Raw genomic sequence first — 57,114 nt, forward strand, 5'->3', positions numbered from 1 at the left:
CAAAGGCGAACGTCTTGATCAGCGCCGTGCCAACCGGATAGTCCGGAAGGCCCGCGCCCGCTTCTTTCGCCATCTCGCCCGGGGGCACATAAATGAAACGGTGCTTGGCCGCGTCATCGGAGAAGAGCGGATTGATCAGGTCATAGGCCTTCACGCGCTCCGCCGGAATGTTGCCGCCCGCGTCCTCAAAAAATCCGTAGGCGGATAGCAGCGGCGCAGGCTTGTCCGCCAGCACCGCCTCAAGGCTTGGCTCCGAAGGTGTTGCTGCTTGCCCTGCCCCGCAGGCGGCGAGGATCAGGCAAGCGGACAGCAAACCAGGCCGCATGGTTACTTCTGGTCCTGCGGCAGGGCGACGGGCTCACGCTCCGGCACCGGCGTGGAGGCCGGGCGGTCCGTGCTGGGCTGCATCTTCGCCGGGTCGACCGGGTATTCGCCGAGGCCGATATTGATGAAGCCAACCTCCGGCGCCTCGGCGATAACAAGGTTCACGGTCTGGTCTTCCCCGCCATCCCAGCGCGTGACGCCATCGGTCATGATCGCTGGCAGCTGACCGCCGATGGCCGCCGCGATCGGCGCCAGCATGCCCTGCGGATCGTCCAGCCCGCCTTCATACGTGTTGCCGGTGATGGTGATGTCGTTCAGCAGCGGATTATAGTTTTCGTCCGTGAACGGTTCTGTATAGGCCGTCAGCATGACATGGACGCTGCGATTGTCCTTGAACCGGTTGCCGGTGACATAGACATCCGAGTTCGCCATCACGATCAGGCCCGTGCCGCTCGGCACACCCGCCACGATGTTGCCGACGGGGGCGAAGTTCACCGTATTGTTTTCGACGATGTCATTGTCATAGACACGGGTAGAATGCCCGCCCATGACGGGCAGGTCCGGCAGGTCAAAAACGAGGATGCCGCCCGCATTGTGGCGCGCGATATTTCCGTACACGTCCGCATAGGAGGAGTTCTCGATCTCGATCCCGGCAACATTGTATTCGGCGACCGAGTCCCGGACGATAATGTTCTGCGACTGGCCGACATAGATGCCGGCATCGGAGGCGCCGCGCACGGTGCAGTTCTGCACCAGCACGTCGGTCGACTCGACCGGGTAGATGCCATAGGCGCCGTTCGTCTCATCCGGCTCGCCGGACCATTCGACTGTCAGGTACTGATAGGTGATCCTGTCGGAATCCTTGGATTTGATGCCGTCGCCCTTGGTGTCGCGGATGCCAAAATCTGTCAGCACGACATCGTCGGCGGTCACCAGCAGGCCCTCGCCCGCGCCGGTCTGGCCGGCAAAGTCGAGGATCGTCTTGCCCTGCCCGGCGCCGGCCAGCGTCACGTCATCCACGTCCAGCGACAGGCCGGTGGTGAACTCGAAGGTCCCTTCCGGCATGACGATGGTCTGACCAGGCTCGGCTTCGATCAGGGCGAGCTGGAGATTTTCGGCAAAGTCGCCTTCTGCCGAGACATGCACGACACCCTCTTCTGCGGGCGCGGCAGTCTCCGGCGCAGGAGCCTCTTTTTTGGAACAGGCGGCTGGCGCCAGGATTGCGGCAGCGGCCACTGCCAGAATGATGGGTCTCATGCCCTTTGTCCTCCCCGGGTCTTAGTTGACGCCAGTGTCAACTTCCGTGGCGGAAATAGCAAGAGCCGCAAAGGAAAGCCCCGCCGGCATCTCTGCGGGCGGGGTATTCATGGTCCATACACGGTCTATATATGGTGTTCTACATGGTCCTCAGTGCACGCTGACCGGGGTCAGGTCGTGCAGCCGGGCAGCGGCAAATGCCGCGTCTCGGCCTTCCACGATGGCCAGTTGCTGGCCGTCGGCAGAGGACACAATGAACAGGTCTTCCGGCCGACCAATCCCTTCAAGGGCATTGGCGGGCACGAGGTCCTGCACTTCGTCTGCACCCAGGTGGCGAATGTAGACGATGGGTTCCGCATCGAAGCGGGGTGTGTTTTCGTCGTTCAACATGTCGGCACTCCTTTCCGTCGTACGACAGATACGGCGAACATGAGGTCCCTTAGGAGGGCACCTTTGGGCACCTTTCGTTCACATTAAAGGTGGGGTTCAATTGTGGCGCTTCAAGTGCCACGATGCGGTGACTTCAAGGCGCATAATCACGGAAAAGTGCTGTCTCTTTTCGCCCTGATATGCTGTGTCTGTTGCACAACGCACTCCACAGCAAGCTTGAGCCCAGACATGCCCGCCGAGATCTTCAGCCTCTACCTGCCGAACTTGTTACTGATCCTGTCCGTTTTCATCGTCGGGGCAGCAAGCCCCGGCCCGGCCACGCTGATGATCATGAACGTCGCCGCCCGCGAAGGCCGGGCAGCGGGCGTGATGCTCTCGCTGGGAATAGTGACCGGATCTGTCTTCTGGGCCTGCGTGGCTGCGCTCGGTTTCGTCGCGGCGCTCAAGACCTCGGTCCTGTTCTTCACGGCGATGAAAATGGCGGGCGGGCTCTACCTGCTGTTCCTGGCATTCAAGGCGTTCCGGTCAGCCAGCCGCAAGACGCCTGCTGATGTACCTGAAGCGGCGCCCATGCCGGTTTCACACGGCACGCAATACCTGCGCGGCCTGCTGCTGCACCTGACCAATCCGAAGGCGCCGCTTGTCTGGATGGCGACCCTGTCCGTCGGCGCGGCATCCACGGCCCCGCCGGCCTTCCTGTTCACGGCCGTGACCGTATGTGCCGTCGCCGGGACGGCCGTGTTTGTCGGCTATGCCTGCCTGTTCTCGACGCGGTCAGCGGTGGCCGCTTATCGCCGGATGCGGCGGCCGTTCGACCTGGTCATCGGCACGCTTTTCGGCGCAGCCGGACTCAAGCTGCTGACGCTGAAATCAGCGTAGGAAAGGGCTGAATTTTCCGGAAGGAAATGGTGGAGCCAAGGGGAGTCGAACCCCTGACCTCTTGCATGCCATGCAAGCGCTCTCCCAACTGAGCTATGGCCCCGGACCGGGAAGAGCGGGGTTTATCCCCCCCTCTTCCGGCTTTCAAGTCTATTTCTCATCTTCCTCGTCATCATCGAGGGTGAGATCGTCGTCATCGTCGGCATCGTCGTCGATTTCGAAATCGTCGTCGTCGTCATCAGGCAGGATGATGTCGTCATCATCATCATCGTCAACGCCGTCTTCGGTGAAGCCGGCCGGGACTTTCTTGCCGGACTCGTCGTCTTCCTCTTCGTCGCTGCCTTCGAGGATCACTTCGTCGTCGTCGCCGAGTTCCTTGGCTTCTTCCTCGTCGTCGCCTTCATCCTCGTCGTCGGAATCGTCGTCGTCGCGGGCGGCCGTGGCCTTCTCGTCTTCCTCGTCGTCATCCTCGTCATCGTCCTCGGCCTTGACCGCAGCGCGGGCAGCCTTGGCCTTCACCTTGGTGATGGTGGTGCGGATGACCTCGTCTTCCGGATCGAATTCCTCACCGCATTTCGGGCACACGGCCGGGCGTTTGTTGAGGTCGTAGAAACGGGCTTCGCAGGATGGGCAAACCTGTTTGGTTCCAAGCTTGTCTTTCGACACGGGCGACACGCCTCCTCGTTGGATTTCTGGATTTTGATCTGGGCGGCGCTTGCCATGAACGTCGCGCGCTGTCAAAGCCCCAATTCACGCAAAAATTCAGCTCGGAATTCTTCATGGTCTGGACCAGCCGTCCCGTCAAATCCCTTAAAGGCGCCGTCCGGGCCCCCGGGGACAAATCCTGCAGCCACCGCGCGCTGATTTTCGGGGGCCTCGCAGAGGGCACCAGTCACTTCACAGGCATGCTGGAAGGCGATGATGTTTTGCGCACCGGGGCGGCCATGTCGGCCCTCGGCGCGGAGGTGAAGCGCCTTGGCGGCGGGGCCTGGGAAGTGACAGGCGTTGGGGCGAAAGGCCTCTGCTCTCCGGCAGGCATCCTCGACTTCGGAAACTCCGGCACGGGCTCGCGCCTGATGATGGGCGTCATGGCGGGGCACGACCTCACCGCGGAACTGACCGGCGACAAGAGTCTCTGCTCCCGCCCGATGAACCGCATCCTGACGCCGCTGCGCCAGATGGGCCTGACCGACACGGCCGGACCGGACGGGCGCCTGCCTTTCTCGCTGACCGGCTCGAAAGACCTGCAGGCGATCACCTACGCCCCGCCGCAGGCCTCCGCGCAGGTGAAGTCCGCCGTGCTACTGGCAGGCCTTTCAGCGAACGGCACGACCGTGGTGGAAGAGGCCAAACCGACCCGCGACCATACCGAGCGCATGCTGCGCGGCTTTGGCGTCGAGGTCGGCGTGGACCGCAAGCCGGGCGAACCCACCCGCATCTCGGTACGCGGCGGCCAGACGCTGCGTGCCATCGAAGCTGCGATTCCGGGCGACCCCTCCTCTGCCGCCTTCCTCGTGGCTGCGGGCATCCTCTCCCCCGCCAGCGACGTCCAGGTCGATGGCGTCATGTCGAACCCGACCCGGTCCGGCTTCTATGATGTTGCAAATCTGATGGGCGCGCATCTCGGTGCCGAAGAAGCCGGTGAAGCCGCAGGCGAACGCCAGATCAACATCGCGTCGGGCTATGCCCACCTCAAAGGCATTCACGTGCCGGAACGCTATGTCGCTGCCATGATCGACGAATTCCCGATCCTCGCTGTTCTCGCCGCTTTTGCCGAAGGCGAGACCATCGTCTCAGGCGCGGAAGAACTGCGCGTGAAGGAGTCGGACCGCATCGATGCCACCGTCGCCATGCTGCGCGCCAATGGCGTCGAGGCGGAAGGGACGCCGGACGGCTTCATCGTGCAGGGCTGCGCCGGCAAAGTGCCCGGCGGCGGCCTCGTCCGGACCCATCACGACCATCGCATCGCCATGAGCGCCCTCATCATGGGCACCGCCGCGCAGAACCCCGTGCGCGTCGACGACATCTCCATGATCGATACATCGTATCCGGACTTCCTGGCCCATATGGCGACGCTTGGCGCGGATATCGCCGACGTCTGATGCCCCGTCTCGTCCTCTATCCAGGCAGCCTGCTCGACATAGAGACCGACGTCATCGTCAATGCCGCCAATTCCAGCCTGATGGGCGGTGGAGGCGTGGACGGCGCGATCCACCGCGCCGCAGGCCCCGCGCTGAAAGAGGCCTGCCGGCCGCTCGCCCCCTGCCCGCCGGGTGAGGTGCGCGTGACCGAAGGCTTCGGCCTCGCCCCGCGCCTGATTTTCCACACGGTCGGCCCGGTCTGGCATGGCGGTCAGAATGGTGAGGCGGACATTCTGGCGAACTGCTACCGCAATTGCCTGACAGAACTTGCGAACCGCGGCCTCAGCCGGATCGTCTTCCCGGCCATCTCGACCGGGGCCTATGGCTATCCGCCCGCGCAGGCCGCCCACATCGCCGTCACCATCTGCGCGCGCCACCCGATGGCCCGCGATGCCGACATCGTCTTTGCCGTGATCGACCAACAAAACCGGGCCGCAATCGGCGCCGCTTTGAACGCGATCCGGTAATCCCCTGCCCCGACGGCAAAATTGACGTCTCCGCTGCCCGCGCCAAAGTGTGGGCATGATAAGTCTTTTCGATCCCCTGACCCTCGCCCATGGCCCGGCCATGAAGAACCGCTTCATGCTGGCGCCGCTCACCAACCTGCAGAGCCATTCCGACGGCACACTCAGTGACGACGAGTTCCGCTGGCTGACCTATCGCGCCGAAGGCGGCTTCGGCCTGACCATGACCTGCGCGGCGCATGTGCAGGCCATCGGCCAGGGCTTTCCCGGCCAGCTCGGCATTTTCGATGACAAGCATCTGCCGGGCCTCTCGCGCCTTGCCGAGGCGCTCAACAAGACCGGCACGCATTCGGTCGTCCAGCTGCACCATGCGGGCATGCGCTCACCCGCCGAACTGCTCGGCGAAGCCCCCGTCTGCCCGTCCGATAATGAAGAATTCGGCGCGCGCGCCATGACAGGCGACGAGGTGAAAGAAGCCTTCGACGCCTTCGTCACCGCGGCCAAACGCGCCGAGAAAGCCGGTTTCCACGGCGTGGAACTGCACGGCGCACATGGCTACCTGATCTGCCAGTTCATCAGCGGTGAGGTGAACCTTCGCGATGACGAGTGGGGCGGCTCCTACGAGAACCGCGTGAAATTTCTGACCGACATGATCGATGCGGTACGCAGCGAGTGCGGCAAGGACTTCTCCCTCGGCGTGCGCCTGTCGCCGGAGCGCTTCGGCATGGACCTCTCCGAGATCCGCCGCCTTGCCGGCGAGGTGATGACAGGCGGCAAGGTCGACTATCTCGACATGTCCCTCTGGGACACTTTCAAGGAACCGCAGGACGAGGCCTATAAAGGCAAGCGTCTGGTCGACTGTTTCACGGACCTGCCGCGCGGCGATTGCCGCCTCGGTGCAGCGGGCAAGCTGACCACAGGCGCGGCCTGCAAGGACGCGATGGAAGCGGGGCTCGACTTCGTCGTCGTCGGGCGCGGCGCCATCCTGCATCATGACTTCCCGGAAAAGCTGAAGGCCGATCCGGACTTCACGCCTATCGCCCTGCCCGTGCCGGAAGCGCACCTTCGCGCCGAAGGGCTGGGCGACGCCTTCCTGACTTACATGAAGACGTGGAAGGGCTTCGTCGCCGAAGACGCCTGACACAAACGCTGACGCAAGAAAGAATAAATCGGAGGAACATCATGCAGATTACGAACGATACCGCCGCCGTTGTGACGGGCGGCGCCTCGGGCCTCGGCCAGGCCACCGCCCGCGCGCTCGCCAAGGCGGGCGCCAAGGTCGCCATTTTCGACATCAATGAAGAAGCCGGCGAAGCCACCGCCAAGGAAATCGGCGGCATCTTCTGCAATGTGAACATCATGGACGAAGACTCCTGCGTGGCCGGATTCGAAAAGGCCCGCGCTGCAAACGGCCAGGAACGCATCACCGTCCACTGCGCCATGGCGGCCAAGGGCGGCAAGACGCTGTCCTGGGACAAGGAAAATGCCCGCTACAAGCGCCTCCCCACGGAAGACTATGCCTTTGGTGCGCAGGGCGTGCTTGTCGCGTCCTATCGGATCGCGTCGCTCTCGGCGCTGGGTATGTCCACCCTGCCGGAGCTGGAAGACGGCGAACGCGGCTGCATCACGCTGACGGCCTCCGTCGCTGCGCAGGACGGCCAGATCGGCCAGGTCGTCTACGGCTCCTGCAAGGCAGGCGTGAACGGCCTCGTCCTGCCCATGGCGCGTGACCTGATGGACATCGGCATCCGCGTGAACTCGATCATGCCGGGCATCTTCGCAACGCCGCTGATGCTGCGCGCACCGGACAAGGTGCTGAACAGCCTCGCCGCTTCGGTGCCCTTCCCCAAGCGCCTCGGCAAGCCGGAGGAATATGCGTCCCTCGCCATGGAGCTGGCCCGGAACACCTATTTCAACGGCCAGTGCATCCGCCTCGACGGCGCTATCCGCATGGCGCCTCGATAATGAATTGCTCGGTGCCGTTCGCGGGCTGAAGCCCGCGGCACCTGCGCCTGCGCGTCGCTTGTGGTGGTGACCAATCTCACGAGCAACGCGAAGGCGCAGCGGCCCCGAACCGGAGGCGAGGGAACAGCCGCGAGCAGCAAGGCCGGAGGCCGCGCAGCTACAAACCCCAGCTTGACTTCGCCCGCGCCTTCACCCACTCCCCGCGGCCATGATTATTGCGATCGACGGCACGACGGCGTCCGGCAAGGGCACGATCTCGAAACGGCTGGCAGGCCACTACGGCCTGCCGCACATGGATACCGGCCGGCTCTACCGGGCGACGGCCGTTGCGGCGCTCAAGAAAGGCGTCGCGCTGGACGATGAACCGCGCCTCGCAGAGGTCGCGGCCTCCCTTGATCTTAATGATTTCGAAGAAGCCGAGCTTCGCACCGCCGAGGCTGGCAAGGCCGCCTCCGTGGTCAGCGCCCTGCCCCGGGTGCGCCAGGCCCTCTACGAGCTGCAGCGCGCGTTCGCCCTGCAGGATGGCGGCGCGCTCCTCGATGGCCGCGATATTGGCACCGTCATCGCCCCGGATGCCGACGTGAAACTCTGGGTCGACGCCGATGTCGAACAACGCGGCTACCGGCGCTGGCGTGAACTTCTCGGCTTTGGCGAGGAGGTTTCCCTCGAACAGGTGATCCAGCAGCTGCGCGAACGCGACCAGCGTGACCAGAATCGCAAGGATGCCCCGGCCGCCATGGCAGCAGATGCGGTCTTGATCGATACCACTGACCTAACTATAGAAGCCGCAGTGGAAAAGGCGCTGGCAGCCGTTGAGGCCGTCCTCGCCCGTGGAAACCGCACCTGAAGGGGCTTTCTCCTGTAAATGCAGGGGGCCTCAAATCCAAACAGGCTGCACCACTGAAGATTTAAAGAGACCACGCTCTCGGGTCGATCCAGCAGGCCGCAATGGTGCGCGCCTGCCTTGAACCGTTCGCCCCGCCTCAGGAACCTTACATGACTGACTCAATGAACCCCTCCACCGACGATTTCGCCTCCATGTTCGAATCGTCGGCTGCGGCGTCGGCAATGCAGGAAGGCCAGGTTGTCCCGGCCACCGTTATCCGCATTGAAAACGATGCTGTACTCGTCGACATCGGCCTGAAGACCGAAGGTCGTATTCCGCTTCGCGAATTCTCGATGGAAGACGACCAGCCGAAATCCGGCGACATCGTCGACGTCTATCTCGACCGTATTGAAAACGCCCTTGGCGACGCCGTCCTGTCCCGTGACAAGGCCCGCCGCGAAGAGCGCTGGATCAAGCTCGAAAAGAGCTTCAACGACAACGAACCTGTCAAAGGTGCGATCTCCGGCCGCGTCAAAGGCGGCTTCACGGTCGACCTCGGCGGCGTCAACGCCTTCCTTCCGGGCTCCCAGGTGGACATCCGCCCGGTCCGCGATGTCGGCCCGCTCATGGGCGAAGTGCAACCGTTCGCCGTTCTCAAACTGGACCGCTCGCGCGGCAACATCGTTGTCTCGCGCCGTGCCATCCTTGAAGAGAGCCGCGCCGAACAGCGTGCGGAAATCGTGTCCGACATGGCCGAAGGCGACGTCCGCAAGGGTATCGTCAAGAACATCACCGACTATGGTGCGTTCGTCGACCTTGGCGGCATCGATGGCCTGCTGCACGTCACCGACATGTCCTATAAGCGCATCAATCACCCGTCGCAGGTGGTTGAAGTCGGCCAGGAAGTCGAAGTCCAGATCATCAAGATCAACCCGGAAACCCAGCGTATCTCGCTCGGCATGAAGCAACTCGGCTCCGATCCGTGGGACGGCATCGATGTGCGTTACCCGGTTGGTGCCCGCCTCAAGGGCGTTGTCACCAACATCACCGACTACGGCGCCTTCGTGGAGCTGGAAGACGGTGTGGAGGGCCTGATCCACGTCTCCGAAATGAGCTGGACCAAGAAAAACGTGCACCCCGGCAAGATCCTGTCGACATCCCAGGAAGTCGATGTGGAAGTGCTGGACGTCGATTCCGAGAAGCGCCGCATCTCACTCGGCCTCAAGCAGACCATGGACAATCCGTGGTCGGCCTTCCTGGCAGAGCATCCGATCGGCACCGAGATCGAAGGCGAAGTCCGTGGCATCACCGAGTTCGGTCTGTTCATCGGCCTCGGCCCGGATCTGGACGGTATGGTCCACATCAACGACATCTCATGGGAACAGTCGGGCGACCAGGCCATCGAAGCCTATAACAAGGGCGACGTGGTCAAGGCGAAAGTGCTCGACGTCGACGTCGACAAGGAGCGTATCTCGCTGGGCATCAAGCAGCTGGCAGGCGATCCGATGGAATCGCTCAACACCGGCGGCGTGAAGCGCGGTGCGACCGTGACCTGCACCGTCACCGAGATCACCTCGGGCGGTATCGAAGTCGAATTCGGCGAACCGGCCATGAAGTCGTTCATCCGCCGCTCCGATCTGTCGCGTGACCGCGCTGATCAGCGTCCGGAACGCTTCGCAGTCGGCGACAAGGTCGACGCCAAAGTGATCCAGGTCGATCGTGGCTCGCGCCGCGTGTCGCTCTCGATCAAGGCACTCGAAATTGCAGAAGAAGCAGAAGCCGTCGCACAGTACGGTTCGGCAGATGCCGGCGCATCGCTGGGAGATATCCTCGGCGCAGCCCTGGCTTCTTCCGGCTCCGCCAAGGAAGACGCCGCTCCGGCAGCAGCTTCCGGCGATGCCGATGCGAACGGCCGCCTGGCCGCTCCGCAGGGCGATGCTGACGATCTGAAACAGATCAAAGGTGTTGGCCCGGCCTTCGAGAAGAAGCTGAACGATGCCGGCGTCTTCCACTTCTGGCAGATCGCTTCCATGACGGACGATCAGCTGGCCGCCCTGGAAGAAGAAGTCGGTACGTCTGGCAAAGGCGCTGACTGGAAAGCCGAGGCTGCAGCCCTTCAGGGCTGAGCCGGTTAAGGCCGGCCCGGTCGGGCCGGCTGGACCCGCTTTCTAAATTTGATGAAATCTTTGCGGCGGGGGCCTAGCGCTCCCGCCGCAAATGCGTTTTATATCAATGGGATGCTGAAGTCAGAACTTATCGCAAAACTCGCTACGGAATATTCGCACCTGCGCCAGGAAGATCTGGAAAAGGTCGTGAATGTTATCCTCGACGAGATCGCCGCCGCGCTCGCCCGCGGTGACCGGGTAGAGCTGCGCGGCTTCGGCGCGTTCTCCGTTCGCCACCGCGATTCCCGCAAGGGGCGCAACCCGCGTACAGGCGAACCCGTGGAAGTTCCGGCAAAGTCCGTCCCCTTCTTCAAGGCCGGCAAGGAATTGCGCGCCCGCGTAAATGGCGGCGAAGACCCCGAGGCCCGATAAGCCATCACAACTCCCGAAATGACGAGCTACCTTGACCGTTTCGCCGAACAATAGGATCACATCCGCAGGTATTTTGGCTTGAAACCTCAGGAGGGGGCACAGAAATGCTTAAGGAATTCAAGGAATTCGCCCTCAAGGGCAATCTGATCGACATGGCCGTCGGCTTTGTCATGGGCGGCGCATTCGCCACGGTTGTGACCGCCTTTATCCAGGGCGTCTTCCTGCCGCTGCTGGCCCCGATCATGGGCGGGATCGACCTGTCTTCCATCACATTCACGATCACGCCGGAAGTTATCGACGAAGCCGGTGAAATCGTAACGCCGGCAGCTGTTGTCGAGCTCGGCAATTTCATCTCCGCGATCATCTCCTTCATCATCGTCGCCTTCGTCATGTTCCTCATCATCAAGGGCATGAACAAAATGAAGAAGGCAGAAGAAGCTGCGCCGCCGCCGGCCCCGCCGCGCCAGGAAGTGCTTCTGGAAGAAATCCGCAACCTGCTGGCAAAACAGTCCAGCTAGGCCCTGCGGTCACCATGTTCGGGTTCTGTTAAGGTTCAAGAACCATACTCCCGGACAGTAGAGTACGCGTAGAGTGGAAAGGGCGGCCTGATTGGCCGCCCTTTTTCCATGTCCGGTCATGTGTTCCGGCCGTCAGACCGGCTCTTCACCATTCTTCGACAGGACTTCCCCGGCCAGGTAGAGCGAGCCGCAGATCAGGATCCGGTCGGCACCGGTTTCGGCGGCGGCTTTGAGGCCTGCTTCCAGACTATCGCACGCCACGGCCTCAAGCCCGGCCGTATTCGCCGCCTCGGCCAGTTCCTGCGGTTCGGCGGCCCGGTGGCCCGGCGCGTTCGGCACGGTGAAGACCTGAGGACGCAAAGACCGGAACGGCAGGAAGAAACCCGTCGCATCCTTCGACGCCAGCATGGCCGAAACCAGCACCGTCTTCCCATCCTGCTTTGCCAGGTGGCGGGCAATCGCCCGGGCGGCATGCGGGTTGTGACCGCCGTCCAGCCAGACCTCCCTACCCGGCACGAGCGCGGTGAGCGGGCCATCCTTCAGGCGCTGCATACGGGCCGGCCAGGTCGCGGTCCGGGCCCCCTCGAAAATGGCGTCCTGCGGAATTCCGGTGGAATTGCCGAACAGCTGCATCGCCATCGCGGCAAGTGCTGCATTGGCTCGCTGATGTTCCCCTATAAGTCCGATATGATCCGGCATGGCATCGATAAAGTGCGCCTTGAGCTTGTAAAGCGGGGCGCCTTTCAGCGCCGCTTCAGCCGTAATCACCTCATCGCAAACCTTGCGCTGGATCGCGCTCAGCACCGGGCGGCCGGGCCGGATGATACCCGCCTTCTCGCCTGCGATCTTGCGGATGTCCGAGCCGAGAAATGCCTTGTGATCAAAGTCCACTGGCGTGATCACGCAGAGCGCCGGGTGCTCGATCACATTGGTCGCGTCGTAGCGCCCGCCAAGGCCGACTTCGAGGATCAGGAGGTCCGCAGGCACTTCGGAAAAGGCCAGCAGCGCCGTCGCTGTCGTCGCCTCGAAGTGGGTGATTTCCTGGCCTTTGATGGCCTCATAGGTCCGCTCCAGCCAGCTGATCAGGCGCTCATCGTCCACGATTTCGCCTGCCAGCCGGATACGCTCATTGAAGCGAACGAGGTGTGGACTGGTGAAGACATGGACTTTCAGGCCCGCCGCTTCAGCCATCGCGCGCATGAAGGCGCTGGTGGATCCCTTCCCGTTCGTGCCGGCGACGTGAATGACGGGTGGCAGACGGTCCTGAGGGCGGCCGAGCGCTTCCAGAGCAGCTTCGACCCGTCCCAGCGACAGGTGTATCGTCTCAGGATAGAGCCCTTCGAAGCGCTTCAGCGCTGCGGCGAGGGCCGCACTGTCTCCGCTCAATCAGTCTTGCCCTTGGCAACGTGCGTTTTTGGCGGATTGAGCGACGCCGGCATACTGTCGCTGGCGCGGCGCGACTTGGGCATCAGCATGGAAAGCACGCGCGAAAGCGTGTCCTTCATCTTGCGGCGGTCGACCACGATATCGACCTGGCCTTTTTCGCGCAGGAATTCGGACCGCTGGAAGCCTTTGGGCAGGCTCTCGCGGATTGTCTGTTCAATCACGCGCGGGCCGGAAAAAGCGATCATCGCGCCAGGCTCGGCGATGTGGACATCGCCCAGCATCGCATAGGAAGCCGACACGCCGCCCGAGGTCGGGTCGGTCAGCACGACGACATAAGGCAGTTTCGCTTCGGCCAGTTCATTGATGGCCAACGTTGTGCGCGGCATCTGCATCAGGCTGAGCGTGCCTTCCTGCATGCGTGCACCGCCCGAAGCAGTACAGACGACAAAAGCGGCTTTGCGGGCCAGCGCCATATGGGCTGCGGTGATGAACCCCTCCCCGGCTGCCATGCCGAGCGAGCCGCCCATGAAGGCAAAATCCTGAACGAGAACGACAGCCGGAACGCCGCCGATCTTGCCATAGGCCGCCACCATGCAGTCATCCTGCAGAAGCGGGGCGCCGCCGCCTTCGGTTTCTTTCTTTTCACGGGCCGCGATCTTGGCCTTGGCCGCCTTCAGGCGGGCCGGATAAGGCTTGTCGTCCTTGAATTTCAGCGGGTCCATGGCGACGCCCGGCAGCTCGATCGGCTCCCAGCGCTCATCATCGAACAGGAGGCGGAAGCGTGTGCGGGGAGAGATGCGCATATGTGCGCCGGCCGGCGTCACATACCAGTTCTCTTCCAGATCGGTCTTGTAGACCAATTCACCGGACAGCGGGCATTTCACCCACAGATCATCAGGCGTATCACGCTTTGTCAGCATGGTCTTCAGGCCCGGCGGCGTGACCTTGTTGATCCAGTTCATCCGACAACCTCCACGGCTGTAACAGCCACTACGGCTTTGCGACCCCTGCGATCGCGCTGCTCAGTTCCTTGGCCAGAGCCCCCATTCCCTGGGGCGCACGGGCCAAATCCCCTGATTCGTGAGCCGCTTCTGCATGCTCCACGAAAGCACTGCCTACGACAACCCCATCGGCAATTTTAGCCATTTCCGCAGCCTGTGCACCGGTTTTTACACCGAAACCCACACAAACAGGCAAGCCTGAAACGCGCCGGGCCATGTCAATGTTCCCGGCAATTTTGGCCGGATCGGCGCTTCCGGCCCCGGTCACACCGGTCACCGAGACGAAATAAAGGAAGCCAGAAGCGCCTTCGGCGACCTTTTTCATACGTGCTTCATGGGTCGTTGGCGTGGCGAGCCGGATCACCGAGAGGCCGTATTTTGCGTATTCTTCCCGCAGCGGGCTATCTTCTTCCGGTGGCAGGTCCACGATGATCGTGCCATCGACACCCGCCTTGTGGGCCGCTTCAGCAAAGGCGCCATAGCCCATGGAATGGACCGGGTTGGCGTAACCCATAATGATGATCGGTGTCGTCTGGTCGCTTTCACGGAACCGGGCGATGAGCGCCAAAACATCCGTCAGCTTCGTCTTCGCTGCCAGCGCACGCAGGCCGGCCCGCTGGATCGCCGGGCCATCGGCCATGGGATCGGTGAAGGGCGCGCCAAGCTCGATAATGTCAGCGCCATTGTCGCGAAGGGCGCAAAGCGCCTCATAGCTCGTCTCAAGATCCGGATCGCCGGCCATGAGATAAGAGACAAGGACTGCGCGCTTGTCCACCTTCGCGCGGTCGAAGGCAGCGGTAATACGTTCCGTCGGCATCAGCTTTCCGTGTTTTCGTGGACCCAGGCCGCATAAGGCTCGTGTGCCTCGAGGCAAGGCAGCGCCACCATGGCCGGGACGTCATAAGGGTGATGGGTGAGGACAAGCGCCTCGATCCGGTCCCAGTTCGCCTTAGGCGCCTTGAGCCAGAGAATGTATTCGAAGGCCTGCTCCACCACGCCTTTCCAGCGATAGGTGGACGAGACCGGGCCTTCCAGATTGGCGCAGGCTGCCAGCTTATGCTCAACCGCGGCATCGCCAATGTCTTCGGCCACACGCTGCGACGGGCAAGTGATACGGATGAGAAGAAGATCGGTCATTCTGCAAGCGCCCCTGGGTCGCATTCGCCTATCTGCACAGCGGCCATTGGCACGACGGACATGGACCGGCCCTCATATGGAATGCCGACACCGGCAACCTGATCCCAGCCATAGCATTCCATGCCGTCATCGTCGCCGACCGGCGCATGTTCCTGGCCGCAAATGCCGGTCTCGGTCCATTCGGCGTCGCGCACGAAAGCGGTATGCCCATCCGTAAAGCAAAGCGCCGTCTCTGCTGCAACCAGCGGGATTCGTTCGCCATTCTGCGCGGCCACAAAATTCTGCTTCGTCAGCGGGACGTAATTGTACTTGGTCGTCGGCACGCACGCGGCCAGCCCGGGCAGAAGGATGAGGGACAGGACCCGCCTCACATGTCTACTCCGAGATGCTTGGCGACGGAGAAGACATCCTTGTCGCCGCGGCCGCACATATTGAGGATGATCAGGCCATCCTTGCCCAGCTCCTGCGCCACTTCGCCAACACGGGCGAGTGCATGGGATGGCTCAAGCGCCGGGATGATGCCTTCAAGTTTGGTGCAGAGCTGGAAAGCGTCCAGCGCTTCCTTGTCTGTCGTCGAGAGATATTCGGCCCGGCCGCTGTCGCGCAGGAAGGCATGCTCCGGCCCGATGCCCGGATAGTCGAGCCCCGCAGAGATCGAGTGCGCGTCGAGGATCTGGCCGTCATCGGTCTGCAGCAGGTAGGTGCGGTTGCCGTGCAGGATGCCCGGACGTCCACCATTGAGGGCTGCCGCATGCTCGCCCGTCTCGATGCCGTGGCCAGCGGCCTCGACGCCGATCATGCGGACGCTTTCGTCCTCGAGGAACGGATGAAACAGGCCGATGGCGTTGGAGCCGCCCCCGATACAGGCCATTATGACATCCGGAAGGCGCCCTTCCCGATCAAGGATCTGTTCGCGGGCTTCCTTGCCGATGATCGACTGGAAGTCGCGCACCAGTTCCGGGTACGGATGAGGCCCGGCCACCGTGCCGATGCAGTAGAATGTGTTGTCGACATTGGTGACCCAGTCGCGCAGCGCCTCGTTCATCGCATCCTTCAGCGTGCCCGTGCCGGACGAGACCGGCACGATCTTGGCGCCGAGCAGGCGCATGCGGAAGACGTTCGGCTTCTGTCGCTCGACATCGGTTTCGCCCATGAAGACGACGCATTCGAGGCCAAAGCGCGCGCAGATCGTCGCCGTCGCCACGCCGTGCTGGCCAGCGCCCGTCTCCGCGATGATGCGCGTCTTGCCCATGCGCCGGGCGAGCAGCACCTGGCCGAGGCAATTATTGATCTTGTGCGCGCCGGTATGGTTCAGCTCGTCGCGTTTGAAGTAGATCTTCGCCCCGCCGAAATGCTCGGTCAGGCGCTCAGCGAAATAGAGCGGCGACGGGCGGCCGACATAATGAGTCCAGAGGTCGTCCATCTCGGCCTTGAACTCAGGGTCTTTCTGCGCCCTGCGGTATTCGGCTTCGAGTTCCAGGATAAGCGGCATCAGCGTTTCGGCGACATAGCGTCCACCGAACTCACCGAACCGGCCATTCACGTCCGGCCACTGGTCCCAGGCATTTCTTACGTCCATTACTTCAGACCTCTTTGGCAGCGCGGAGAAACGCCCGCACCAGCTCCTTGTCCTTTAGCCCCCGTAGCCGCTCCACGCCAGAGGAGACGTCGACCGCCGGCGCACCTGTCGCAGTGATCGCGCCGGCCACATTCTCCGGCGTCAGACCTCCGGCGAGGATCCATGGCTTCGGCGCCGTCCAGCCTTTCAGGATGGACCAGTCGAACGCCTGCCCATGCCCGCCGGTGCGGTCGGCATCCGTCGGGGGTTTTGCATCGATCAAAAGCCGGTCAGCGGCAGCAAATGCCCCTGCCCCGGCAAGATCCTCCGCCGTTTCCACACCAAATGCCTTCCAGACCTCACATCCGGTGCGGGCGCGGATCTCGGCCACGCGCTCCGGCGATTCCTGTCCGTGCAGCTGAAGCACGCGGATACCTGTCGCAGTCACCCGGTCGATCAGGGCATCGTCCGCGTTGGCCAGCAGGGCGACCGGCACCGATCTGCCGACACCCAGCAGCAGGGTCTCGACTGCCTCAGGTGTGACATGGCGCGGGCTGGCCTCGACAAAGACAAAGCCGACCCAGTCCGCCCCCTCCGCCGCACACAGGCGCACGAGGTCCGGATCCTTGAGGCCACAGATCTTCACACGAGTCATGGCTCCGGCGTTACGCCAGGGCGGGCACACCGGTCAATGCAGGGCTTCTGACGGCTGTATTCAGTTCAGGATGGCATGGAAGGCCAGCATGCCTTCTTCGCCAGGGGTCATCCGCGCAAAGGTCCAGCGTACATGCGTGATCTCGTCGGCTGACGCCATACGGGTCTCTTCGCCATCCTCGATGATCAGATCATCGCGCGGCGCGAAGGATTTTCCGCCATCGACCGAGAAATCCACGGCCGCATTGTCGGCGATCACCGAGTCGTCGACATAGACCATGTCTTCCGGCACCGGGATGGTCATCACGACGCTGTCAGCCGGTTGGGCACCATCATTGCGGAAGCTGACCACATAGGCGAGCTCTTCGCCGGGCTCGACCGCTTCGGTCGGCACGTATTCCGTCTCCGTCGATCCGTCCTCATATTCCATCGAGACCACTTTCTCGACCGAAGCCGAAGACAGCAGCACGTCGGCTTGCGCAGGCAGGAAGGCAACAGCGCAGGCCGCGAGGAAACAGAAAGAGGTCGGCAGAACCTTGGACATCATGGTTAATACGGGACACGTTTTGGCTAACGATTGTGACCATCCATCACAAGCGTTAAGATTAATTAAAAGACATGCCTGATTAAGGCGTTCATTTACCAACACCTGCACTTGGGCAAAATGTAGGCCGCATATGCCCATTTGTCCGGCAACGGATGGCTTGTTGACACAATTTTTTGGGAAATGCGCAGGATCGTGAGGCCCTCAAATGAAACGCATCAAGCTCAGCCGGGCCTTCACGCTGATCGAGCCCGGCCCCGTCACCCTCGTCACCACGCATGATGGCCGCAATCCCAACGTCATGACCATCACCTGGACCATGGTGCTCGATTTTTCAGGGCGCATCGCCATCACGACCGGCCCATGGAACCATTCCTTCCTTGCGCTCCGCGACACACGCGAGTGTGTGGTGGCAATCCCCACGGCCGACATGATCGATACAGTGATCGGCATCGGTACTTGTTCCGGCGCCGACACCGACAAGTTTGCAAAGTTCGACCTCACCCCAAAAAGGGCAAAGCACGTCGCCGCACCTCTGCTCGGAAACTGCCTCGCAAATATCGAATGCCGCGTGGAGGAAATTATCGAACCTCACGGCATCGTCATCCTTGAAAGCCTCGCAGCCTGGCGCGATGACACGCGCAAGGAACAGCGCATGCTTCACGCTGTCGGCGACGGGACGTTTATTGCCGATGGCCGGCGTTTCGACCGCAAGGCCATGATGGCATCGAAGCTGCCCGGCGGCCTCTGATCCGCAAGCAGAACGTCAGCGCTTCTGCTGCATCACGATCGTGAAGCGGAGATCCGTCTCGGCAGCGCCATCGGGCGCCTCTGGAAACGGCACAGCGGCGGTCACCGCCTTCAGGCACCGCCGGTCATAAAGCCGGCTGCCGCTGCTGCTCTTAATCCCGACGAAAATGACTTCGCCGTTTCGGGACAAGCGGAACTCGGCCTCGCAGTTCCCGGCCCCCCGAACGCCTCGCGGGGCATGACGGGCAAGTTGTTGGCGTACATCGCGCAGATAGGCATCCCGCACCGCCTTTCCGTCTCCGCTGGGAGGTGCTGTTCCGGATGAGGCGGCCGGTTCTCCGGTCAGGCCCGGTTCTGCCACTTGCGGCGGGGTGTCTGGGGCAAGGGTTACGGAGGCTGGGCCGGAGTCCCGCGCGCTCACGGCCGGTTCAGCGGCGGGGTCTGATGCCAGAAGGACCGGCGTCTCTTCCATCGTTTTTACTGGCTCAGGTGCAGGGGCCGGCGCGGGCCTCGGCTGGACTTCGGCAGTCGACATATCCGGAACGTCCACTTTCTCAGGTACCGCAGGTGGCAGTTCCTTTGCCGGCGGCTTCAGCTCGGGCACGGGCGCAGGTGCTGCCACAGGTTCCTCGACGAGGCTGACAAGAAACACATCATGCTTCGTGCCAAGACCGGACGGCCCGGCGGGCGCCAGCAGGAAGACACCCGCCAGCAAGCCGCCATGGGCGAGCGCAGCCAAAGCCACGCCCGCCATATAGCTGGAGGTGAGAACCCTCCGCAGCACGTCAGAAGGCGACGTTGACGCTGAGATTGAACGACCGGCCCGGACCGGCGACCTGGTGGAACGGATCGACCCGGCCACCATATTTGTAATCGCCGAAGGCAATCCCGCCGAGCGGCAGGTCGTAGTCCTGATCGAGCAGGTTTTCGACGGCAGCGGCAAAGCGCACCCGGCCAATCTCGCCCCCTGCCCTCAGATGGATCAGGACATAGCCCGGCGTCCTGAGTTCCTGACGCACTGCGCTGATGTCATCCTTCTCATCGACCAGTTCCACTTCAAGCGCCTGCGTCCAGGCACCTTTACGGTTCTCCAGCGCGAATAGGCCCTGGAGCGGAGCGATGTTGTAGAGGTTGTCGCCGGTGTCCTTATTCTCACCCTTCGCCCAGCTGACCGTGCCGGAAAGGCGCGTGTCGCCATAGGTGGTCTGCCAGAGCGGCATGCCGCCGGCGGCTTCGAAACCATAAAGCTCCGCTTCATGGTTGGCGAACTGGAGCATGGGCAATCCATCACGGAGTGTGCCGATCCTGTCAGCATCGATATAATCCTCGACATAGCTGGCCCAGCCGGAAACCCGCAGCACACGGCCATTTTCGAGACCATCGGACCAGTCGAGCGTTGCGGCCAGGCTGCGCGCAACCTCCGGCTCAAGATCGATGTCGCCAACATAGCCGGCGCCATCGCCGGTCATGTTGGTCATGGAGCTCGACATGGAGCCCCGACCCCAGGCGTAACGCTCGTAAAGGTTCGGGGATCGGGTCTTCTGCGCTGCACCGAATTCCACTGCGACAGAGTCGCTCGGGCGCCAGGTCGCCTTGGCCGTGACATCGATATTGTCGTCTTCCCGTGCACGGTCTGCCGCGTTGAAGGCCATGGCCGCCATCGCATCCGGCATGCTCATCATGCTGGTCCAGGAATAAGGCTGGACCTCGCCGGTATCCATTTCGACGCTTTCGTAGCGCAGCCCGATCAGGGTCGACCAGGCCGGTGCAGGCTTGGCTTCCCATTGACCCCAAACGCCCGTGCGGTTGCGTTCGCCGTCATTGATGTTCACATAATCGAGGGGTGACATCATCATGTGACCGGGAACGGCAGGCCAGTAATCATCCATGGAGGCGCGGAACATTTCCGCGCCAACCCGGATCTGCCCGACACCCTCGACGGGTGTGTCGTAGGACACTTTGAGCGATGTATCCTCACCTTCGGTGATCATCGGCATACCGCCGGTCGCGGCGCCACCCTTGTCGGACAGGAAATTCATTTCATGGTCGACGCTACGCCAGGAGGCTTCCGCCGTCAGGATGCCTGCGCCGAGCGGGCCTTCGCCATGCACCTGCACGCTGCTGCTCTTGTTATCGGTAAGGTCCATGCGCTGGTTGGCAAAGCCCTCATAGGGCACGCCCTGCTGGCTGATCCGAACCCAGAACAACACATCGTCGGCCGGACGCGCCGCCAGCAGAAGTGACTGGTCGTAATTCTGGTAAAGCGTGGAACGGACCTCATCACCGGAACCGGACTTGTAATTGTCCGCCTTGTTCCAGCTCGCCTCATAGCGCGCGCTGACTTTCTCACCCGCGGCATTGGCCTGCAGCGAGGCGCCGATGCCGTTCGATACACTGCGATAGGTCGCCCCGGCCTCGCCGAAGATCTCGATGCCGCCATCGGAGAATGCCGGCGCCCGGGTCTCGATCGAGATGATGCCGGCGATATTGTCACCGCCCATGCTGACCGGAGACAGGGTCGGTGTCACGACGACCCGCTCGACACGAGAGGCGTCGATATAGGAGGAAACGGGGTTCATGTGGTTCGGGCAGTAGTTCGTGGCCTGCTGGCCATCGATCAGGACGCCGACGCGGTCATCTGCGAGACCGCGCAACACCGGCAGCGAGGCAATCCCGCCATTCGACTGAAGCGCGACGCCCGGCACTCGGGAAATCAGCTGGAGCGCATCGGACGATATCGCAAGACCTGCCTCGATGCTGCTGCCCGTGACTTCCGTGCCGCTGGCGGCAACGTCCCCGGTTGCGGCCGGTCCGGCATCCTGCGCCTCGATAGGCGGAAGTTCGGTGGGAGCCTGGGCAGCTGCAGGGAGCGCGAAGCCAGCCGAGGTGAAGAGCATAGTGGCTGTACTGCAAAGGAGTGCGTGTTTCATTTTCATTGCTTTCTGAGAGGAGTTCAGGCCGCCAGCGACTGGCCACGGCGACGATTCTGGAGAGCGGCTTCAATGGCATCGGCCAGCGAAGCGCGTTCAGGAGGAGACAGGACGGTGCCGACGTCCACATGCCGGGGCCCTGCCCGCAGCCGCACAGCATCGCACCCGCAGCCGGTGTCATTGACGCGATCGATGCGCAGCCAGTGCGGTGACAGATCCGACCGGATCACAGCCTCGGCATCCCGACTGCGTGTTTCGACAAACAGGGCCGTATCGGTCAGGCAGACGCGCTGGCGGTACTGGCCGAGCGACCGGGCGTGCCAGAGGATCATGACGCCAAGGGCGACCTCCGACAGGAAGACGAGTGGGGTGACCATCCACGCCCCCATCCACGCGGTCGCCAGGCAAATCAGGCTGCCCGGCAGGATCAGGGATGCCGCCAGGGTCAGGGCGACCCGGTTGTTGAGGGAAACGTTCGGCGTGATGACGGCATCCAGCCAGATCCGTTCATTATCTTGACCAGCGGTGAGCCGGGTCATGTCATGGTCCCAAGTTTGAGGACCCTGCAGCCTGTCGCGGGCTGCGATCAGATTGTTGTGCATTGAAATTCATCCGATTCCGGACGCACCTGGCCTGGCCAGGCGCACCAATGCGCATGTCGGCAGACATGCGCGCGCGAAGGGAATCAGATGCTGAGGGGCGGCCCGCGGGCAGGCGGCGGCGGGGCAGCGAGGCCACGGCCGGGAACGACATAGTCGAAATTCGTCAGGAAACGTGCAGGCGCTTCAACAGGTCCCGCCAGATTGCCAGAGACCTCGGGCGGCGTGAAATGCGCCGACATGGCATACGGACAGGCCTGGTTCTTGCCGTCGTCCGTCTGGCCCGGAAGCTCCTCCGGATCGACGATCTTGCCGTTTTTCAGGTCCAGCAGGGCCTGCGTACCGTCCGTGCCGTCACCGTGACAGATGACGATGCTGACGAAATCACCCGGCGTGTCTGCAGTGGCCAGCATGTAACCGGCCGGAACCAGGCCGCGCACGACCATGGCCATCAGCGCGACAGCGCTGAGCAGCGACATGAGTCCGGAACGGCTGGATCGGTACCACATACTGGACCGGAGAAAGCTCACAGACATGTGAGAATGACAACTGTGTCATGCAGCCACAGATCAGTGGCAGATCATGCCGGACCTGGCCGGATCACAGCATGATCAAGATCGGACTATAACGGACTATGCCGGACTATGGCGAGCCGAAACGCGACCGGAAATCGTCCAGCACGAGCACATAATCATCTTCGTCACGGAAAGCCTCGTCGGAGAGGTCCGGCTTCTCGCCCGGCTTGTACCAGTCGGCATACTCGGCCATGTCCCGGCTCTGCTTGCGGTAATAGGTCGAATAGGTTTCAACGGTCAGCTCCGGCGCATCCTTGCCCATGTCGAAACTCATCAGGCGCATCCAGCCATCGCCGATGCCGACCGGCCAGGCCGACTGCACGCCGGCATCCTTTGCCGTCTGGCCGCGGTCCTGATAGTCCGCCAGCACCTGCCAGACAGAATGACCGAAGGCGTTGTCGTCCACGCGCCAGGCCTGGCCATGTTCATGACCGCAGAGGACGAGGAAAATCTGGTCGTGCTGGCTGATCAGTTTTTCCCAGACCATTTCCGGGCTGTTGTTGATCGGATCGACCGCATGCCCGTCGACGATCGGGTTCGGCAGGCGCTCCCCTTCCCTGGTCATATAGTCATGCGTGGAGACAATCGTCGGCAGGCCGGGATATTGCGCGATCACCGACGCGGCCCATTCCAGCGAGGCATCCGGCGGATCGAACTGGAGGCCGATATGAAGGAAGCGATAGCCGCCCGCCTCGAACAGCTGCGCGCTGTCCGCGCCGCCCTCATGCGAGGCGACATACCAGGGCTGGCCCTTGAAGAAGGCGGTCTCGGCGCCGAACACGGACCGGAAATTGTCGAGCCCGCCAGGATGCACCACACCGAGCGACGTTTTCAGATCATTCGGGTCGATGTCTGCCGGCCCTTTGGACTGAGGCGGGAACTTCGCCGACGTCCACATGGAATCATAGTCGTGATTGCCCGGCACAACGGAGAATGGCGTCTTGCCGGCGATCAGCGAAAAGCCCTCATGAGCTTTCGGCATCTCGACCGTTTTCACTTTGTCCGTCGGGGCAAAATGCGCATCCATGATCGGATTGGCCACCCGTTCAAACCCGCGCGCCCTGTGCTCCTCATCCATGCCCAGCGTCTGGTGCTGCCAGACGTCGCCCAGCGACGAGACGAATGCGATCTCGCCGCCCTCGGATTCCAGATTGTCGGCGACAAACTGCATCTGTTCGAGGAACATCTCGCTCGCATCGAAGGGAAAGCCTTCGGCCGTCTGGTGGGTGTAATCGAGATAGTTCTGGGTATCCGGCAGAACGGCGATGGTGAACGCATGGTCGATGACCGGTGCCTCGACAGGCTGGACGCCCGGCGCCGCACTGGTGCAGGCCGCCGCCAGCGCCGTGAGGGAAATCAGCGCAGACGAGATCACAGGCTGGCGCGCAAGAGCTGATAGGCACATTCATCTGTCTCCTGAATATATTCCGGGCGCACCAGGTGCGCAGCGCGGGGTCTTGTTCCGGGAAGGCTCTAACGTCCTCGCATGACAGTTTCTTGCGTGAGCCGCCCGGCCGGACCGTGTTGCATTGGCAACAGGCCGGCTGGAATGTGCAGTCGCCCGGGCCGGGCACTGCCAGCTTTCTGTATGTTTGCGGCCCCTTAATTGCCGGAAAACTGGTCATCCCTGTCGCACCCCGATCGCCCGACACGGGATCAACGCGCTGGCGGCCGATTTCCACTTTCCGTGATCATGGAGCCCCCAATTTCACCCGAAGCGGATTGGTTTTCAAGAATGCGTCACGCCGTCTACGTATCACTTACAGAGCCCCGTCTCATTTCCTTCAACAAGTGTCACAAAGTGCCTGACCGGGCAGGCTGCGCACTTGCCATATTATCGTGCAGAATTCCAAAACACTTCTACTTCGTATACGGAATTTATACAGAAGCGCCTTCGCAAAACTTTGATTTGAAGCTTGCCACGGAAAAAAAGTAGCCAGCCCTCCAAGCGGCAAATTGTGCGCCGCAACAAGGAATGGGCTTCTCATGAATCGTCATCTTCGTTCTGCAACTGCAATTGCAGCTCTCTCCCTCTCCAGCCAGTTCGTCGCTTTTGCTGACCCGGATGCTGCCGAAACCGACCGCCGGCTCGAAACCGTCACTGTAACGACGCAGAAACAGGAGCAGACGCTCATCGATGTTCCGATCAACGTCTCCGTCACCAACCAGGACCTTATCGACAAGCTGGCCGCAGATGACATCGAAGACCTCGGCAATTTCGTGCCGGGCCTCGAGGTCCAGGCGCAAAGCCTGAACGCCCCAAGCTACTCGCTGCGCGGCGTCGTCTCCGACAGCGGCATTCCCCGCGTCGCCCTCTTCCAGAACGGCGTCGCCGTCGGCAATCCAGGCTATGGCGCAAACCTCGCCATCTTCGACATGGAACGCGTCGAGGTCGTGAAAGGCCCGCAGGCGACGCTGTTCGGCCAGGGCGCCCTGGTTGGCGGCATCAACTTCATCCAGAACCGCGCGTCACTGGAAGGCAATTCAGGCGCGGCCACGCTGGAGGCCGGCGACTACAGTTCCGTCCGCGCCGAAGGTCACTACAACTGGGCCATCAACGACACGCTCGCCCTTCGTGTCGCCGGCCAGCTCAAGCAGATGGACGGCTATGTTCCGAACACTGCCAACTCGCCGGATCTTATGGGTCAGGACACGACCGCGGTACGCACCGCACTGCGTTGGGCCCCGACCGACCAACTGACCGCCGACATTTTCGTGAACTACCAGGAAGACGATTCCACCGGCACGCAGTTCACCTCCGGCTTCTTCCCGGTCAATGGCAAGGTCGACCCGTTTGGCGCCACCGCCATGAACATCAATTCGGATCAGGTACGCAGCAAGCTCGGTAACGACCGCGAGCTTTTCTACATCACCTCCAACATCGAATATGACATCAATGATGCCTGGTCGCTGACCTCGCTCACCGACTATCGCAACCTCTTCTCCAAGGAAGCCTGGGACTCCGATGGTGCAGCGTTCAACCTGCTCCAGTTCTACCAGGCCCAGAAGGCCAACACGTTCAGCCAGGAACTGCGCGTGAACTATGATGCCGGTGGCAAGCTGACGGCCTTCTTCGGCGGCAACTATTTCACCATCGACAACAAGGCGGAGCTGCGCTTCTCGACCGACGAAGCCTACGCCCAGTCGCTGTTCGCCCCGACACTGGCCGGCGCCGCTGGGCTGACAGTGACCGAAGCGCAAGGCTACCTCGCCCTGTTGGGCGTGCCGGACGCGCAGAATTTCGGCAGCTTCGATACACCGCTCCAGTATTCAGCCCTTGCTGCCCTGTTGATGAACCAGCTCGTGCCGCTTTATGGCGAGCATCTTGAACAGTCGCTGTCGACCGACAGCCGCGACACGTATGACCTCTTCGGCGATGTCACTTATGCCGTCTCCGACCGCCTGAAGCTGACCGCCGGTCTTCGCTACACAAAGGAAGACATCCGCGCGAGCACGATCGGCCATGCGCTGAAGACCAATCCCTACCTGCTCGGCTTCGGCGGCCTGAACGGCGTGACCATGCAGTCGACCCTGCTGCTGAGCGCCGACACGCTCGATCAGCTGGCTTCGGCTTCGGAAAGCACGGATGGCGCGTTCACCTGGCGTCTCAACGCCGCTTATCGCGTCTCCGACAACATCAACACCTGGGCCGCCTATGGCCGCGGCCGCCGCCCGGAAGTCCTGTCAGCCTCGGGCGCGAATTACAGCCTGATCGACGCAGAAACGCTGGACAATGTCGAAGCCGGTATCTTCGGACGCTTCTTCGACGACCGCCTGCAGATGACCAGCTCTGTCTATTATGGACAGTACAAGGACTTTCAGACGACACGCTTCGATCCGATCAACGGCGTGTTCATTACCGAGAACTCCGGTAACGCAACGCAATACGGCCTCGAATTCGACGGCCAGGCCTTGGTCAATGACTATGTCCGCCTGCTGGCAACCTATGCCTTCACGCATTCGGAATACGACAAGAAGGACGACAATGGGAACCCGCTGCAATTTGCCGGCAACAAGTTCCGCCTGAGCCCGGAACAGAGCTTCTCGCTGGCCGCCGACATCACTGTGCCAATGGGTGAGCATGGCGAAATCTCGATCATCCCGAGCTATATCTGGAAGAGCAAGCACTACTTCGAGGATGACAATGGATTCGACTATGCGGCGGACGGCAATGGCGGCTTCATCCGCATTCCGGAAATGTATCCGGATGGTACCGTGGTGGAAGAATCGCAGGACGCCTATGGCGTTGCGAACCTGCGCGTCGGCTTTGATGCGGCCAGCCAGCGCTGGGGCGCCTATGTCCTCGGCGAGAACATTTTCGATGAAGAATACCTGATTGATGTCGGCAACACCGGCGGTGCCTTCGGCCTGCACACAATCATCCGCGGCAAGCCGCAGATGGTGAAAGCCGGCGTCTACGTCAAATTCTGACCCTCGACCCGTGCCGGGAGGGGTTCGCTCTCCCGGCACGCTCCCCTCTTCCGGAAAGCGCCCAACATGAAACGACTGATCTCCGCCTCCATTCTCGTTCTCGCGGCCTGCGCCAGCGCGCCTGCTGCCGAAGCCCCGGCTCAGGCCTGGAACACGCTCACCGGCGAGCGCCCGATTGTGATCGCGCACCGCGGCGCCAGCGGCCTCTACCCCGAACACACGATGATGGCCTACAAGGCAGCCATCGCGCAGGGGGCTGACTTTATCGAACCGGACCTTGTCATGACGTCGGACGGCGTCCTGATCGCCCGGCATGACCTCTACCTGTCCGCCACAACTGACATCGCAGACCATCCCGAATTCGCCGACCGCAAAGTCGCGCGCCAGATGCCGTTCGGCGAACAGGAAGACTGGTGGGCGGATGATTTCACGTTCGCAGAAATCCAGACCCTGAAAGCGCGCCAGCAATTCGAAGGCCGCTCGATGGAGTACAATGACACGCTGGACCTCGTCACCTTCGACGAGGTCATGGACCTGGTCCTCGCCGAAGCCGAAAAGGGCAATATCGTCGGGCTGCATGTGGAAGCCAAATGGCCAAGCCACTACGCCTCCATTGGCAAGGGCCTCGCCGATCCGATCCTCGACGCGATGAAAGCCAAAGGCCTGAAGGAGGCCGGCATCCCGGTCTACATCCAATGCTTCGAACCGCCCTTCCTGGCTGAAGTCGCAGAAAAGAGCGACCTGCCGTTGATCCAGAACATGGTTGGCGCCCCCTACGCCTCCATGATGGGGCTCGAATACGATCTCGATGCCATGACGACTGACGGCGTTGGCGCCGATGTCTCCTATGTGCTCGGCAAGCATGGCCAGCCGACAGACTTCGTCGCCCGCGCCCACGACGCCGGCCTGCTGGTGCATGTCTACACGGTGCGGGACGACCGCCCGGATGCCCCTTTCACGGGTAGCCGTGACGAACTGAAAGTGCTCTTTGACGCAGGCGTGGATGGCATATGGGCTGACTTCCCGGCCACGGCGGTGGAAGTTCGCGGCAAGTAGGAAGCTGACGGGTCAGCCCTTCTTCTTCCGGCTGAGCTTTTCCCATGGCAGCTTGACGGTCACGGGCTCCTGAATCCACCCGCTGCCCCGGCCATATTGCGCATCGAGCCGCATGATCCAGCGATAGCTGTACCAGGCAAACCAAACCGTTGAGGCAATGGCCAGCACAAGAACGAGCCAGCCATTCGGCCAGGGCTCGTGGGCCAGGAACACCTTGATCGCCCAGTAACCGAAGAACAGATAGGCATGAATTCCGATGCTACCGAGCACGCATATCTTTAAATATTTAGCCGGCGTCCCGGAAAACGGGATACTTGCAGAAATCTCTTCACTTGCGATCGAACTTGGTTGGTCGGTCATGATGGGTCCTCCCCTGCAGATCAGAATGGTTTGGTAATGGCGAGGTAGAGAACGATCATGGCAGACACCATGATGGCCGGGCTGGAGAGCAGCAGGAACCACCAATGGTGCTGCACCGCCCGCTCATATCCGACGGCGTCCCCTGCTTCGCGATAGCGGTGCTTCGCTCCGCCGAAATGGGCGAGATAATAGTCGGTCACCTCAATCGGAATGAAGATGCCTGCGACGAACAGGAGCTTCAGCATCAACCAGCCGACATGCGCATTGAACCCGCCTGCCCAGAACAGGAGTGGGCCGGTGATCAGGATGACTGGAAAGGCAAAGTGCTCATAGGAAGCGCCCTGGTCGAATCGCTCCATCATCCAATTCCGGAGACGGACGATTTCCTGATCCGTCGGGTTCCGGCGCCACGCCTTGAAGACCGGCACAAGGTAGAAGGCATAGGCGACAGATGTACTCCACACCCACACCATCACGGCGGTGAGATGGATGAATTTCAGCTGGAGATAATATTCCCCCAGAAACATCCGGATGGGTTCGAGCATTTTCAATCACCTCCCTGATCATTTTGACGCTGCTTAAGCTCGGAGCGAATTATTGTCAATAAACTTGACGATTATGTTTTCCGCACGTAATGCTTTCCAAAGCGTCGGGGAGGACGCGAAAGAGGATCTGCCCGCAGAGAAACGGGCCGGCGTCACACCGGGCCTGAACCGGGCACACTCTCTCGCCTCACCTGCCCGCAACGACCAACCAGCGCATGCGCTCAGGACAGGCGGGCTCACATGGCATCAGCATCCGAATGGACGGGACTCCGCCTACTTGGCGACACCGCGACGCTCTCCTCGCAAGTCAGGCACTTTGCACAGAGGAAGCCGGATGCGCCGGCAGTACTGGGCATGACCGGCAGCCTCCGCTGGCGGGAGTTGGACACATGCGCAGACCGGCTCGCAAATGCGCTGGACAGGCTCGGAATGAAGAAAGGGGACCGCCTCGCCTGGCTTGGCCGGAACAGTCTCATCTTCCCCATCGTGCTGCTGGCTGCGCGCCGGGCGGGCGCCGTCCTGACAGGACTGAACTGGCGCCTCTCTCCGGTCGAACTCACCCGCATTCTCGATCGGACCGAACCTGCGCTTATCGTCGGTGACACCGAATTTGCGGGCAGTGTGCCCAGTCGATTCCGGTTCGTCGATACAGAAGCCGGGCTTGGCGCGTTTGTCACCGGAGCCAGCACGGAAGCTGTCGATCGTTCCGAACCTGGCGACATTTCCACCCTGTTCTTCACCTCCGGCACGACGGGAGAACCAAAGGCCCTCGCCTACACAAGTGAAAGTGCAGACCGGATGATGTTCGCGCCGAACACCTTGGCCTTCACACCAGACGCGCGTCTCCTGATTGTTGCGCCCGTGTTTCACACAGCAGGCTGGTCCTGGACGCTGTATGGTCTCGCGGGCGGGATGACGCAGATCCAGCTCTCCCAGGCCAGCCCGGCCACCATGTTCGATGCCATGGAGCAGCTGGGCGTGACGCACGCCCAATGGGTGCCGGCGATCCTCTCCGATTTGCTCAAGGAGAATGAGGCGCGCCAGATTCCGAAGGGCCAACTGAAAATGGTGGGCTATGGTGCCTCCCCCATCGCGCCATCGCTGCTGAAGGCCTGCCTCGACACATTTGGGTGCGAGTTCACGCAGGTCTACGGCATGACCGAAACAATCGGCCCGATCACCCATTTGCCGCCGTCCGCACACCGCAATCCAGACCCAAGGGTCAATCAGGCGACAGGCACAGCGGGGCCTGGCGTGGAAATTCGTATTACCAACGCCGACGGGCTGGATGTGGCACCCGATGAGACGGGCGAAATTCTCGTCCGCCTGCCCTATCCGGCAGCCGTTCGCTGGTCAGCCGATGGGACGGTTGCCCCTGTCGCGGACGCGGAGGGCTGGCTGAGCACAGGCGATGTCGGGCACATTGATACGGATGGCTTTTTGACGGTGACCGACCGGCTGAAGGACATGATCATTACAGGTGGGGAAAACGTCTATCCGGTCGAAGTGGAGAAGGTGTTGTCCGGCCTGCCTGGCGTGGCGGATGCCGCCGTCTTCTCAGTGCCCGACCCGAAATGGGGTGAACGCGTGGTGGCCGCGATTGTGCCAGTGACCGGAACACGGTTCGCCCCTGACGCCACGCTCGCGCTCTGCCGTCAGCAGCTCGCGCATTACAAATGCCCGACTCGGATTTTCGAGGTCAGCGCCCTGCCACGCAATGCGACTGGCAAAGTGCTACGACAGGACCTGCGCAACTCACTTGTCCCAAACAATACCTGAAAGCGATTTCAATGACCCCACATGCCGGCGGCAGCCAGTTTGCCGAAGAAGACCTGTCCATGTTCCGCGAGAGCGTGTCGCGATTTCTGGATGCGAATGCGCCGCCGGAAAAGGTGGCGCAATGGAATGCAGACAAGGTGGTTGAGCGGGACCTCTGGCGCAAGGCCGGGGAATTCGGAATGCTGGGCGCGACCGTTCCGGAAGCGTATGGTGGGCTTGGCGGTGACTTCCGCCACGAACGTATCCTGATCGAGGAGATGGGCGCCCGCGGCCTGGAAGGCTGGGGCGTGGCCGTCCACAATATGATCGTTGCGCCTTACCTGACCGCCTATGCCACCGAAGCCCAGAAACAGGCCTGGCTGCCCGGTGTGGTCGCCGGAAACATCGTGCTGGCCATCGCAATGACGGAACCCTCCGGCGGATCGGATCTCGCCAATTTGCGCACCCGCGCGCGGCTGGACGGCGACGAATGGGTGATCGACGGCCAGAAGACATTCATATCGAACGGTCAGACGGCCGACCTCGTTGTCGTCGCCTGCCGGACGGGCAGCGATGGCGCGAAAGGTGTTTCATTGATTGTCGTGCCCGGCGACGCAGAGGGATTCGAGCGCGGCCGGAATCTCGACAAGATCGGCCGGGATGCACAGGACACATCGGAACTGTTCTTTTCAGGCGTCAGGGTTCCGAAAGACAATTTGCTGGGCGGCGTGCCGGGTGAAGGCTTCAAGCAGATGATGACGATGCTTCCGCAGGAGCGGCTCGTCATTGCCGCCATGGGGCTGGCCATGCTGGAACGTGCCCTCCAGCTGACCATCGACTATACCAAGGAACGCAACGCCTTCGGAAGAACGCTGATGGATCTGCAGAACACGCAGTTTACTCTTGCTGACATCAAGACTCAGGCAACCGTCGGACGCGCCTTTATCGATCAGTGCACCAACAAGCATTTGCGGGGCGAGCTGGATGCCGTGACCGCCTCCATGGCAAAGCTCTGGATTTCAGAGACTGAGGTCGCCAGCATCAGCCGCTGCCTGCAGCTTTTTGGTGGCTATGGCTACATGAACGAATACCCGATCGCCCAGCTGTTCCGGGACTCGCGCATCGACACGATCCATGGCGGCGCCTCGGAAGTCATGAAGCTGATCATCGCGCGCACCCTTTAAGGGTCCGCACTCAGACGATCCCGCTGCTGCGCAATTTTTCGATCTGCTCCGGCGTCAGGTCCAACAGTTCCGTCAGCACCTGCTCAGTATGTTCGCCGAGCTTTTCCGGCCCGGTCCAACGTACAGACCCCGGCGTAGATGACAGTTTCGGGAAGACGTTCTGCATCTTGATCGTGCCCCAGCGCTCGCTCGCAAGGTCCACCAGTGCTTCACGGGCAGCGTAATGCGGATCGTCCAGCATGTCGCGAGCCCGGTAAACTTTCCCGACCGGCACGGCGTGCTCGATCATGACGGCCTCAACCTCATCAATCGTGCGGGTCTTGGTCCAGTCATTGATGAGATCATCCAGCCCCACCTGGTTCTCACCGCGCGCGACATGGGTCGCGTATCGTGGATCGTCTTTCAGCTCCGGCCGGCCCATGGCATCGCACAGCCGTGCAAACACGGTGTTCTGGTTGGCGGCGATGATCACCATACCGTCCGACCCATCATAGATGTTCGACGGTGCAATTGCCGGCAGGTACGATCCGGAGCGCTCACGCGTATAGTTCTCGATCGTGTATTCCGGCACGAGCGATTCCATGATGGCCAGGATGGATTCGTAGATCGCGGCATCGACGACCTGCCCCTCCCCTGTCTTTTCCCGATGATGGAGTGCAGCAAGTGCGCCCACAGTGGCGAAAGTTCCCGCCAGCGTGTCGCCGAGCGAGATACCGGCGCGTGATGGCTTCCGGTCAGGTTCACCCATCAGGTAGCGCACCCCGCCCATTGCCTCCCCGACCGAGGCATAGCCGGGACGCTTGGAATACGGGCCCGTCTGACCGTAACCGGAAATCCGGATCATGATGATCGATGGATTCTCCTTCTTGAGGTCCTCGTAGCCGAGCCCCCATTTTTCCATCGTCCCCGGACGAAAATTCTCGACGATGAAATCAGCCTGACGGACCAGCTGGCGGACGATGTCCTGGCCCTCTTTTTCCCGCAGATTGGCCGTGATGCATCGCTTGTTGCGCGCGCAAACAGACCACAGCAATGGGTATCCCGTGCGCCCCCAGGTGCGGAGTGGATCACCCTGCCCCGGCGGCTCCACCTTGATGACATCGGCGCCCATGTCCCCGAAAAGCTGCGCGCAGAATGGCCCCGCAATCAGCTGGCCCAGTTCCAGGACACGAAGTCCCGCCAAAGGTCCCTGAGGCGTTGTCACCGTCTTGTCCATTTTTCCCTCTGTATTTTTTACTCAGACCTTCAGGCCCATCGTCAGTGATTTCGCGAAAACGGCCGCGACTTCCTCGCCCTTGTTGGAGGCACTCGGCCGGAACCATTTAGGCACCCAGTTCACAGCACCGAGGATCGCATTGCTGACCATGGCGGAATTGTCGGCCTTCAGTTCGCCTGCCTTTATGCCGGCATCGATGATTGCCGTTATCCGTCTTGTATGTTCCCGCGACCGTTTCAGCAGTTCATCCTTGTGCGCCTTGGACAGCGCTGGGATTTCGGAAAGCATGGCCACCGGGCCTTCATCGCCACAGACCGCCTCAACCTGATACTGGATATAAAGCTGGAGTTTTTCGAGGTCGGTTTCACCTTCTTCCAGCGCGCGGTCGAGCGCGGCGCCACCAATGTCCAGCGCGCGGCTGTAGCAGAGATAGATCAGCTCTTCCTTGTTCTTGACATAGTAGTAGACCGCGGCGTCGGTGATCCCCAATTGCCGGGCCACGTCTTTCAAGGAGGTGCCGCTCGTGCCTTTTTCGTTGAAGCACTGCGCTGCCACCTTCAACAGCATGTCCCGCTTCAGCTGATGTCGAAGCTGACGGTCAAAATGCCATTTATCCGGTGCGCTCATATCGTTATCCCTGCCGTGTTTCCCAAGCGCGGAAGGTGCACGCGACACCCTCTGCCCCGACACGCCCTACGTTTCCGGGACCCCAATGGTTTATTTAGTACACTCTAGATTTTCTTAGCAAGACATAAAAACCATTTGGCCGACACCTGCAGGCACTTGGCTTCATACTGGGGGACTTGCCGGGTGTGACACGACGATCACGCCGAGAGAAAAAGTCCAAAAACTTTACAAAACCACTTGCAAAAACTTTCTGCCCGGTTTGTATTTTAGTGGGCATTAGAAAAAGTTGCTCATGACAAGAAAATTCTGGTAGCCGGATCTAACCGGCACCCCCGGTGTTTCCGGGATGAGGGAGGTAACAACCATGAAACAGAAGCTCTACGGCTCATCCAGCCGAGCTGTCGTCGGCGCCGTCCTCGGAACCGTCGCGATCGCCCTGGCTGCCCCTGCCCATGCGCAGGAAGACACGACCAGCGAAGATGGCGCCCGCCGCCTGCAGGCCGTGATCGTTCAATCCACCAAGCGGGATACGACCCTGCAGGACGCACCGATCTCCATCGGCGTTGTCACGGGTGAAACCATTGCGGACTACCAGGTTGCCGACCTGACGGACCTGCAGAATTTCGTTCCCAACCTGACCGTCCAGAAGACGTTCGGCTCTTGGGCCGTGCGTATCCGTGGCCTCGGTTCCGGCGTTACGAACATTGCGTTCGACTCCTCGGTCAGCATCTTCAATGACGGCGTTTATTGCGGCCGCTCCAGCTGTCTGGAGACCGGTCTGATGGATGTCGGCGCGGTCGAAGTCGCACGCGGCCCTCAAGGCGCCCTGTTCGGGAAAAGCACGATCGCAGGGGCCATCACGGTTTCCAGCGCCCGGCCGACAAGCACGTTTGAAGCCTATGCCAATGCCGGCATCGAACTTGAAGACGGCGGCTATCGGACCTCCGGCGCCATTTCCGGACCGCTCTCCGATACAGTCCGCGGACGCCTGGCGTTCCAGACGAAAAATCTCGACGGCGACGTGAAGAACGCCTTCACTGGCAACGACGACAACTCCGTAGACGCCTGGGGCGCACGCGGAAGCCTGGAATGGGACATCACGCCGGATACGATGCTGTTCGCAAAAGTCGAGGGCGGCTCAAACTCCGTCGACGGCCGCCGCAACCAGCTGGTCACCGCAGGCGCACTGCTGTCTCCGACGGCACCGATCAATCCGGCCTATATCGAGACGAACGCTGATCAGGTGCGGTATGCCGCGACGGGCGTTCCGGTCCCGGAATATGACGATCTGGATTCCCTCGCTTTCACGACATCGCTTTCTTCGATGATCGGAGAGCACAAGCTGGAGCTGATCGGCAACTACTGGCAGACAGAGTCTGAACGGTACCTGGATGTCGACGGTGTGCCGGAACACCTGCTCAACACCTCAATCGGTGATGACTATGAGCAGAAATCCTTCGAGGCACGCCTGCTCTCCCCGACCGGCAACACGTTCGAGTACATCGTTGGTGGCCTCTATCACAACTCGGAAGTCGATACGTTCCAGTACAGCGCCTATTCTCCGGGGTTCTACGCGACGGTCGGCGTGCCCGCGATCGCGTACAGCCAGATCGACGGAGCCGTTGCGTCACTCCGAGAATTCCATCGCGAAACGGACACGGTGTCGCTCTACGGACAATTGACCTGGCACCTCACCGACAAGCTGAGCCTGATCGGGGACCTGCGCTACACCAAGGAAGACCAGGATGCCCGGGCGCAGAACCGCCATGCAGACCTGCCGGATCTGGTGAACCTCGTCTTCAATCCGAATGCGCCATTGCGCAGCAATCCGGAGTTCATCTTCTACGAGTCCCGGTCGGACACGAACACCGATCCATCCATCCGCCTCCTGTACGAGATGAACAATGACGTTAGCATGTATGCCGCATTCTCGACCGGCTCGAAGCCGGGTGGCATGAAAGCGAATGACGACGCTCTTGGAACGATCCTTCTGTCCAAGGACTCCGCTTTCCTCTCGAAATACGCCGGCGTTTCCTCGCTGACGGCAGCCGAGCTAAACGACGGGATCACCCTGTCGGAAGGAAATGGCGTGTTCGATTTCGAGGGCGAAGAGGCTGACAGTTATGAAGTCGGGACGAAAATGTTCCTGGCCGATGGACGGGTCAGCCTGAACGCCGCAGCTTTCCTGATGAAGTTCGACAATATGCAGACCTCGTCCTATGACGGCACGCGCTTCATCATCGGAAACGCGGCGTCGGCTGAAGTGAAGGGCGTCGAACTCGAAGGCCAGTGGCTCGCAACGGACAATCTGACCTTTAACGCATCGGCTGCCTTCACGGATGCGACGTTCGACGAGTTCAAGAACGCCCAGTGCCCGATCGCATCTGACGGAACTCAGGAAGATCCGGCCTGCGTGGACGGTCAGGGAGACCTCAGCGGCCGCCAGATTGAACGCGCCCCGGAAGTCGAGCTGAACATCGGAGCGGCATGGACGAAAAACATCACGCCGAACCTCGTCCTCGATGCCAAGGTCGATGGGTACTATTCCAGCGAATACTATGTTCGCCAGGACTTCGATCCAGCCGGCTTCCAGGACGCCTTTACCAAGCTGAACGCCCGCCTGGCAATCGGATCGGCAGATGATCGTTGGGAAGTCGCACTGGTTGGCCGGAACCTGACTGATGAGCTGACCATTCAGCACGCCTACCAGGTGCTGTCCTCGTTCCAGTCACTGGGCGAAGGCCGGAAAGTCTTCCTCGAAGGTACCTTGCGCTGGTAGCTCCTCCTAAAGCCCGGCAAAAAGGCGAAGGCCGCTCCATCTGGAGCGGCCTTCTTTCTTTTCGTCGAGATTTGGTCAGCGTCAGGCGACTCCGCCCTGCCGCTATTCGTATTCGTCGCGCAGCACGCGCTTCAGGATTTTTCCATTCGGATTTCGGGGCATATCCGAACGGATCTCAACGCGGGCAATCCGCTGGCGTTTGCCAACCCGTGTGTTGGTCCATTCCAGGATTTCCGCCAACAGATCCGGTCTGCTGCCCGGCTCCGGCACAATGATGCCGATGGGCGTTTCGCCCCATTTCGCATCCGGTACACCGATGACGGCAACTTCAGAAACCGCGGGGTGTCCCACCATCACCGCTTCGATATCCACCGGATAGATGTTCTGGCCGCCGGACACGATCATGTCTTTCTTCCGGTCGGTGATGTAGAGATAGCCAGCTTCATCCGTGCGTCCGATATCCCCTGTCCGAAGCCACAACACTCCATCCGGGTCTACATACTTGATCTCTTCGGTGGCTTCAGGACGGTTGTGATATTCCACCATCCAGTGCACGGAGCGAACGCAGATCTCGCCGGTCCCGCCCCAGGGAAGAACCCGGCCATCATCGTCGACAAGGATGTAGTCATTTCCGCGCACAGGCTTCCCGACTGATGCTGTCCGCCCTTCCGCCTCTTCCGGTTGCAGCGTTGTCATGAACCCCTCGGTCAGTCCGTAGAGTTCGATGACCGCACACTTGAACTGCTCGCCAACCCTCCGCTTGAGGTCCTCAAACAGGGGTGCGCCGCCGGAAATGACAGCTTCAAGTGACGCAACGCGTTCCGACCGGAAGCCCGGCGCATCCAACACGCGCTGAAACTGGATCGGCACCATGAACGTGTGCGTCACGCCGTAGCGTTCGACACAGTCCAGCCAGTCGTCCACATCGAACCGTGACCGCACCACACAAGTTCCGCCTACGATCAGGGCACAGAAAAGCGATGCCCAGGCAATGTTGGAATAGAGCCCGATCGGGCAGATCGAGATGGCTGCAAAATGATACCGGTGAGCAAGCGACAGCTCATACATGGATTGTATACGCCGCCGGTAGGCATGTTTAATGCCTTTGGGCAGTCCCGTCGTGCCGGAACTGTAGATGATGTTACACGGATCATCTTCGCCGATCTTTACCGCGGGCTGGCGATCTGACTGTGAGTCTCTCCAGGTACGGAACTCATCAGCCGTGCCGCTTGCTTCGCCGAGCACAAACTCCGCTGGCCGGCCTGAGGGGAATTCCTGTTCCTTGAACCGCCCGAACTGGTCAGGCGTGTAGAAAATCGCCTTCGCGCCGGAGTCCTCGATCATCCGGACGAGGCCTTCCTCAATCACGGCGAGGTTCAACGGCACAATGATCGCCCCGGCCTTCAGGATACCGTACATGACTTCGACATATTCGACGCCGTTCGACATCAGGATGGCAACGCCGTCACCTTTTCCAATACCAAGCGAAAGCAGCCCGTTGGCAACCTGGCTGGAACGCCGGTCAAGCTCCCCCCAATTGAGCGTTCCGCCCTCATCGATAATTGCGGGCTTGTCCGGATACCATTTGCCATTCAGGCGAATGAAATCGTGGAATAGTGGGGGCGTGATTTCAAAACTCACAGCGCACCTTTTTTTCAGCTGGCCAGGTCGGCGAAGTCCAGTCGCATCTGCCGCTTCAGCACCTTGCCGGTCGCGTTGCGGGGGAAGCTGTCCACGAAGGTATATTTCCGCGGTATCTTGTAACCTGCGAGGCGGGGCCGAAGGAACGACTCAATTTCTTTGGGATCAGGGCGCACACCGGCTTTTGGCACAATACAGGCGAGCAGACTTTCCCCCCATTTGGAATCAGGGATACCAATCACCGCCACATCTTCGACATCCGGGTGCTGAATGAGTTCATTCTCGACTTCGACCGGGTAAATATTCTCACCGCCGCTGATGACCATGTCCTTGATCCGGTCGACGATATAGAGAAACCCCTCCTCATCGAAATAACCGGCGTCCCCGCTATGATACCAGCCATCCTTCAGGGCGTCAGCCGTCGCTTCGGGCTTATTCCAGTAAGATTTCATCACCCGGTCTGTCTGGCAAAGAATTTCGCCGATCTGGCCGGGCGGCAGTTCCACGCCATTCTCATCCACAACCTTCAGACGGGACGCGCCCAAAGGTTTGCCCGCTGATTTCAGTTTCGTGCCCGCATCATAGGTGCAATCCGCAGGGCCAAGATATGTCAGCCCTCCGCAACATTCTGTCATACCATAGGAGAGTGCGAACCCGCATTTGAGGACGCTTTGCGCTTCCCTCAGCAGTTCGACCGGGATGCCGGAGCCGGCGATCAGCAATGTGTCGAGATGCGTCAGGTCGAGATTACCCACTTCCGGGAGCCGGATGATGTCATGGATCAGGGCAGCCGGAAGCGGTGTCACGGCAATCTTGTGATCCGCGATCAACTCAATGACTTCAGCCGCGGACGCCGCGCGGAGGATTTCCGCACGCGCGCCGGCATAGAGGCCCGCCAGTCCTAGATTGCAGGCCGCAATGTGAAACAGCGGCATCGTGCACAAGACGGCCGCATCAGGACGGAACATCGCCGGCCAGACAGACAGGCCTTCAATCGCCGCCCGAACCATGGCGTGGTGGGTAATCTCTACGCCTTTCGGATGACCCGTTGTGCCGCTGGTGTACATCTGCACCGCCGTCTCTTCCGGGATCGGCGGGTCCGGCAGACCGCCCGCCCCCGGTGAAGCGCCTGCCCATCCGGACAAGCCCTGCCCCGCATCGATTGCGACGACTGTCTCCAGATCACCGGCATCCGATCGAGCCGCCGAGACGATGTCCAGAAACTCTTCCCCGGCAAAGATGAGCTTTGCGCCACTATCACGCAGGATATAAGCGACCTCCTTCGGAGCGAGGCGGAAATTGACCGGAACCAATGTGGCACCGGCCTTAGAGGTCCCGAAGAGGATCGGGAAAAATGCATCGGAATTCTTGTCGAGAAACGCAACGCGGTCTCCCCGGCCGACGCCGGCCTTCCCCAAGGCCCAGGCAATCCGGTCGCTGAAATCGTTCAGTTCACGGTAAGTGAGTGTCTGGTCCTCGTAGACAATCGCCATTTTGCCCGGGGTCCGACCGGCATGGCATCGCGGGAAGTCTGCGAGCGTTTGAATGTCGGGGTCTGCGATCTCCTCAAGAGACCGCGTTTTGCGGTCTTCGGATGCCATGTCTTACATCCCGTGTTTCTGGAGCCAGTTTGCGCAGGTCTCGGCTGCCTCGACCGCTTTCTCCTGCTGGCCGAAGAAATAGTGGTTGGCATCCTGGATCCACACCAGTTCCTTGTCGTCATGCGAGACCGCCTCATAGAGGCGTTTGGTGTGCTCCGGCGTTATGCCGTCATCTGCGGTGTTGCCGACAACAAGCACGGGCACGGAAATTTTCGCGGCGCATTTCACGCCGTCTGCACGCGCGTCATCATAGCTCCACTGCGAGAGCCAGCTGCGCAGCGAACAGAACCGGGCGAGCCCCACCGGGCTGTCGTTGACGACTTCAGGATCACCCAGGAAGCACCAGTTTGGTTTGCGTCCATTCGGGTCGATCGTGGGATCCAGCCATTTCGGGTCCGCCATCGTGCGATGGACAACGAAGCCGTATTCCCGGTTCGTCTGGCCGGCGGCTTTGTATTCCGCAAGCTTGTCTTTCACCCATTTCGTAATGCGTCTGTTCCGGTCGATCTGCGCCTGGCGGAAGCGCTTCAGGTATTCTGCCGAATATGGCGGCTTGTTGGGGTTACGCGGATCATAGATGTCCAGCTCAACATCGCGGTTCTCCGGGTCGTTCTCATCGATCACGGATGGATCTAGCCATTCTGTGAAAGTCACATGGCGGGCATGGTGCGCTGCGACCAGCATGACCGCATCGGCGGGAATGAAACCGCGCTTGGTGAGATCCGGCGGATCCCCTGCCGGTGTGGACGTCACTGACGGTTGTTCGGCTTCCGACTGGTAGAATAGCGACATGGACCCGCCACCGCTCCAACCACCAAGGACGACTTTCTCGTAGCCGAGACGTTCCTTTGCGTCGCGCACAACCGCGCCGAGATCGCAGACAACCTTCTCCATGATCAGCGCCGTGTCGACACCGCGATAGCGCGTATCGCAATAGATCGTGTGAACACCGCTCTTCGCGAGCGCAGCCATCATCGGCAGGTATGAACCGCCCCCGATCGGGTGGGACCAGATCACCACCGTCTTGGATGGATTGTCCTTGGGCTTCAGCAACTGGCAGCTGAGAGCAACCTTGTCGATCTCACCGGCATAAGTGTCTTTGAAGGCGGATTTGTCCTCGTAAACGACGAGGTACGGAATCCGGTCGTATTTGTGTTTCGTGGCCGTCATGCGGACCTCCCAGTTTATTTTTCTGGGTCAGAACGTGCGGGCGACGCCCGAAAACGTTACTTTGCCCCTTCAAGAAGTTTTTAATCTACATTAAAAAGATGGCCGGTCAAACGTTTCCGTTGGGTCATTCCGGCCTATTCTTTTGGTATTTCCGCGTGCATAGTCAAAGGACGTACATGTTGCAGACGACGACTGGATTTGGTGGCGGTTTCGCGGCTTTCCCCGGCCTCGATCGCAGCCTTGATATCCGCCTCTGCACGCATGTGAATTTCGGCGTCGTGAATGATCTGCGCCGCATGTTCCTGCGGCAGCACAACCACGCCATCCTCGTCTCCCAGGATCAGGTCGCCCGGCCGGATTTCCACGTCGCCCCAGATGCCGGGAAGCGTCACCGGACGGTTCATGGCCGTGTATTTCCATTTCCTGTGCGCATTGATGGGCGAGGCGTACCGGCACCAGACTGGAACCGGCCCATCTACCAGCGCCTCACGGTCGCGAACACCGCCATCCAGCAGGAAACCACGGGCGCCAGCACGCACCATGCTCGTCACCATGTTGTCTCCGATGATCGCACCCTTGTCGCATCCATTGGTCGCGATCACCACGACCGCACCGGGCGTTACCAGGTCATCAAGCTCGAATGTGGGAATGGCGGGCTGGCCGCCCCCTTCCCCGCCTTCTGCACACAACGCGACGCCCGCCATTTTCGCGGCGCCAAGCGGGCGAAGGTCCGCAGCAAGCACCTGTGTCTCCAGCCCCATCGCGACCAGGACGTCTGCAATCGCCGCGGCTTCCAGTTCAGAAAGCCGCACCCACAATGGCTCTTCCGTCATGCCGGTTCCTCCCATCGGATTGGCGGGAAGCTGGACACCTCCCCACCTCTGATATATCACCAGTACATCAAGAAGCCGGTTCTGCCAATGGCGGCGCCGGAGCAAATTCTGGGCACAGGCGAGGAGCGCACAATTCCAAACGTACCAGCCCCCATCTGCAAAGCGCTCCGGGAGCTGGGGCTGACACACGCCACAGGACAACTTTTCGGCGAGCCCCTGAGCGGCGGCGTTTCATGCGATATCTGGCGCGTTGACCTGCCAGAGGGGCCTGTCTGCGCCAAAAGAGCACTCGCGAAACTGAAAGTTGCCGGTGAGTGGTTTGCCCCTACCAGCCGTATTGATTTTGAAGCGGCCTATTACCGGTTTGCGCGCACAGTCGCACCAGGCGTGACACCGGAAGTTCTGGGGCATGATCCTTCACGCGGTGTTCTGGTCACGGAATACCTCCCATCATCGGAATACACGGCCTGGAAGGAAGAATTGCAGAACGGGGTTATCCGGACAGACCTTGTCCGGCAACTCGCCCTGGCGCTTCGGCGCCTGCATGATGCCAGCCTTGCAGACTCCCAGGTGCACGCGGCCTTCACCCAACCCGACCTGATCCATGCCCTGCGCCTGTCCCCTTACTTCCTGGCAAGCGTTCCAGCGAACCCGGAACTCGAACACGAACTCACAGGACTCGTGAAGCTGTTTGAGGAAAATCGCCACTGGCTGATCCACGGGGACTTCAGTCCAAAGAACATTCTTTTCGGCCGGGACCACCCGGTGATCCTTGATGCAGAATGTGCCAATACCGGCGATGCGGCCTTCGACCTTGCCTTCTGCAGCGCGCACCTCTGCCTGAAGGCTGCCTGGAAGCCGCAGCACGCCTCCAAATACAAAGCGGCCTTTGACACCTTCCATACAAACTACTTCGCAGCCGGTACCGATCACGACCTGGACGCCCGCGCAGCAAGATACCTGTCCGGTTTCCTGCTCGCCCGCATGGATGGGAAGTCTCCGGTTGAGTACATCACCGCCCCTACCGACAAGGCGGCCATAAGAAATTTTGCCTGGAACCATCTGAAGCAAGCGGCAACTTCTCTGCGCGCTTTGGCCGACGAATGGTTCTCCGACTGGGCGCCCCATTCCGATAAAGGAGAGACACAAGCGTGAGCCACCTCGACATCGCATCCATGGAAGGCCGTCAGGTCTGGGACAGCCGCGGGCGGCCGACTATCGAAGTCGAAATCCGGCTATCGAATGGTGCCGTCGGACGCGCCATCGCTCCTGCGGGAGCCTCCACCGGCGCAGGCGAAGCACTGGACCTTCGGGACGGCGGCGCGGCATTCGGTGGTTATGGCGTATCAGAGGCCATGGCCGGTCTTCGGAACGAGATCATTCCTGTACTGATCGGATTGCCGGCCGACCAGCAGGAACTTGTCGATGGCACGCTTGAGGCGCTCGACGGAACGCCACAGCTCAGCCGTCTTGGCGGCAATGCGCTGATCGCAACATCGCTCGCCATCGCGCATGCAGCAGCCGCCGGACGGGATGAGCCGCTCTGGTCCTATTTCGCCATGGGCGACGCTCCGCTGATTCCGGTTCCGGAAATACAAATCTTCGGCGGCGGCGCGCACGCCGCGGGGGCCATGGACCTGCAGGATTTCATGGTGGTTCCTTTCGGCGCGTCCAGCTTCCGGGAAGCACTCGAATGGGTTGCTGAAATCTATCTTGCGGCCGGAGATCTGGTCGCGCGGAGGGGGGCAAGCGTAGGTGTGGCGGACGAAGGGGGCTATTGGCCGGTGTTCGACAGCAATGAACAGGCACTGGACGCCCTGCTCATCAGTATCGAGAAAGCCGGATTTGATCCGGAGACACAGGTCGGCATGTCGATCGATGTCGCCGCCAACCAGTTTTTCCGCGATGGATCCTACATTCTGAAAGCAGAAGGCCGGGCCCTCTCGACGGAAGAATGGTACGATCAGGTCGCTGGCTGGGTGCGATCCTATCCGATTGCGATGATCGAGGATCCTTTCACCGAAGACGATCACACCTCCCACCAGAAATTCACAGTCGAGTTCAAAGATAGAACACAGATTGTGGGAGACGACCTACTCGTCACCAATCGCGTGAATGTAGAAACGGCGATCGCAGACGGTTCTTGCACAGCCCTGCTCTGCAAGCCGAACCAGGCGGGCACCCTGACCCGGACAAAGAATGCCTTCGATGCAGCAAAGGCCGCTGGAATGGGCACAATCGTCTCTGCCCGGTCTGGCGAAAGTGAAGATACGACGATCGCCCATCTCAGCGTCGGCTGGGCGTCTGGCCAGTTCAAGGTCGGCTCATTCACACGATCGGAACGCATGGCGAAATGGAATGAAATGCTGAGGATCGAGGAATCTCTCGGCGCCAGGGCAAAATATGCTGGAGGGTCAGTCCTTGGCCGAAATTAACCCCTCCCCCACGCCTCAATCACGCCCCTTGTCGGAAGATGCCTACGAGCAGCTTGAGGAACTCATTGTCACGATGGAACTCGCTCCGGGCACGCTGGTGACGGAGCAGGAACTTGCCCAGCGCATCGGGTTGGGCCGCACGCCCGTCCGGGAAGCGGTCTTACGCCTCTCGAAAGAATACCTGATCCTGATCATGCCCCGCCGCGGCCTCAGGATCGCACCGATTGATATCCGCCAGCAATTGCGGCTGGTTGAAACCCGGCGCGCATTGGAGGTTCTTGTTGCAAGCCATGCAGCCGAGCGCGCCAATCGGCAGGAACGTGCAGTGTTCCAGTCTCTCGCGAAATCATTCCGGAATGATGGGCGGAAAAGCTACCGCCGATTCCTCAAGATCGACCAGAAATTCAATATGGCGGTCGCCGCCGCCTGCGACAACGAGTTCGCCGTCAACGCGCTTGGATCCCTACACGGACTTTCTCGCCGCTTCTGGCACTATTATGCCGGACATGAAGACGACCTCGGTCTGGTTGCCGAAATGCATGCTGAGGTCGCCGAGGCTATCGCGGTGGGCGACGTAAAACGCGTTACCGAAGGTGTGACAGCCCACATGAATTACATCCAGGCATTCACGCGCGCGATGCTGAAGGACTGAGGGGTTCAAGATGATCAAGGTGCTCTTCCACTATGAAGCGGGCCCGAACCTGCTCGCAAAGCTTGATGCACTCAAGGACCAGAATATCGACGTGACCTGTTGCGACCAGTCAGACGACAAAAAGTTTGACGCGCTTCTGCGGGAGACCGACGTGCTGTGGCACGTGCTCCGTCCGGTCACGGCCCATCATATAGCCCGTGCACCATCGCTGAAACTGGTTCAGAAGATCGGCGTGGGAGTAAACACGATAGATCTGGAGGCCGCAAAAGCGTACGACGTTGCTGTCTGTAACATGCCCGGAACGAATAGCCGGGCTGTCGCGGAAATGACGCTTCTGCTGATCCTCTCGGCGCTCAGACTCCAGCCGCGTCTCGACGCCCTTTGCCGCAGCGGGCAATGGATTCCGGATGAGACGACGCGGGAATCTCTCCAGGAATTGCATGGCAAGACTGTCGGCCTCGTCGGCTTTGGAGACATTCCCAGACTGCTCGCGCCTATTCTGGAGTTCATGGGCGCAAAGGTGATCTATGCGTCGCGGTCAAAAAAGGACGTGCCGTATACGCATGTCTCGCTCGACACGCTGATCTCGCAATCCGACATCGTCTCGCTGCACATCCCGCTCAACGAAGACACCCCCCACACAATAGGCGCTAATGAGCTCAGCTGCATGAAGCGCGGCGCAGTCCTGATCAACACAGCACGCGGCGGACTGGTCGATGAAAGCGCGCTCTACGCTGCACTCAGCTCAGGACATCTGAAAAGCGCCGGTCTGGACGTGTTTGATCCCGAACCTGCCGCCGGCACAAACCCGCTGTTCCAGCTCGACAATGTTATCCCGGCGCCGCACATCGCCTGGCTCACCAACGAAACATTCGACCGCAGCCTCGAAGTTGCGGTCGCCAACACGCTGGCTGCCGTCCACGGACAGCCCCTCCGCCACCGTGTGGCCTGAACAAGATAATACAAAAAGAGGAAACACCGCCCATGGCGACCGAACACCAAGCACCTGTTGCAAGATCCGGCTTCTATGCCTGGTATGCTGTCATCATTCTGATGCTGGCCCAAACGGTTTCCTTCATTGACCGAATGATCATGGGCCTGCTGGTGGGTCCCATCCGTCAGTCCTTCGATATTTCGGACACGCAATACAGCCTACTTGCCGGATTTGCTTTCGCCATTTTCTACTCGATCATGGGGATCCCGCTGGCGCGCATCGCAGACCGAAGCAGCCGCAAACACCTGATCGCGATCGCCATCACATTCTGGAGCATCATGACCACGCTGTGCGGTATGGCGAAGGGATTCACTTCCCTGTTTATCGCGCGCATCGGTGTCGGCGTCGGCGAAGCTGTCCTGTCACCAGCGGCCTATTCCATCATCACGGACTATTTCGAGAAGAAGTCTCTCGCCCGGGCGCTCAGCGTCTACACACTCGGCGTAACGATCGGCTCGGGCCTTGCCTATGTCATCGGTGGATGGGTTGTAACGATCGCGATGAACGCGGGTACGGTCGTCCTGCCAATGATCGGTGAACGTGAAGGGTGGCAGCTTACCTTCTTCCTCGTTGGTCTGCCCGGATTGCTGGTTACCTTCCTGGTTCTCCTGATCCGTGAACCCGGACGCCGGGGACTGATAGAGACGGAAACTTCCAAGAAAGGCGTTTCGCTGAAAGACGCGCTGAAATTCGTCATCAGCCGAAAGCGCGCCTTGTTCACGCATATTCTGGGCGTTTCTCTCTTCGTCATGGTCGTGTTCAGCCTGAACATCTGGGGGCCTGAATACCTGATGAGGACGTTCTCCTTTTCTCGCGGAGATGCCGGTCGCACGTTTGGCGTTCTGATGATGATCGCCGGCACCACAGGCCTGCTGACTGGCGGCGCCCTTGGAGACCGCTGGTTCGCCAAGGGAATTCCCGATGCCTATAGCCGGGTGATCCTGTTTTCGATGGCTGGGATGTGGCCATTCGTCGTTGCGCTCGGCTTCGTCAGCACACCCTTGCTCGGCCTGATCTGTCTATCGGTTGCGGTTTTCTTCTCTGCTTTTCAGGGCGGCATCGCCGGCGGCCTGATACAGCTGATGGCGCCGAACCAGCTCCGTGGGCAGACCGTTGCGCTCTACTTCCTGGTCGCGAACTTCATTGGGATGGGACTCGGGCCCACAGTGGTGGCGAGCGCAACAGACTATGTGTTCCACAGCGACGCCGCCCTCAACAAATCGCTCGCCCTGTGCGGCGGGATTGTGATCCCGCTCGCCGGGCTGATCATGCTCTGGGGTTTGCCGGCGATCCGGAAAGCCGTTGAGGAAGCCAGGACCTGGGAATAGAGGCCGGAGCCTAGCGCGTGGGCAGATGCCAGATCGGCGATGCCCACGCATGTTCCTGTATCATGACGTCGGCATCCGGGAATTCTTCGCAACGTCCCGCTTCCTGGCACAGATAAGAAGACCATCTGGGAGTCGGGACTTCGGTCACCCGTGCATACCAGTATGAAGGGGCTTCAGGATCGAAATCCGGGTCAGACCAGACCACACATGCGTTCGCTTCGCCTGCTTCGCTCGTCCAGACCGGAATGACCGCTTCTTCATATCTGTCACCAGACAGCGAGCCTTTGATGACCTCGATTTTTTGCAGAGGGGCCTTGTCGCCTGTTACGGCGACCCGGAACGTCGCTGTCTGGCTGGCCTCCGGCAAGACGCTGCCCATGGACGTGCTGCCAGCAACCGGTGCAAGGGCGCCACCTGCCAAACAGGCAGGCACCTCCCCTCCTGCCGAAGCATCAAAGCGCAGCGCGATCCGTGGACCACTCGTGGCATAGGTTTCCCGGTTTTTCAGCGCGTTGAAGATGTCGTCGCGTGTGTTCTGCTCCGCCCAGACAGCAACGAGGCCACCGGGATTGAAGCCTATCCGACTCATATTGCGTTCGAAGTTTCCGATGCCAAACACCGTTCCCTGCCATTGGTCTTCTTCCACATAACCACCCAGCCCGGTGTGACTGTCAGTCGAGCCGATAAAGCCGACCTGCAACGGATTGCCTTCGGCATCCTGCCGGTTGGCATAGGTTATCAACCCGCGTCGCAGGAGCCCCCGTGCATAGGTCGAGCGCATCTGCTCCCACTCTTCTTCTTCGAAATCCGCGAGCGGTTTCGGTCTGGAGTGAGACGTAATGTAGTTTTCATAGCTGCAATCCGCCGAAGTTTCGCGGTCTGCATATTCCGGCAGGCATTCGCTGGTGCCTTTTTCCTGCGTGATTTCCACCAGGCGCTCATAGCGCGTTCTCAACGCCAGCGTACGTTCGCTTTCCGTCTCAACGTCAAAGCTCTTGCCGTCTCCCATATTCATGTTGTGCGCGATTGTAATGGCGTCGCACCCATCCTCAGCCCGGCATCCCGCCTCAAGCTTGGAATAGAGCTGGTCGATTTCAGGAAAGCGGAGATAATCGACCGGAGTGGGCGTCACCTTGTCGCTCGCAAAGATGATGTTCCGATGCGTGTGGGAGTAATTCGGTGTGGCCGACCACTCAAACCCGTTCAGCGCCGTGAATGTGCACGGATCATCTGCTTCATTGGTCTGCTGCTGCAACCGCTCCCATTGGCTGAGCAATGCGCTGTCACATGCAGCTGGGTCTTCTGTGCAGATATCTGCCTTCGCAGGCTGCGCTTGTGTCAGCGTCGGGTTCACAAAATCCCGGAAAACAGTTGCCCCGGTTTCCTGAGTGCTCTGGTCTCGAAGCTTCACGCAGTATGGATGCGCCGACATACGCGGGTCGGTGCAGGTATACATAAGGTCCAGCCATTCGGCATGGTCGGTCACCGCCATGAAATCGAGCGGGCGGTCGAGCTTCACCTCTCCTGCCGGTGACCCCACAGGGTTTCCTTTTGCGAACCGGTAGGCTTCCGCCGGCGTGCGCAGCGTCCCGAACCCATACGCATCGAGTGAATACGCCGTATGGACATGCAGGTCGCCCCAGAACACCTGCTTGTGCCCGGGGCTGTAGCCCGGGCAGCTCACCTCTACGGAGTCAGCCGAGTCGGCGTCGACGGAGGCAATCCCGCTATCCGATAGGTTCCCGGCCGATGGGGTCCCGGACTGGCTGCACCCAGCCAGTACAAAGCTTGTACCAATCAACGCGATCATGCCGAAGGGCTTGCCGGAGGCCCGCCCTTCCCGTCTCGTTCTATCCGCAGTCATACGATCAGGCGTGATAGAATTCTGAGACTTCCCGCTTGTCGAGGGCCTCTGCCCCGAACAGTTCCTCTTTGCGCTTGCGGGTTTTCTCAGTCCACTCACGTGTAATCTTCCGCGCGTCAGATTCTTCTTCGTCCAGGATCTTCGTGTAATCTGGCGTGCGGCAGGTGATTTCGCACTGGTAGCCGTTCGGGTCGTAGAAATAGATCGACTTCACGAAACCATGGTCGACAGGCCCGGCACATTTAATCCGCGCATCCTTGATCTTGCGTTTCCAGACTTCGAGGTCCTCGAGATTGTCGATTTCGAATGCGACATGGACGTCGAAGCTGTCTTTCTGCTCAAACTGGTCCGGCTTGACCGTGTACGGCTCATCAAAGAACGCGACCATCGATCCATCTTCCATTTCGAAGAAGAGGTGCATGTATTCGCGCTTGATGTCCGTGCCGGAGACCTCTTCGAAGGTGAGGGCAGCGCGATACCGCAGTCCGAGCACTTCTTCATAGAACCAGCGCGTCTGCTCGGCATCGCGGCAGCGGTACGCCGCATGGTGGATGTTGGTCAGCTTCGAGAGAGACATGGCTATTTCCTCCGATTGCGCGTTCGTCCGGTTCGCGCGTCCTGTTTGTGTTCTTGCCTTGCACACTACCTAAAAAGCACTGTGCGGCGAATTCCTGTTCGCCTCAAATTCAACCCGAAACGCAATTTTTGTCAATAACATTGACATTTAAGGCCAACTCGACACTCTGCGCGCCAGAGGGAGACAAAGGGAACACTTATGGCTGACACAAACGCTGCCCCGGTCCGGAATACAGAGCAGCTGACCGACGAGCTGGTCGAACGGGCCCGCGCAATTGCGCCGGCCATTGCTGCACGCGCAGAAACGTCCGAGCGCGACCGACGGGTCGCCGACGAGACAATTGCAGATGTCGCTGAGGCAGGTCTGTTCGAAATCCTGGTCCCACAGCGCTATGGCGGGCATGAGCTTGGCATCTCTTCGATGGTGAAAGTGATGAAGGCCCTCTCACCGCTTGATGTGTCGACCGGCTGGACCCTTGCCTTCTACATGGTTCACAATTGGATGTGGTGCCTTCTGCCGGAAGAGGCGCAGAAGGAAATATTCGCCGATGGCCCGTCACGTCTTGGGCCGGTAATGGTGGCACCGACCGTAAAAGCCCAGCCTGAAGCAGGGGGTTACCGCATCAATGGGCGCGCAAAATGGGGCACCGGCTCCTCCCACGCGCAATGGTGCATGGTCTCTGGCATTGTCGAGGAAGACCTGCCTGAACCCGTCGAAGGCCAGCCCCCTCGCCCGCCTGCCGTACGCATGTTCGCCATGCCCTGGAGCGAGGCCAAACTGGAAGACACCTGGCGCACGTCCGGCATGGCTGCAACGGCCAGCCATGACGTGATCTTCGACAACATCTTCATCCCCGCCCATCGGGTGATGGACGCCACGCCCGCCCGATCCGGCGAAGCGGAAGGCGCGCAGATTCACGACAGCAGCGTCTACACCTCCGCTTTTACACCCATGCTCTGCGTTGCGGCACTGTCGGCAATCGTCAGCGGAACGCTCGGCGCGGCAGGTCACGCAGTCGAACGGGCAAAAACATTCCTCAGCACCTTTTCCGGACGAACGAGCGTCGACAATCCAGCGCTCCAGATTCGGCTCGCCAAGGCAGACCTGGCTGCGCAAACCGCATCCCGGATGATCGACGCGCTGGCACAGGAAATTGAATCGGACGCCACGATGCCGCCGATACCGCTGGAAAACCGGGCCCGTCAGCGTGCGATGTCCTCCCATATTGCATCGATTTGCCGTGACGCGGTGACTCTGCTCGCGCAGGGATCTGGCGCCAGCGGACACATGTCGGACTCACCGATCCAGCGCGCTTTCCGGGACATCAACATGGCGTCCTGCCATGTCGTCTTCGACCAGGACCCAACGATGGAATTGCACGGGAAGATGCTTGTGGGACGGCCGCCGCCAATTATCCTGGCGTAACCGTCCGATCACGTTTTCAGATGGGCATCAGGACTCGTCGAAGATCGGCGGCGCGTCCCAGTTCCAGTCTTCCATTGAGTAGAGCATCTCGAGTGTCTTGCGCCCGCCACGGCGCGCGAGTTCGCCCTCGAGGCGCCGCAGTATACTGACGGCATCGCGCCGCATGGAATTTCCTTCCCGCGCGAAGCGGACGATCTTGCAGCGCTTGTCACAGGGATCGTCGTCCAGTTCGACGAGTTTTTTGTCCACCAATTGCGAAAGTGTCTGATTAATGGCCTGCCGTGTCAGTCCGAGATTCCGGGAAACCTCAATCGGCCGGACAATGCCAACCGACACGAGCAACATGACCTGCGATTCCGTGCGGGACAGCGGCGGCCAGCCACGGGCTTCCATGTTTTGCTGCAGCCCTTTGTCCAGCCAGATGAAGGCGCGCAAAAACTCCCACATCAACAGGGGATCCTGAGGTTGCCCCGCCTCTGATTTCGTCAGCGGCCGCCTGGCGACCGTGTCCTTATTCGTGAGAGTTCCAGCCATGGTTCTTACCCACCTTTCCCAGATGTGATCGTCTTCCGCCAGCAGCTTGGCAACAATCAGATTCAGCGCGCACTGTGCACGGAGTTGAAAATTCTGGCAAAAACAGTGCGCAGTTGTGTCTTACCAACACAGTATTCTTCGTCGCAGAACATCGCAAAAGGACTTTCCTGCGGGACCGCATCCGCCTACGGGAAAGGCCTGCGCAAGGTCAGGCGACGCAATCAATTGCTTCTTTCCCAAGCAATCTCCGAACCCAGCGTGCCGTATCTGCGAGCTGTGTCCTGTCGAGGCCGATTGGCGTTCCCGCGCGCTCGAACATATACGCAACATCCTCGCTGCTGACATTGCCCGCGGCACCGGGCGCAAAAGGGCATCCGCCAAGTCCGCCGACCGACGCGTCCACCGTTTTCGCCCCGGCCCTCACGCCGGACCAGACATTCGCGATACCGGTTCCCCGTGTATCGTGAAAATGCAGCCTGACCGGGATCGGTGCGACCGCCCTGACCACACGGCTGACAAGTTGTTCCACTTCGAGCGGGGCCGCCACACCGATTGTATCTGCCAGTGCGATCTCCCGCGGATTTGCCGCGGCGAGTTTGCGGGCAATGTCCACGACCCGGTCATGGCTGATAGCGTCCTCAAATGGACAGCCGAACGACACCGCAATCGTCGCCTGGCCTGATACGCCATGGGCCTGTGCCAGACGGATGATGTCGATCGCGGTCGTCACCGTCCCATCAGCGTCCTGCCCCTGATTGCGCTGACCGAAGGTATCTGAGGCGCAGCAAACTGCACCAAGCTCAGCCAACCCCGCTTCCAATGCTCTCATTGCACCGTGCTTATTCAGAACAAGGCCGATATAGGTGACATCGTCACGCTGGCGGAGACCCGCAACCACCGCTTCGGCATCCGCCATCTGCGGCACGCGAGCGGGATTGACGAAACTCGCCACCTCGATCCGACGGGCGCCAGCCTGAATCATCCGGTTTACAAGCTCGATTTTTTGCTCAGCAGTCAGAGTTCTTTTCTCGTTTTGAAGTCCGTCGCGGGGAGAAACCTCGACGAATTCCGGAACCTCGATCTGTGACATGAGCCCCTCCCCTGTTGAAAGCGTCAGGCGTTCGCCAAGGCACTGGCGACTTCGACAACCCGTTTGCCCTGAAACCGCGCGGATGCGAGATCATCTTCGGTCGGCGGCGCCTTGCTACCACCGTAGGAAACCGAAGATGCCCCGTACGGCGTTCCGGCTTTGAACATGACAGGATCAGCATATCCCGGTGGCACGATGATCATGCCGAAGTGCGCCATGGGGACGAACATGGTCAGATTGTTGATCTCGTTTCCCCCATGAAGACTGGAGGAGGATGTAAAGGCCGATCCGACTTTTCCAGCCAGCTTTCCCTGAAACCAGAGCCCGCCGAGACTATCGAGAAAGGCCTTGAGCTCGGACGCGAGCAGCCCAAAGCGCGTCGGGGACCCGAGGATGATCGCATCTGCCCATTCGGCATCAGCCACGGTCGGGGCTTCGTAGGTCGCATTCATCTGATCGGCTGCCTCTTTCCAACCTTGAACGAAGCCCATCGTCGCATCGTCAACCAACTCCCTGACCCGGCGCATCCGGACCTCACCGCCCGCCGATGTCGCCCCATCGGAAATTGCCTGGGCCAAAGCCTCTGTCGAGCCATCCCGTGAATAGAAGGCGATCAGAACTTTAGCCATGGTGTATCCTCTTATTTGCAAACTGATTGTTTCTAACGCCTGTTCTAGGGTCGAAATCTTATTTGTAAATATTTTTGACATTCTGTAGGCAATTCAAAGTCTGGCCAGATCCAGTTCGATACCCTGGAAAACATGAAGGAGATGAAGCTGATGGACACCCTTTTGATCGAGCAAAAAGGTGCGGTTGAACACGTCACGCTCAATCGCCCGGATAGCCTCAATTCGCTGGACGACGACCTGACCTTCCGGCTGCTTGCCTACTTCGAAGGCCTTTCTTCCCGGCCCGAAGTCAGAATTGTGGTCCTGCGAGGCGCCGGACGCGGCTTCTGTTCCGGGCTCGACTTGTCCAGCGACCAGGCGAATGGGTTCGTTGATGGGACATTGCCTGAAAAATTCGCGATCCAGCACAGACTCGGCAAGATCATTCTCGCGATGCGCAAATGCCCCCAGCCTATCATCGCCGCCATACACGGGGTCGCATCCGGGGGAGGATTCTGCCTCGCGATGGCGTCGGACATAAGACTGGCCAAACAGAAGGCGCGCATGAATGCCGCCTTCATCCGCATCGGCCTCGGCGGCGGCGATATCGGCGCAAGCTATTTGCTCCCTCGGCTCATCGGCTCTGGACCGGCGAATGCGCTACTGCTCACCGGGCGCATGCTGGGGGCTGAACGCGCGTTCCAGCTCGGCCTGCTGGCGGATATCGCCGGACCGGAGGAACTGGATGCCCTCGTCGACAGCTATGTCGATGACATGATGTCGACCGCACCTCTCGCCCTGCGGATGACCAAGGAAATCCTGAATGTGAACATCGACGCACCGGGTCTGGAAGCTGCGCTCGCCCTCGAAGACCGTAATCAGGTGATTCTTTCCCACACCCGAAATTTTGCGAGTGCCGTCGAGGCCTTCAAGGCCAAGCAGCCCGTCCACTTCTCTGCGGAAGGCGACAATCCTCGCGAACCAGATTGATCCCAAGGTTCAGCGCTCAGTCACATGCTGCATCTGATGTGACCGGCTTGTCCCCCAGGATTTTGAGGATGACGTCCTGGATCACCTCAAGGAGGGTGGCACGCTCCTGTTCCGGATGACGCAGGGCACGGGCGGACAAGCCGGAGAAGATTGTAAAGATCAACTCCGTCCGGGTTTCAGGATCATCAATTCCGGCCCGGCGTAGAATGGACATGAAACGCCGGCGCATCTGCGCATCATGATGCTGCATGATCGCCGCAACATCCGGATTCCTCTGTGCCTCTGCCAGGATTTCAAAGTTCAGGACCGTCCTGAACGGCTCCTTGTCGTTGGAAAAAATTGTGGTCGTCAGCTCCGCCATCTCGATACGAAGGTTTTCCGGTGACAGGTCTTCGAACGCTGCAATACTCTCTTCCTGACGCCCCATTTCCAGCTTCACGACAGCCTGGATCAGTTCATCTTTACTTCCGAAATAGTGATAGAGATGCCCCACGCTGATGCCGCAATCGGCGGCAATGCCTGAAATGCCAGCCCCATGAAAGCCTTTGATTGAAAAGTGTTTTTCGGCGCATTCGAGAATCTCGCAGATCCGCGCTTCTCGCTTTGCGGCCGTCTTCGACACAGGCATTTCACCCATCTGTTCTTTCTCCCCCCTGTTAAATATCTGCACCTTGACTTTGTGCACCGCATCATTAGATAGAGCGTTCATTCTATTTTGATAGCTCTCCTCCCAGCTCGCCGTCAAGGATCGTTTTATGCAAACCGCCAAGAAGAGCCTGCCAGCACTATTGCTCGCCGCGACCATGGTGCTCACCGCTTGCGGTGGTGAGACGGCGAGCCAGCAAGCCGCTGCTCCGCCAGCCCCTGTCGTCCAGACCATGACGGTCCGCCTCACAGATGTGCCGAATGTCATTGAACTATCCGGCCGGGCCCGCGCCTTTGCCGAGGCGGAGATCCGCCCGCAGGTGACCGGCATCATCAGCGAGCGCCTGTTCAAGGAAGGCGACACGGTCAAAAAAGGTCAGGCGCTTTACCAGATCGACGCTGCGGAATACTCCGCCGCAGTCCGCAGTGCCGAAGCCGCCCTGGCGCGCGCTGAAGCCACGGCTGCCGTCGCTCGCGAAACAGCAGCGCGTTTCGAGCGGCTGGCGAGCATCAATGCTGTAAGCCAGCAGGAATACGATCAGGCCGTTGCCTCCGCCAGCCAGGCAGAGGCCGACATCGGAATCCAGAAAGCTGCCCTCGACCGCGCGCGTATTGATCTCGCGCGGACAAAAATCTCATCCCCGATCGAAGGCCGTATTGGCCGATCATCCTTCACTCAGGGTGCACTTGTCACTCAGAACCAGACAGAGCCACTCGCCCGTGTGCTGCAGACTGACCCCATTTATGTCGACCTCACAGTGTCCAGCGCCCGCCTGCTGACCTGGCGCCAGCGGATTGCGGACGGAGACATCGCAACCACGGATCAGAACACGATACCGGTCGACATCATCCTGGCCGACGGCACCCCCTATCCCCTGCCCGGTGATCTGGAATTCAGCGAAGTGAACGTTGAAGAAAGCGCCGGCACGGTCGCTGTCCGGGTCGTCGTTCCCAATCCGGAAAACCTGATCCTGCCAGGCATGTTCGTGCGGGCGAAATTTGTTGCCGGCTATTACGAGAATGTGGTGACCCTTCCGCAGTCTGTGGTTTCCCGCACTCCGACCGGGGATGCGACTGTCATGGTTGTGGACCGGGAGGGGATCGTTCAGCAAAGACGGATTACCGTTGAGCAGAACACAGACAATACCTGGACGGTTCTGACCGGTCTGAGCGCCGGCGAACAGGTTGCCACGGCAAACCTGCAGACCATCCGCGAAGGCATGAAAGTTGAGCCGCAGCCCGCCAGCGAGCAAACCTCTGCTGCGCAGGACACGCGCGGCGGATCCAAATAAGGCACACAGGTTAGACTGATGGCAAAGTTCTTCATCGACCGCCCGGTATTCGCCTGGGTGATCGCGATCCTTATCATGCTTGCAGGCGGCCTCGCCCTGCGCACGCTTCCGGTCGCGCAATACCCCGATGTTGCGCCAACGACGATCAGCGTCATGGCAAACTATCCCGGTGCCTCCGCACAAGCGGTAGAGAACTCCGTCACCCAGATCATTGAACAACAAATGACCGGGCTTGACGGGCTCGACTATGTCAATTCGACGTCCAGCTCAGACGGGTCTGCATCCATCACACTTGCTTTCCGTCCGGGCACTGATCCCGACATCGCTCAGGTGCAGGTCCAGAACAAGCTGTCTCTGGCAACTCCGTTCCTGCCTGAACAGGTGCAACGCCAGGGCGTGACGGTCAGCAAGGCCAGCACGGGCTTCCTGTTGATCACATCCCTGTATTCACCGGGCGAAACGTTCGACCAGACAGACCTCGGCGACTATGTCCGGTCCAACATGTATGACACGATCAGTCGCCTTGATGGCGTCGGCAGTGTCACCGCGTTCGGATCCCCCTACGCCATCCGGGTCTGGCTGAAACCGGAAAAATTGGTCGAGTACAATTTGATGCCCGCCGATATCGTGCAGGCGATCCGCGACCAGAATGCGCAAATTGCATCCGGTGCCCTGGGCGGCGCACCGTCTGTCCTGGGTCAGGAAATTAATGTCACCATCACCCTGCAATCGCTTCTGTCCACACCGGAGCAATTCCGGAACCTGCTTCTAAGAACCACTCCTGAAGGCGGGTCCGTGCGGCTCGGCGATGTTGCAGACGTCGAATTGGGGGCGGAGAACTACGCTTTCATTTCACGATTCAACGGATATCCCGCGACCGGCTTTGCCGTCTCACTCGCCACGGGTGCCAACGCGCTCGACACGGCCGAGCGCGTGAAGGAAACCGTCGAGGAAATGTCCCACAACTTCCCGGAGGACATGGTCTACGCGTTCCCGGTCGATACCACACCCTTTATCGAAACCTCGATTCATGAAGTGCAGAAG

General features: G+C 60.5%; 55 protein-coding genes and 1 tRNA gene (2 of these 56 running past the window's edge). 24 read left to right on the forward strand and 32 right to left on the reverse strand.

Annotation, left to right across the window (positions count from 1 at the left end):
* The 3 genes from HY26_RS12930 to HY26_RS12940 form a co-directional block, all read right to left on the reverse strand.
* A protein-coding gene (locus HY26_RS12930) for an SO2930 family diheme c-type cytochrome (RefSeq protein ID WP_034766673.1) crosses the window boundary here: on the reverse strand, positions 1-325 show its start. The gene continues 722 nt to the left of window position 1, outside the view; the window shows 325 of its 1,047 coding nt (coding positions 1-325); the start codon lies at positions 323-325; its stop codon lies beyond the left edge, outside the window.
* A gap of 2 nt (positions 326-327) precedes the next feature.
* Complete coding sequence (locus HY26_RS12935; protein WP_034766674.1) at positions 328-1,581, reverse strand: parallel beta-helix domain-containing protein; 1,254 nt, start codon at positions 1,579-1,581, stop codon at positions 328-330.
* Positions 1,582-1,731: 150 nt separating this feature from the next.
* Positions 1,732-1,971, reverse strand: coding sequence for a DUF1150 family protein (locus HY26_RS12940; RefSeq protein WP_034766675.1), 240 nt, complete (start codon positions 1,969-1,971; stop codon positions 1,732-1,734).
* 228 nt (positions 1,972-2,199) lie between these two features.
* Here HY26_RS12940 and HY26_RS12945 point away from each other — a divergent pair, with 228 nt between their 5' ends.
* Positions 2,200-2,850 (forward strand): LysE family translocator, encoded by a 651-nt coding sequence (locus HY26_RS12945; RefSeq protein ID WP_034766677.1) that lies wholly within the window; start codon positions 2,200-2,202, stop codon positions 2,848-2,850.
* Between the two features lie 27 nt (positions 2,851-2,877).
* On the opposite strand, the gene HY26_RS12950 is transcribed toward HY26_RS12945, so the two are convergent.
* Both HY26_RS12950 and HY26_RS12955 read right to left on the reverse strand, forming a co-directional pair.
* Positions 2,878-2,953 (reverse strand) — tRNA-Ala (locus tag HY26_RS12950).
* A gap of 47 nt (positions 2,954-3,000) precedes the next feature.
* Entirely contained in the window at positions 3,001-3,516 is a 516-nt protein-coding gene (locus tag HY26_RS12955) for an FYDLN acid domain-containing protein (protein ID WP_034766678.1), read from the reverse strand.
* 113 nt (positions 3,517-3,629) lie between these two features.
* Between HY26_RS12955 and aroA the strand changes: the two genes are divergently transcribed.
* The 8 genes from aroA (at position 3,630) to mscL (ending at position 11,301) form a co-directional block, all read left to right on the forward strand.
* Positions 3,630-4,952 (forward strand): 3-phosphoshikimate 1-carboxyvinyltransferase, encoded by a 1,323-nt coding sequence (aroA, locus tag HY26_RS12960; protein ID WP_034766679.1) that lies wholly within the window; start codon positions 3,630-3,632, stop codon positions 4,950-4,952.
* Complete coding sequence (locus HY26_RS12965; protein ID WP_051600023.1) at positions 4,952-5,458, forward strand: macro domain-containing protein; 507 nt, start codon at positions 4,952-4,954, stop codon at positions 5,456-5,458. The genes aroA and HY26_RS12965 overlap by 1 nt, the downstream gene beginning before the upstream one ends.
* Positions 5,459-5,513: 55 nt before the next feature.
* The gene (locus tag HY26_RS12970; protein WP_034766681.1) at positions 5,514-6,596 is read left to right on the forward strand and encodes an NADH:flavin oxidoreductase; all 1,083 of its coding nucleotides are present in this window, start codon (positions 5,514-5,516) and stop codon (positions 6,594-6,596) included.
* A 41-nt stretch (positions 6,597-6,637) separates the two neighbouring features.
* Positions 6,638-7,420: an SDR family NAD(P)-dependent oxidoreductase gene (locus HY26_RS12975; RefSeq protein WP_034766682.1), complete on the forward strand. Its 783-nt coding sequence runs from the start codon at positions 6,638-6,640 to the stop codon at positions 7,418-7,420.
* Between the two features lie 208 nt (positions 7,421-7,628).
* A complete protein-coding gene (gene cmk / locus HY26_RS12980; protein ID WP_034766684.1) occupies positions 7,629-8,267 on the forward strand; it encodes a (d)CMP kinase in 639 nt (212 codons plus the stop codon).
* Positions 8,268-8,416: 149 nt separating this feature from the next.
* Positions 8,417-10,372, forward strand: a complete 1,956-nt coding sequence (gene rpsA / locus HY26_RS12985; RefSeq protein ID WP_034767022.1) for a 30S ribosomal protein S1 — start codon at positions 8,417-8,419, stop codon at positions 10,370-10,372.
* Positions 10,373-10,483: 111 nt separating this feature from the next.
* Positions 10,484-10,783, forward strand: a complete 300-nt coding sequence (locus HY26_RS12990; RefSeq protein WP_034766685.1) for an integration host factor subunit beta — start codon at positions 10,484-10,486, stop codon at positions 10,781-10,783.
* Between the two features lie 104 nt (positions 10,784-10,887).
* Positions 10,888-11,301 (forward strand): large conductance mechanosensitive channel protein MscL, encoded by a 414-nt coding sequence (gene mscL / locus HY26_RS12995; RefSeq protein WP_034766686.1) that lies wholly within the window; start codon positions 10,888-10,890, stop codon positions 11,299-11,301.
* 132 nt (positions 11,302-11,433) lie between these two features.
* On the opposite strand, the gene HY26_RS13000 is transcribed toward mscL, so the two are convergent.
* Genes HY26_RS13000 through HY26_RS13035 form a run of 8 tightly spaced genes read right to left on the reverse strand, consistent with a single transcriptional unit; the run spans position 11,434 to position 17,584 of the window.
* A complete protein-coding gene (locus HY26_RS13000; protein WP_034766687.1) occupies positions 11,434-12,687 on the reverse strand; it encodes a folylpolyglutamate synthase/dihydrofolate synthase family protein in 1,254 nt (417 codons plus the stop codon).
* The gene (locus HY26_RS13005) at positions 12,684-13,649 is read right to left on the reverse strand and encodes an acetyl-CoA carboxylase carboxyltransferase subunit beta (protein ID WP_034766688.1); all 966 of its coding nucleotides are present in this window, start codon (positions 13,647-13,649) and stop codon (positions 12,684-12,686) included. The genes HY26_RS13000 and HY26_RS13005 overlap by 4 nt, the downstream gene beginning before the upstream one ends.
* A gap of 28 nt (positions 13,650-13,677) precedes the next feature.
* Positions 13,678-14,505: a tryptophan synthase subunit alpha gene (gene trpA / locus HY26_RS13010; protein WP_034766689.1), complete on the reverse strand. Its 828-nt coding sequence runs from the start codon at positions 14,503-14,505 to the stop codon at positions 13,678-13,680.
* Entirely contained in the window at positions 14,505-14,825 is a 321-nt protein-coding gene (gene cutA / locus HY26_RS13015) for a divalent-cation tolerance protein CutA (RefSeq protein ID WP_034766690.1), read from the reverse strand. Before cutA ends, trpA begins: the two co-directional genes overlap by 1 nt.
* Positions 14,822-15,148, reverse strand: coding sequence for a hypothetical protein (locus HY26_RS13020; RefSeq protein WP_158531496.1), 327 nt, complete (start codon positions 15,146-15,148; stop codon positions 14,822-14,824). Before HY26_RS13020 ends, cutA begins: the two co-directional genes overlap by 4 nt.
* 44 nt (positions 15,149-15,192) lie before the next feature.
* A complete protein-coding gene (gene trpB, locus HY26_RS13025; protein ID WP_034766693.1) occupies positions 15,193-16,404 on the reverse strand; it encodes a tryptophan synthase subunit beta in 1,212 nt (403 codons plus the stop codon).
* Positions 16,405-16,408: 4 nt separating this feature from the next.
* Positions 16,409-17,038: a phosphoribosylanthranilate isomerase gene (locus HY26_RS13030; RefSeq protein WP_034766694.1), complete on the reverse strand. Its 630-nt coding sequence runs from the start codon at positions 17,036-17,038 to the stop codon at positions 16,409-16,411.
* A 60-nt stretch (positions 17,039-17,098) separates the two neighbouring features.
* Positions 17,099-17,584 carry a DUF11 domain-containing protein gene (locus HY26_RS13035; protein ID WP_051600025.1) on the reverse strand — a complete coding sequence of 162 codons (486 nt, stop codon included), beginning with the start codon at positions 17,582-17,584 and terminating at the stop codon, positions 17,099-17,101.
* A 205-nt stretch (positions 17,585-17,789) separates the two neighbouring features.
* Between HY26_RS13035 and HY26_RS13040 the strand changes: the two genes are divergently transcribed.
* Positions 17,790-18,332 (forward strand): flavin reductase family protein, encoded by a 543-nt coding sequence (locus HY26_RS13040; protein WP_034766695.1) that lies wholly within the window; start codon positions 17,790-17,792, stop codon positions 18,330-18,332.
* A gap of 15 nt (positions 18,333-18,347) precedes the next feature.
* Here HY26_RS13040 and HY26_RS13045 read toward each other — a convergent pair whose 3' ends face one another.
* From HY26_RS13045 to HY26_RS13065, 5 genes are all read right to left on the reverse strand, one after another.
* Positions 18,348-19,085 carry a TonB family protein gene (locus tag HY26_RS13045; protein ID WP_034766697.1) on the reverse strand — a complete coding sequence of 246 codons (738 nt, stop codon included), beginning with the start codon at positions 19,083-19,085 and terminating at the stop codon, positions 18,348-18,350.
* Positions 19,086-19,116: 31 nt separating this feature from the next.
* Complete coding sequence (locus HY26_RS13050) at positions 19,117-21,228, reverse strand: TonB-dependent receptor (protein WP_051600027.1); 2,112 nt, start codon at positions 21,226-21,228, stop codon at positions 19,117-19,119.
* Between the two features lie 56 nt (positions 21,229-21,284).
* Entirely contained in the window at positions 21,285-21,800 is a 516-nt protein-coding gene (locus tag HY26_RS13055; protein WP_158531497.1) for a DUF2244 domain-containing protein, read from the reverse strand.
* Positions 21,801-21,946: 146 nt separating this feature from the next.
* Positions 21,947-22,369, reverse strand: coding sequence for a DUF2946 family protein (locus tag HY26_RS13060; protein WP_158531498.1), 423 nt, complete (start codon positions 22,367-22,369; stop codon positions 21,947-21,949).
* A gap of 133 nt (positions 22,370-22,502) precedes the next feature.
* A complete protein-coding gene (locus HY26_RS13065; RefSeq protein WP_051600030.1) occupies positions 22,503-23,840 on the reverse strand; it encodes a serine/threonine protein phosphatase in 1,338 nt (445 codons plus the stop codon).
* Between the two features lie 581 nt (positions 23,841-24,421).
* Here HY26_RS13065 and HY26_RS13070 point away from each other — a divergent pair.
* Both HY26_RS13070 and HY26_RS13075 read left to right on the forward strand, forming a co-directional pair.
* Positions 24,422-26,866, forward strand: coding sequence for a TonB-dependent receptor (locus HY26_RS13070; RefSeq protein ID WP_112073789.1), 2,445 nt, complete (start codon positions 24,422-24,424; stop codon positions 26,864-26,866).
* A gap of 66 nt (positions 26,867-26,932) precedes the next feature.
* Entirely contained in the window at positions 26,933-27,922 is a 990-nt protein-coding gene (locus HY26_RS13075; RefSeq protein ID WP_034766701.1) for a glycerophosphodiester phosphodiesterase family protein, read from the forward strand.
* 12 nt (positions 27,923-27,934) lie between these two features.
* On the opposite strand, the gene HY26_RS13080 is transcribed toward HY26_RS13075, so the two are convergent.
* Together HY26_RS13080 and HY26_RS13085 are read right to left on the reverse strand one after the other, a co-directional pair.
* A complete protein-coding gene (locus HY26_RS13080; protein ID WP_034766702.1) occupies positions 27,935-28,282 on the reverse strand; it encodes a hypothetical protein in 348 nt (115 codons plus the stop codon).
* 20 nt (positions 28,283-28,302) lie between these two features.
* Entirely contained in the window at positions 28,303-28,827 is a 525-nt protein-coding gene (locus HY26_RS13085; RefSeq protein ID WP_034766703.1) for a hypothetical protein, read from the reverse strand.
* Between the two features lie 240 nt (positions 28,828-29,067).
* Between HY26_RS13085 and HY26_RS13090 the strand changes: the two genes are divergently transcribed.
* Positions 29,068-30,606 carry an AMP-binding protein gene (locus HY26_RS13090; protein ID WP_081813114.1) on the forward strand — a complete coding sequence of 513 codons (1,539 nt, stop codon included), beginning with the start codon at positions 29,068-29,070 and terminating at the stop codon, positions 30,604-30,606.
* An 11-nt stretch (positions 30,607-30,617) separates the two neighbouring features.
* Positions 30,618-31,769 carry an acyl-CoA dehydrogenase family protein gene (locus HY26_RS13095; RefSeq protein WP_034766704.1) on the forward strand — a complete coding sequence of 384 codons (1,152 nt, stop codon included), beginning with the start codon at positions 30,618-30,620 and terminating at the stop codon, positions 31,767-31,769.
* Positions 31,770-31,779: 10 nt separating this feature from the next.
* On the opposite strand, the gene HY26_RS13100 is transcribed toward HY26_RS13095, so the two are convergent.
* Complete coding sequence (locus HY26_RS13100) at positions 31,780-32,985, reverse strand: CaiB/BaiF CoA-transferase family protein (protein WP_034766705.1); 1,206 nt, start codon at positions 32,983-32,985, stop codon at positions 31,780-31,782.
* A 21-nt stretch (positions 32,986-33,006) separates the two neighbouring features.
* Positions 33,007-33,612, reverse strand: a complete 606-nt coding sequence (locus tag HY26_RS13105; protein WP_034766706.1) for a TetR/AcrR family transcriptional regulator — start codon at positions 33,610-33,612, stop codon at positions 33,007-33,009.
* Positions 33,613-33,976: 364 nt separating this feature from the next.
* On the opposite strand from HY26_RS13105, the gene HY26_RS13110 reads away from it, so the two are divergent.
* Positions 33,977-36,391: a TonB-dependent receptor gene (locus HY26_RS13110; protein ID WP_034766707.1), complete on the forward strand. Its 2,415-nt coding sequence runs from the start codon at positions 33,977-33,979 to the stop codon at positions 36,389-36,391.
* Positions 36,392-36,493: 102 nt separating this feature from the next.
* Here the strand turns inward: HY26_RS13110 and HY26_RS13115 are convergent, their stop codons facing one another.
* The 4 genes from HY26_RS13115 to HY26_RS13130 form a co-directional block, all read right to left on the reverse strand.
* The gene (locus tag HY26_RS13115; protein WP_034766709.1) at positions 36,494-38,032 is read right to left on the reverse strand and encodes a class I adenylate-forming enzyme family protein; all 1,539 of its coding nucleotides are present in this window, start codon (positions 38,030-38,032) and stop codon (positions 36,494-36,496) included.
* A 14-nt stretch (positions 38,033-38,046) separates the two neighbouring features.
* Positions 38,047-39,633: a long-chain-fatty-acid--CoA ligase gene (locus HY26_RS13120; protein WP_034766710.1), complete on the reverse strand. Its 1,587-nt coding sequence runs from the start codon at positions 39,631-39,633 to the stop codon at positions 38,047-38,049.
* Between the two features lie 3 nt (positions 39,634-39,636).
* Positions 39,637-40,803: an alpha/beta fold hydrolase gene (locus HY26_RS13125; protein ID WP_034766711.1), complete on the reverse strand. Its 1,167-nt coding sequence runs from the start codon at positions 40,801-40,803 to the stop codon at positions 39,637-39,639.
* 134 nt (positions 40,804-40,937) lie between these two features.
* Positions 40,938-41,636 carry an RraA family protein gene (locus tag HY26_RS13130; RefSeq protein ID WP_051600032.1) on the reverse strand — a complete coding sequence of 233 codons (699 nt, stop codon included), beginning with the start codon at positions 41,634-41,636 and terminating at the stop codon, positions 40,938-40,940.
* Positions 41,637-41,723: 87 nt separating this feature from the next.
* Here HY26_RS13130 and HY26_RS13135 point away from each other — a divergent pair, with 87 nt between their 5' ends.
* Genes HY26_RS13135 through HY26_RS13155 form a run of 5 tightly spaced genes read left to right on the forward strand, consistent with a single transcriptional unit; the run spans position 41,724 to position 47,045 of the window.
* Entirely contained in the window at positions 41,724-42,791 is a 1,068-nt protein-coding gene (locus tag HY26_RS13135) for a phosphotransferase (RefSeq protein WP_051600033.1), read from the forward strand.
* Complete coding sequence (gene eno / locus HY26_RS13140; RefSeq protein ID WP_034766713.1) at positions 42,788-44,071, forward strand: phosphopyruvate hydratase; 1,284 nt, start codon at positions 42,788-42,790, stop codon at positions 44,069-44,071. Before HY26_RS13135 ends, eno begins: the two co-directional genes overlap by 4 nt.
* Positions 44,058-44,723, forward strand: a complete 666-nt coding sequence (locus tag HY26_RS13145; RefSeq protein WP_197020277.1) for a GntR family transcriptional regulator — start codon at positions 44,058-44,060, stop codon at positions 44,721-44,723. Before eno ends, HY26_RS13145 begins: the two co-directional genes overlap by 14 nt.
* Before the next feature lie 10 nt (positions 44,724-44,733).
* Positions 44,734-45,675, forward strand: coding sequence for a 2-hydroxyacid dehydrogenase (locus tag HY26_RS13150; protein ID WP_034766715.1), 942 nt, complete (start codon positions 44,734-44,736; stop codon positions 45,673-45,675).
* Between the two features lie 32 nt (positions 45,676-45,707).
* Positions 45,708-47,045 carry an MFS transporter gene (locus tag HY26_RS13155; RefSeq protein WP_034766716.1) on the forward strand — a complete coding sequence of 446 codons (1,338 nt, stop codon included), beginning with the start codon at positions 45,708-45,710 and terminating at the stop codon, positions 47,043-47,045.
* A 10-nt stretch (positions 47,046-47,055) separates the two neighbouring features.
* On the opposite strand, the gene HY26_RS13160 is transcribed toward HY26_RS13155, so the two are convergent.
* A complete protein-coding gene (locus HY26_RS13160; RefSeq protein WP_158531499.1) occupies positions 47,056-48,855 on the reverse strand; it encodes a DUF3604 domain-containing protein in 1,800 nt (599 codons plus the stop codon).
* Positions 48,856-48,913: 58 nt separating this feature from the next.
* A complete protein-coding gene (locus HY26_RS13165) occupies positions 48,914-49,486 on the reverse strand; it encodes a VOC family protein (protein WP_034766718.1) in 573 nt (190 codons plus the stop codon).
* A gap of 198 nt (positions 49,487-49,684) precedes the next feature.
* On the opposite strand from HY26_RS13165, the gene HY26_RS13170 reads away from it, so the two are divergent.
* Positions 49,685-50,911 carry an acyl-CoA dehydrogenase family protein gene (locus tag HY26_RS13170; RefSeq protein WP_034766719.1) on the forward strand — a complete coding sequence of 409 codons (1,227 nt, stop codon included), beginning with the start codon at positions 49,685-49,687 and terminating at the stop codon, positions 50,909-50,911.
* 27 nt (positions 50,912-50,938) lie between these two features.
* Here the strand turns inward: HY26_RS13170 and HY26_RS13175 are convergent, their stop codons facing one another.
* The 3 genes from HY26_RS13175 to wrbA all read right to left on the reverse strand — a co-directional run bounded on the left by HY26_RS13175 (position 50,939) and on the right by wrbA (position 53,164).
* On the reverse strand, positions 50,939-51,358 hold the full coding sequence (locus HY26_RS13175) for a helix-turn-helix domain-containing protein (RefSeq protein ID WP_034766720.1): 420 nt from the start codon (positions 51,356-51,358) through the stop codon (positions 50,939-50,941).
* A 295-nt stretch (positions 51,359-51,653) separates the two neighbouring features.
* Entirely contained in the window at positions 51,654-52,535 is an 882-nt protein-coding gene (locus HY26_RS13180; RefSeq protein WP_034766721.1) for a hydroxymethylglutaryl-CoA lyase, read from the reverse strand.
* Positions 52,536-52,558: 23 nt separating this feature from the next.
* Positions 52,559-53,164 carry an NAD(P)H:quinone oxidoreductase gene (wrbA, locus tag HY26_RS13185; protein ID WP_034766722.1) on the reverse strand — a complete coding sequence of 202 codons (606 nt, stop codon included), beginning with the start codon at positions 53,162-53,164 and terminating at the stop codon, positions 52,559-52,561.
* A 150-nt stretch (positions 53,165-53,314) separates the two neighbouring features.
* Between wrbA and HY26_RS13190 the strand changes: the two genes are divergently transcribed.
* A complete protein-coding gene (locus HY26_RS13190; RefSeq protein ID WP_034767039.1) occupies positions 53,315-54,133 on the forward strand; it encodes an enoyl-CoA hydratase/isomerase family protein in 819 nt (272 codons plus the stop codon).
* A gap of 16 nt (positions 54,134-54,149) precedes the next feature.
* Here the strand turns inward: HY26_RS13190 and HY26_RS18865 are convergent, their stop codons facing one another.
* Positions 54,150-54,938: a TetR/AcrR family transcriptional regulator gene (locus HY26_RS18865; RefSeq protein ID WP_158531500.1), complete on the reverse strand. Its 789-nt coding sequence runs from the start codon at positions 54,936-54,938 to the stop codon at positions 54,150-54,152.
* Here HY26_RS18865 and HY26_RS13205 point away from each other — a divergent pair.
* Positions 54,889-56,070: an efflux RND transporter periplasmic adaptor subunit gene (locus HY26_RS13205; protein ID WP_034766724.1), complete on the forward strand. Its 1,182-nt coding sequence runs from the start codon at positions 54,889-54,891 to the stop codon at positions 56,068-56,070. The genes HY26_RS18865 and HY26_RS13205 overlap by 50 nt on opposite strands.
* Positions 56,071-56,088: 18 nt before the next feature.
* A protein-coding gene (locus HY26_RS13210) for an efflux RND transporter permease subunit (RefSeq protein WP_034766725.1) crosses the window boundary here: on the forward strand, positions 56,089-57,114 show its start. 2,109 nt of this gene lie beyond the right edge of the window; the window shows 1,026 of its 3,135 coding nt (coding positions 1-1,026); the start codon lies at positions 56,089-56,091; its stop codon lies beyond the right edge, outside the window.

It is taken from the genome of Hyphomonas sp. GM-8P (assembly GCF_003263315.1).
Taxonomy (GTDB): domain Bacteria; phylum Pseudomonadota; class Alphaproteobacteria; order Caulobacterales; family Hyphomonadaceae; genus Hyphomonas.

Bases quoted from the DNA above. Each gene is read 5' to 3' on its own strand.
- HY26_RS12935 (WP_034766674.1), bottom strand. From the start codon at position 1,581: ATGAGACCCATCATTCTGGCAGTGGCCGCTGCCGCAATCCTGGCGCCA.
- HY26_RS12940 (WP_034766675.1), bottom strand. From the start codon at position 1,971: ATGTTGAACGACGAAAACACACCCCGCTTCGATGCGGAACCCATCGTC.
- HY26_RS12945 (WP_034766677.1), top strand. From the start codon at position 2,200: ATGCCCGCCGAGATCTTCAGCCTCTACCTGCCGAACTTGTTACTGATC.
- aroA (WP_034766679.1), top strand. From the start codon at position 3,630: ATGGTCTGGACCAGCCGTCCCGTCAAATCCCTTAAAGGCGCCGTCCGG.
- HY26_RS12965 (WP_051600023.1), top strand. From the start codon at position 4,952: ATGCCCCGTCTCGTCCTCTATCCAGGCAGCCTGCTCGACATAGAGACC.
- HY26_RS12970 (WP_034766681.1), top strand. From the start codon at position 5,514: ATGATAAGTCTTTTCGATCCCCTGACCCTCGCCCATGGCCCGGCCATG.
- HY26_RS12975 (WP_034766682.1), top strand. From the start codon at position 6,638: ATGCAGATTACGAACGATACCGCCGCCGTTGTGACGGGCGGCGCCTCG.
- cmk (WP_034766684.1), top strand. From the start codon at position 7,629: ATGATTATTGCGATCGACGGCACGACGGCGTCCGGCAAGGGCACGATC.
- rpsA (WP_034767022.1), top strand. From the start codon at position 8,417: ATGACTGACTCAATGAACCCCTCCACCGACGATTTCGCCTCCATGTTC.
- HY26_RS12990 (WP_034766685.1), top strand. From the start codon at position 10,484: ATGCTGAAGTCAGAACTTATCGCAAAACTCGCTACGGAATATTCGCAC.
- mscL (WP_034766686.1), top strand. From the start codon at position 10,888: ATGCTTAAGGAATTCAAGGAATTCGCCCTCAAGGGCAATCTGATCGAC.
- HY26_RS13005 (WP_034766688.1), bottom strand. From the start codon at position 13,649: ATGAACTGGATCAACAAGGTCACGCCGCCGGGCCTGAAGACCATGCTG.
- trpA (WP_034766689.1), bottom strand. From the start codon at position 14,505: ATGCCGACGGAACGTATTACCGCTGCCTTCGACCGCGCGAAGGTGGAC.
- cutA (WP_034766690.1), bottom strand. From the start codon at position 14,825: ATGACCGATCTTCTTCTCATCCGTATCACTTGCCCGTCGCAGCGTGTG.
- trpB (WP_034766693.1), bottom strand. From the start codon at position 16,404: ATGGACGTAAGAAATGCCTGGGACCAGTGGCCGGACGTGAATGGCCGG.
- HY26_RS13030 (WP_034766694.1), bottom strand. From the start codon at position 17,038: ATGACTCGTGTGAAGATCTGTGGCCTCAAGGATCCGGACCTCGTGCGC.
- HY26_RS13035 (WP_051600025.1), bottom strand. From the start codon at position 17,584: ATGATGTCCAAGGTTCTGCCGACCTCTTTCTGTTTCCTCGCGGCCTGC.
- HY26_RS13040 (WP_034766695.1), top strand. From the start codon at position 17,790: ATGAAACGCATCAAGCTCAGCCGGGCCTTCACGCTGATCGAGCCCGGC.
- HY26_RS13045 (WP_034766697.1), bottom strand. From the start codon at position 19,085: ATGGCGGGCGTGGCTTTGGCTGCGCTCGCCCATGGCGGCTTGCTGGCG.
- HY26_RS13050 (WP_051600027.1), bottom strand. From the start codon at position 21,228: ATGCTCTTCACCTCGGCTGGCTTCGCGCTCCCTGCAGCTGCCCAGGCT.
- HY26_RS13055 (WP_158531497.1), bottom strand. From the start codon at position 21,800: ATGACCCGGCTCACCGCTGGTCAAGATAATGAACGGATCTGGCTGGAT.
- HY26_RS13060 (WP_158531498.1), bottom strand. From the start codon at position 22,369: ATGTGGTACCGATCCAGCCGTTCCGGACTCATGTCGCTGCTCAGCGCT.
- HY26_RS13065 (WP_051600030.1), bottom strand. From the start codon at position 23,840: ATGTGCCTATCAGCTCTTGCGCGCCAGCCTGTGATCTCGTCTGCGCTG.
- HY26_RS13070 (WP_112073789.1), top strand. From the start codon at position 24,422: ATGAATCGTCATCTTCGTTCTGCAACTGCAATTGCAGCTCTCTCCCTC.
- HY26_RS13075 (WP_034766701.1), top strand. From the start codon at position 26,933: ATGAAACGACTGATCTCCGCCTCCATTCTCGTTCTCGCGGCCTGCGCC.
- HY26_RS13080 (WP_034766702.1), bottom strand. From the start codon at position 28,282: ATGACCGACCAACCAAGTTCGATCGCAAGTGAAGAGATTTCTGCAAGT.
- HY26_RS13085 (WP_034766703.1), bottom strand. From the start codon at position 28,827: ATGCTCGAACCCATCCGGATGTTTCTGGGGGAATATTATCTCCAGCTG.
- HY26_RS13090 (WP_081813114.1), top strand. From the start codon at position 29,068: ATGGCATCAGCATCCGAATGGACGGGACTCCGCCTACTTGGCGACACC.
- HY26_RS13095 (WP_034766704.1), top strand. From the start codon at position 30,618: ATGACCCCACATGCCGGCGGCAGCCAGTTTGCCGAAGAAGACCTGTCC.
- HY26_RS13100 (WP_034766705.1), bottom strand. From the start codon at position 32,985: ATGGACAAGACGGTGACAACGCCTCAGGGACCTTTGGCGGGACTTCGT.
- HY26_RS13105 (WP_034766706.1), bottom strand. From the start codon at position 33,612: ATGAGCGCACCGGATAAATGGCATTTTGACCGTCAGCTTCGACATCAG.
- HY26_RS13110 (WP_034766707.1), top strand. From the start codon at position 33,977: ATGAAACAGAAGCTCTACGGCTCATCCAGCCGAGCTGTCGTCGGCGCC.
- HY26_RS13120 (WP_034766710.1), bottom strand. From the start codon at position 39,633: ATGGCATCCGAAGACCGCAAAACGCGGTCTCTTGAGGAGATCGCAGAC.
- HY26_RS13125 (WP_034766711.1), bottom strand. From the start codon at position 40,803: ATGACGGCCACGAAACACAAATACGACCGGATTCCGTACCTCGTCGTT.
- HY26_RS13130 (WP_051600032.1), bottom strand. From the start codon at position 41,636: ATGACGGAAGAGCCATTGTGGGTGCGGCTTTCTGAACTGGAAGCCGCG.
- HY26_RS13135 (WP_051600033.1), top strand. From the start codon at position 41,724: ATGGCGGCGCCGGAGCAAATTCTGGGCACAGGCGAGGAGCGCACAATT.
- HY26_RS13150 (WP_034766715.1), top strand. From the start codon at position 44,734: ATGATCAAGGTGCTCTTCCACTATGAAGCGGGCCCGAACCTGCTCGCA.
- HY26_RS13155 (WP_034766716.1), top strand. From the start codon at position 45,708: ATGGCGACCGAACACCAAGCACCTGTTGCAAGATCCGGCTTCTATGCC.
- HY26_RS13160 (WP_158531499.1), bottom strand. From the start codon at position 48,855: ATGATCGCGTTGATTGGTACAAGCTTTGTACTGGCTGGGTGCAGCCAG.
- HY26_RS13165 (WP_034766718.1), bottom strand. From the start codon at position 49,486: ATGTCTCTCTCGAAGCTGACCAACATCCACCATGCGGCGTACCGCTGC.
- HY26_RS13170 (WP_034766719.1), top strand. From the start codon at position 49,685: ATGGCTGACACAAACGCTGCCCCGGTCCGGAATACAGAGCAGCTGACC.
- HY26_RS13175 (WP_034766720.1), bottom strand. From the start codon at position 51,358: ATGTGGGAGTTTTTGCGCGCCTTCATCTGGCTGGACAAAGGGCTGCAG.
- HY26_RS13180 (WP_034766721.1), bottom strand. From the start codon at position 52,535: ATGTCACAGATCGAGGTTCCGGAATTCGTCGAGGTTTCTCCCCGCGAC.
- wrbA (WP_034766722.1), bottom strand. From the start codon at position 53,164: ATGGCTAAAGTTCTGATCGCCTTCTATTCACGGGATGGCTCGACAGAG.
- HY26_RS13190 (WP_034767039.1), top strand. From the start codon at position 53,315: ATGGACACCCTTTTGATCGAGCAAAAAGGTGCGGTTGAACACGTCACG.
- HY26_RS13205 (WP_034766724.1), top strand. From the start codon at position 54,889: ATGCAAACCGCCAAGAAGAGCCTGCCAGCACTATTGCTCGCCGCGACC.
- HY26_RS18865 (WP_158531500.1), bottom strand. From the start codon at position 54,938: ATGGTCGCGGCGAGCAATAGTGCTGGCAGGCTCTTCTTGGCGGTTTGC.